This window comes from Ruegeria sp. (assembly GCF_040830605.1).
Lineage (GTDB): Bacteria > Pseudomonadota > Alphaproteobacteria > Rhodobacterales > Rhodobacteraceae > Ruegeria.
Window position 1 is genome coordinate 1 of the sequence record NZ_JBFOMD010000007.1, and the last position, 53,102, is coordinate 53,102.

Sequence of the window (53,102 nt, forward strand, 5' to 3'; positions counted from 1 at the left end):
CATCATGGAAGGCGATCTCGCACACATCGGCGCAGGCCTGGCAGCAATCGGTTCCGGCGCAGCCGCAATCGGGGTGGGCAACGTTGCAGGCAACTTCCTGGCCGGCGCCCTGCGCAACCCTTCGGCGGCTGCTTCGCAGACCGCAACCCTGTTCATCGGTATCGCATTCGCAGAAGCGCTGGGCATCTTTGCATTCCTGGTCTCGCTGCTGCTGATGTTCGCCGTCTAATCTGCGGAACCTGATCCTTACGCGCAGGTGGGCCCAGGCCATAGCGGCCCACCTGTTGTAAAGACAACGTTCCGACGGAGGACATCATGGCGACTGAAACAACCGGAGCAGTAAGTACCTGCGTCGACTCCCATGGCTCAGCCATCGGGATGCCGCAGCTTTGCTTCGACTGGTTCCCGAACCAGATCTTCTGGCTCGTCGTTACACTGGTCGTCGTCTTTCTGGTCCTGTCGCGCGTGGCTCTGCCCCGTATCGCGGCGATCCTGGCCGAACGGACAGGGACCATTACCAACGACCTCGCCGCAGCCGAAGACCTGAAGGCCAAGGCGGTCGAGGCCGAGGAAGCCTATAACAAGGCGCTGGCCGATGCCCGTGCCGAGGCGCAGCGTATCGCGGCCGAGGCCCGTGCGGAAATCCAGGCCGATCTGGATGACGCCATCGCCAAGGCGGACGCGGAAATTGCTGCCAAAGCCGCTGAATCGGAACAGGCGATTGCCGAGATCCGTGCCGGCGCGCTGGACAGCATTCAGGTGGTTGCCAAGGACACGGCCGCCGAACTCGTCACCGCGCTGGGCGGTCAGGCCGATGCCGACGCCGTCGCAGGCGCCGTTGACGCCTGGATGAAAGGATAAGCGACATGCGCAATATTCTCGCCCTTATCCTGACCGCAGGCGCCGCCAGCCCGGCGCTGGCCGCAAGCGGTCCGTTCTTCTCGCTGGGTAACACCGACTTTGTCGTGCTGCTGGGGTTCATCGTATTCATCGCGGTGCTCTTCTACTTCAAGGTGCCGGGTCTGATCGGCGGCGCCCTGGACAAGCGGGCCGAGGGCATCCAGTCCGAACTGGACGAGGCCCGCGCCCTGCGCGAAGAGGCACAGACCCTGCTGGCCTCGTATGAGCGCAAGCAGCGCGAAGTGCAGGAACAGGCCAGCGCCATCGTCGCTGCCGCCAAGGAAGATGCCGGACTGGCCGCCGAGCAGGCCAAGGCGGATCTGGAGACCTCGATCGCCCGCCGTCTGGCTGCGGCCCAGGACCAGATCGCATCGGCCGAGGCTTCGGCGGTGAAAGAGGTGCGCGATCAGGCGATCTCGGTCGCCGTTGCCGCCGCGAACGCGGTTCTGGCCAAGCAGATGACCGCCACCCAGGCCAACCAGCTGATCGACGCGGCCATCGCCGACGTGGACGCCAAGCTGCACTGATCAATCGGAAACGGCCTGCGGGCCGTTTCTTTTTCGGATGCCATCCGGCCCATCCCGATCCCCGGCAGGCAAGACATGCCATCCCAATCTCTCAACATCTTAGGCGTGGTCCGTAACGGCGGCACGGCTTTGGCCGAGTCCCTCGGTTGCATCGAGCGGCTACGCCAAGAGCTTGCCGAGAGCCGCGTGATCATCGCGACAAACGACAACGCCGATGACACGGACCGGATCCTTGGTGATTTCGCGGCCGCGTCCAAGGGCGTTGATGTTCTGACGATGGATGGTTTGTCTGCCACCTGTCCCGACCGGGTGGACCGCATATGCCACGCGCGAAACGAAGTCCTGGGACGTCTATTCGCTACCGGGCCTCTTTACCCAATGACGCTGATCCTGGACCTCGACGGCCCCAACACGGCGTTGAACAGCCAGGCTGTCCTTGGCGCGATGTCGCGCCGGGTTCCGCATTGGGACGCCGTGTTTGGAAACCCGCAGCCGTCCTATTACGACCTGTACGCCCTGCGCTGCGAAGGATGGTGTGACGAAGACGTCTGGCAGCGCATCCATTCGGAAAGCAAGCCGCTCTTCTTCCGGAAACGCTGGCGGCAGAATTTGCTGCAAAGGCTCATCTACGATCGCCAATATCACATCCCGACGGATGCCCCGCTGATACCGGTGAAAAGCGCCTTTGCCGGCCTTGGCCTCTATCGAACAGGGTCTTTGGACGGGTTGAGATATTCCAGCAAGGACGACGACGGCAGTCCCGTCTGTGAACATGTTCTTTTGCACAGGCGGATGCGCGCGCGTGGGGCCAGGCTGTTCATCGATCCGGGATTGACGACGCTCGCCCCCTCTGAGCATCTGGGAGGGGCCAGCGGTGCACCGCTGCCAAAGCATCTTTATGGTGAATCGACGTCGATAGGATAAGAAATGTCCCAGTCCCCGCTGACCGGTCAGGCAGGAAAACTTCTGTTCGAGCACAAGGTCATAGGCCGTCACAACGCCGCGTATTACCTGGATGAAAGCTGCGGCTACATCTGGGTCGACGCGCCGCACTGGCTGGATGAAGCCTATAGCGACGCGATTGCACTGACCGACACCGGAATTCTGGCACGCAATCTGAACAACATCCGTATCGTCTCCATGGCAATGCGTGCCAACGGACTGGCCCAGGCGCGGGGGATCGATCTGGGTGCGGGCTACGGCCTGCTGGTACGCGGCCTGCGGGATGTCGGAATCGACTTCCACTGGTCGGACCCCTTTGCAGACAACCTGCTGGCGCGCGGGTTCGAAGCTGACGAAGGCCCATATGAGGTTGCAGCCGCCTTCGAAGTTCTGGAGCATCTGCCGGATCCGCTGGGGCATCTGAAAACGGCGCGCGCGCAGTTCGGTTATGAGACGCTGTTTTTCTCGGCCACCTGTTTCGACCCCGGCGACATCCCCCGGCCGGACTGGTGGTACTGGGCCTTTGAAACCGGCCAGCACATCAGCTTTTTCTCTGAACAGTGCCTGGACTTCATGGCGCATGAGTTAGGGATGCGCAAAGTGCATCTCAAAGGGGACGTCTACGCCTTTACCACCCTTTCAGATCTGAGCTGGCCCGGCGGATGGACCCGTCGCAGGCTGGAAAGAAAGGCCCGCAAGGTCAGCCTTGCCGAACAGGATTACGCTGCAATGAAACAGCGCGTGATCGCTGCGCAACGCGATACCTGATCGTCAGCCCTGCCCGGTCTCATGCTCCAGCCGCTGCCGGGCGATGGCCTCATTGCGCTCGGCTTTCTGCTGGTCGGCCAGACACTGCTTTACATAGCTCAGATGCGCCTCGACAGCGGCGCGGGCGCCTTCGGGGTTGCGGTCCTGGAGGGCCGTGTTGATCGCACGGTGCTGGTCCAGAATGGCGGTGCGGGTGGTGCGCTGGTGGAACATGATCCGGCGGTTATAGAACACGCCCTGCCGCAGCAGCTCGAACATCGACCGCATCATGTGCAGCATCACCACGTTGTGGCTGGCCTCGATGATCGCCATGTGAAACTGGGCATCCAATTGCGCCTCGTCATCGGCGGCGCGGCGGCTGTGGGCCACCTCCATCTTGTCGTAGATCGCCTGGATCACCTTCAGATCGCTGTCCGACCCCAGCCGCGCGGCGCGCTCGGCGGCCAGCCCCTCCATGTCGCGCCGGAACGACAGGTAATCGAACACCGCCTCGTCATGGGTACCGAACAACCGGATCAGGGCCGGGGAAAAGGCCGACCCCAGCACCTCGGCCACGTAGATGCCGGACCCCGCCTTGGCGGTCAGCAGCCCCTGTTCCTGCAACTCGGCAATCGCGTCCCGCAGCGACGGGCGCGACACGCCCAGTCGATCGGACAATTCCCGCTCGGACGGCAGCCGTTCACCCGGCCGCAGGATACCGCGCAGGATCAGTTCCTCGATCTGGCGGACAACGGCGGTCGAGAGCTTCTCGGATTGGACTTTCTGGAAGGGCATCCTGCGCTCATTCAGATTGGTCAAAACATATGACCACGTAAGCGCGGCAGCCGCAAGCTCTGGGCAGGTGATCACAAGCGCTGTAACATTAGGTCAGTATTGTTGACTTTAATGCGCCCCGCAATAGGCTCCCCCGGTCACAGGCCCGAGGAGGACCCCATGTCGCTGGACCAGATATTCGCCACCCGTGCATCCCGGATGAAGGCCTCCGAGATTCGCGAGTTGCTCAAGCTGCTGGACCAGCCCGGCATCATCTCCTTTGCCGGCGGCATCCCGGACCCGGCGCTGTTCCCGGCGGATGAGTTTGCCGAGGCGTTTGCCGCCGCCCTTGAGCCCTCGCACCAGGCGCAGGCGCTGCAATACTCGGTGAGCGAGGGGTATCTGCCCCTGCGCCAGTGGATCGTGGACCAGATGGCCGGGATCGGGATCGCATGCGGGGTCGAGAACGTCCTGATCACGTCCGGATCCCAGCAGGCGCTGGATTATCTGGGCAAGCTGTTCCTGTCGCCCGGCGACACCGCACTGGTCGGCTGGCCCACTTATCTGGGCGCGCTGGCGGCGTTCAACGCCTATGAGCCGCGCTACGATCAACTCAGCATCAACGGCAACCGCCCGGCGGCGGATTACGCGGACGCTGCGGCGATCAGCGGGCGGGTCAAGTTCGCCTATCTCTCCGCTGATTTCGCCAACCCGACCGGCGAGACGGTGGATCTGCGCGGGCGCGAGGCGCTGCTGGATCTGGCCGAGGAGCTGGATTGCGCGGTGATCGAGGACGCTGCTTATCAGGCCCTGCGCTATGACGGTGAGGCTGTGCCGCCAATCCTGTCGCTCGAAATCGCGCGCAAGGGCTCGATCGAGGCCTGCCGCACGGTTTACTGTGGCAGCTTCTCGAAAACCCTGTCCCCGGGTCTGCGCGTCGGCTGGGTGGTGGCCGCACAACCGGTCATCGCACAGATGGTACTGCTGAAACAGGCCGCCGACCTGCATTCCTCGACGATCAACCAGATGGCAATTGCACGCGTGGCCGAGCGCTGCTTCGACACCCACATCCTCAAACTCCGCGCTGTCTATCAGCGGCGGCGCGATGCCATGCTGGACGCGCTGTCCCGGCACATGCCCGAGGGTGTGCAGTGGACCCGACCCGAGGGTGGCATGTTCGTCTGGCTCACCCTGCCGCCAGGCGTGGATGGCGGCGCCTTGCTGGAGCGCTCGCTGGACACGGTCCGGGTTGCCTTCGTGCCCGGACAGGCCTTCTTTGCCGACGGCTCCGGTGCCAACACACTGCGGCTCAGCTTTTCCTGCACCGACGAGGCGGTGATCGAGGGCGGCATCCGGCGGCTGGGCGAGTTGCTGCGGTCGCAGCAACCGGAAAGGGTCTGTTAACCAATTCCTGTCAGTGCTGGCGCATGTTCCGCTGGTTGCCCCTCTTCCTGCTGGCCGCATGCGCCACGGTAACCCCGCATTTCCGCGGGGTACCCGCAACGCGGGTCAAGGTTGCGGACAGCGTCTTTGACGTCCGCGTGCGCGGCAATCTGGCCGAGGCGATCCGAGTGAACAGGCAATACGCTCCGCGTCTGGGGCCAATCCGCGAGCGGGCCGGGGTCGCCATGGCACAGGTTTCGGGCTGCGAGGTGATCGAGGTTCTGGGCGATGCTGCCGTCACAACTGGCGTTCTGGGCTGCGACCGCGAGGCGGGCGAATGGCTGCTGAAAACCATCATCGCCACCCCCCGCTATGACTGCATCGAAAACTCGGCCTGGGTGAATGCGGGGCCGGGCCCAAACTACGCCGAATTTGAGTGCTACCCTTACTGATCACCCGCGATCCAATAGTAAAAGCGGCAAGATATTGTGGATAACTCGCCCCAATCGGCCATATCCTGCGGGTATCCGTTGACTCCGACCCGTTCCATTGCGCAGACTCCTAGATCACAGGAATCATGGATAATCACCATTGCGCTTTAGCAAGCTCAGACTGACCGGCTTCAAAAGCTTCGTTGACCCGACCGACCTGATTATCGCGGACGGGCTGACCGGTGTTGTGGGCCCGAACGGCTGTGGCAAGTCCAATCTGCTTGAGGCGCTGCGCTGGGTGATGGGCGAAAACCGTCCCAAGGCGATGCGCGGCGGCGGGATGGAGGATGTGATCTTTGCTGGCGCCGCCACCCGGCCCGCCCGCAACTTTGCCGAAGTGGCGCTGACCCTGGACAATTCCGAGCGGCTGGCGCCCTCGGGCTTCAACGAAAGCGACACGCTGGAGATCGTGCGGCGGATCACCCGCGATGTGGGCAGCGCCTACAAGACCAACGGCAAGGATGTCCGCGCGCGCGACATACAGATGCTGTTCGCGGATGCCTCGACCGGGGCGCATTCCCCGGCGCTGGTGCGGCAGGGGCAGATTGCCGAGCTGATCAATGCCAAGCCCAAGGCGCGGCGGCGCATCTTGGAAGAGGCGGCAGGGATCTCGGGCCTCTATCAGCGGCGGCACGAGGCGGAACTGAAACTCAAGGGCACCGAGACCAACCTGACCCGCGTCGATGACGTGCTGGAACAGCTGGGCGCACAACTGGCGCAACTGGCCCGGCAGGCCCGACAGGCGGCGCGCTACCGCGAGATCGGCGAACAGTTGCGCCAGGCCGAGGGCATGCTGCTCTATCGCCGCTGGAAAGAGGCCGACATGGCCCGCCAGCTGGCCGAGGACAAGCTGCGCGAGCGCATCACCGAAGCCTCCCGCGCCGAGGCCGAGGCGCGTCAGGCCGAGGCGCTGCGCATCAAGGCGGACGAGACCCTGCCGCCTCTGCGCGAGGAAGAGGCGATTGCGGCAGCCGTCCTGCAACGCCTGCAGGTGCAGCGCGATGCGCTCGACGATCAGGAGGCGCGCGCGCGCCAGACCATCACCACGCTCACCGCCCGGATCGAACAGCTGGGCCGCGATATCGACCGCGAGACCGGGCTGAACCGGGATGCGGGCGAGACCATCGAGCGGCTGGAATGGGAAGCGCGCGAGCTGGCCAAGGCCGCCGAGGGGCATGACGACCGGCTCGCCGAGGCCGCCGAGATTTCCCATGATGCGGCAGCGGTGTTGCGCGACCGTGAAGAGCACCTGTCGCAGGTGACTGAGGATGTGGCGCGGCTGGTGGCCCGGCACCAGTCGGCGCAGCGGCTGGTCGAAGACAACCGCAAGACGCTGGCCCGGTCCGAGGGCGAAGAGGAAAAGGCCCGCACCGCCGTGGACGAGGCCCGCAGCGCCGTGACCCGTGCGGGCGAGGCATTCGAGACGGCGCAGGAGGCCGAGGAAGAGGCCCGCGAAGCCGCCGAAGCCGCCGAAGAGGCGCTGGCCGCCGCCGACGAACTGCGCAACGACACGCAGGCGCGCGAGGCCGAAGCACGGGCACAACGCTCGGAGGCCGAGGGCGAGCTGGGCGCGCTTCGCGCCGAGACGACCGCGCTGGCCAAGCTGGTCGAGCGCGACACCGCCGAGGGCGGGCAGGTGCTGGATCTGATGCGGGTCGAGCCGGGCTTTGAAAAGGCACTGGGCGCCGCGCTGGCTGATGATTTGCGGGCACCGCTGGTCGAAGGGGATGGCCCTTCGGGCTGGATACAGGTGCCGGGCTATGACGCGGATCAACCCTTGCCCGAGGGCGCCAACCCGCTGGCGCTGCATGTGTCGGGCCCTGATCGTCTGAGCCGCCGGATCGCACAGATCGGTGTGGTCGGGGCGGATGATGGCGCGCGGCTGCAGGCGCAGTTGAAACCGGGGCAGCGGCTGGTCTCGCGCTCGGGCGATCTCTGGCGCTGGGACGGGTTCCGCGCCTGGGCCGAGGACGCGCCGAGCGCCGCCGCGCTGCGGCTGGAACAGCTCAACCGGCTTGAGGCGCTCAAGCAGGAACTGGCGCAGGCCGAAGCACAGGCCGACGGTGCCCGCGCCGCGCATGAGGCGCTGTCGCAGCAGCTTGCCGATGTGACCGAAGCCGACCGCCGCGCCCGCGAGGCGCGCCGCGCCGCCGATCAGCGCGTGGCCGAAACCGCCCGCGCGCTCAGCCGGGCCGAGGCGGATCGCAATCTGGCGCAGGGCAAGCTGGAGACCTTGTCCTTGGCGGTCGAGCGCCACAAGGAGGACGCCATGGCGGCCCGGGTGCAGCTACGCGAGGCAGAGGGCGCACTGGTCGGCCTTGGCGATCTCGACAGCGCCCGCGCGCAGGTCGAGGACATCAAGCAAACCGTCGAGGCGGCGCGGATCACCATGCTGACTCACCGCTCGTCCCATGACGAGCTGCGGCGCGAGGGCGAGGCGCGGACTCGCCGCGCGCAGGAGGTGACCAAGGATCTGAGCGGCTGGCGGCACCGGTTGGAAACCGCAGGCAAGCGGATCTCGGAACTGGCCGAACGCAAGGCATCCTCGCAAGAGGAACTGACCGAGGCGATGGCGGTGCCGGGCGAGATTGCCGAGTCCCGTGAGGAACTGAACGAACAGGTCGAGGCCGCCGAGGCTCGACGCGCCGAGGCCGCCGACCATCTGGCCGAAGCCGAGACCGGGCAGCGCGCGGCTATTCTCGCCGAGCGGGAGGCCGAACGCGTGGCCTCGGAGGCGCGCGAGGCGCGTGCCGCTGCCGAGGCGCGCACCGAAGCGGCTAGGGAAAGCGTTGTGGCCGCCGCCGAACGGATCGCAGAGGACCAGCAGCTTACGCCCAACCAGCTCCTGAACCAGCTCGACGTGGATCCCGACCGGATGCCTGCCGCCGACGCTCTGGAGGCCGAGGTCAACCGGCACAAGCGCCAGCGCGACGCCATGGGAGCGGTTAACCTGCGCGCCGAAGAAGATTCCCGCGAAGTGCAGGAAGAGTTCGATGCGCTGAGCTCGGAAAAGGCCGATCTGGAAGAGGCGGTGAAGGCCCTGCGCAGCGGCATCGCCAGCCTCAACCGCGAAGGGCGCGAGCGGCTGCTGACGGCGTTCGAGCAGGTGAATTCCAACTTCGCCATGCTGTTCAAGCACCTCTTCGGCGGGGGCGAGGCCAATCTGGTCATGGTCGAAAGCGATGATCCGCTGGATGCGGGGCTGGAAATCATGTGCCAGCCGCCTGGCAAGAAGCTCTCGACCCTCAGCCTGCTGTCGGGTGGCGAGCAGACCCTGACCGCAATGGCGCTGATCTTTGCGGTGTTCCTGGCCAATCCGGCGCCGATCTGTGTGCTGGACGAGGTCGACGCGCCGCTCGACGATGCCAACGTGACCCGGTTCTGCGACCTGCTGGACGAGATGTGCCGCCAGACCGATACCCGCTTCCTGATCATCACTCACCACGCGGTGACGATGGCGCGGATGGACCGGCTGTTCGGCGTGACCATGCAGGAACAGGGCGTCAGCCAGTTGGTCTCGGTCGACCTCAAGAAAGCCGAGGCGATGGTGGCCTAAAGCGCAATCCGAAAGGTGGCAGCCGGTTTTCGAATCAAATTGCGGGTACGAAAGATACGGCGGCACCTTCGATGCAGATCTATCTGTCGCCGCTCCATCCTCTCACCGCAACGTGACTGCATGTTTTGCGCGTCTCGGCTAGGCTCGGCCCATGCGACGCTACCTGATCCCCGCCCTGTGCCTTGCAACGCCCCTTGCGGCAGCCGATTGGTCCCTTCGGCAAGACGACGTACCGCTCAGCCGCGCCGAGTTGGAGGCGCTCGAAGGGCGGACCTTGACGTTCTACGATGACGGCCAGTCCAGATACCTGGCCGATGGCGCCTATACCTACACCTACTCGGCCAAGAACGGGGGCGGGACCGCCTTCGGCACCTATCGCATTGCCGAGGATGGTAGCATCTGCACCGAGTTCCAAAACGGGTTCAGCCGCTGCGATCTCTATGTGCATAGCGGTGAGCGGCTGGTCCTGATCAACGAAAAGGGTGAACGTTATCCGGTGCGGCCGGAGTGACGGGAAAAGCCGCTTGCAAGCGGCTTAAGCGGTTTCGAAACCGCTTGAAACAAGGCGTTTCGAAACGCCGTGTCCTTGGTGGAGATCGCAGCGCAATGTCGCAGATCGCGGATTTCCGGATATCTTGCGCCTAGAGACGGTTGAGCAGTTCCGCAGTCGGCCACGCATCCGCAGGCAGACCCAGCCGCACCTGTTCCGCCTGCACGGCGGCGCGGGTTCCGGCGCCGAGGATACCGTCGATCTTGCCGACGTCATGCCCGCGCGCCTGCAGCTTGCTCTGGAGTTGTTTCATCTGTTGTCCCGACAGTCCCTGCGCCGGGCGACCCGCATCATAGACCTGTGCCCCTTCCAGCCGGGTGGCGAAATAGGCGGCGGTCAGCACGTAGACAAAGCTCTGGTTCCATTCGAAATACACATTGAAATTCGGATAGGCGAGGAAAGCCGGGCCCTTATGCCCCTGCGGCAGGATCAGAGAGGCCTGCATCTCGCCCGACGGCAGATCGCCAGCGCGGGGACGCACTCCCATCCCCTGCCATTCCGAGACCGTCAGGCTGCGGGCCGGGCCGGAAAGGGACCAGTCCAGCGCGTCCGGCACCACCACCTCCTGCAGCCAGGGCTGACCTGCCTGCCAGCCCAGCCCGGACAGCATCTTGGCACCGGACATCAAAGCATCGGGGGCCGAGCTTTTCAGCGACACCTTGCCGTCGCCATCTGCGTCCACCCCGTTTTCCAGAATGTCGCGGGGCAGCATCTGCACCATGCCGATCTCGCCCGCCCAGGCGCCGGTCGTGCGCGCGGGGTCGAAACCGCCCTGCTCATACAGTTCCAGCGCGGCAAAAATCTGGGGCCGGAACAGCTCGGGCCTGCGGCAGTCATGGGCCAGTGTCACCAGCGCGTTGCGGGTATTGAAGTCGCCCTGAAACGCGCCGTAGTCGGTCTCAAACGCCCAAAAGGCCAGCAACACACCGCGTGAGATGCCGTATTCCGCGTCGATCCGGTCAAAGACGGCGTCGTATTTCTGCGCCATCGCGCGGCCCCGGTCGATCCGGTTCTGTGAGATCAGGTGGCGGGAAAAATCGATGAACGGTTTCTGGAATACGCCCTGTGCCCGATCCGCCCTGAGCACCTTGGCGTCCTGGCTCACGCCCTTGAAAAAGGCATTCACCGCTGACGTGTCATGGCCCTTGGCAACGGCCTCGGCCTTGAGGCCCTTCACGAAACTCTGAAAGCCGCCGCCGCAGTCTGCAAGGGCAGGCGAGGCGATCAGCAGGGAGGCAGCGATTTGGCAGGCAAGGCGTATCATGGTGAGCAATCCGATCTGGGAAAGGTCAAGGTATCAGTGACAGGGCCAGCCCCGCAATCACCAGCCCGAGCATCAGGGCCCAGACCTGCCAGAGCATGGCGATAGCGCGCTCTATTTCATGCGGGCCAATGTCCTTGCGGGCCGCTCCGTTGACCCAGGCAAGGTGGCGAATCTGGCCGTGATAGCTGCGCGGCCCGGCAAGGGCGACGTTCAGCGCGCGGGCCATGGCGGCCTCGGGCCAGCCGGCATTGGGCGAGATATGACGCCGCGCGTCCTCGACGATGCCGCGCCAGCGAGCGAAGCTGTTGGACAGAACCACGATCATCAGACCGGTCAGCCGCGCGGGGACCAGGTTCAGCAGGTCATCGAGCTTGGCCGCGGCCCAGCCGAACGCGGCATATTTCTCGTTGCGGTAGCCGATCATGCTGTCGGCGGTGTTGACGGTCTTATAGAGCAGCAGGCCGGGCAGACCGCCGATCAGGAACCAGAAGGCCGGGGCGATCACCCCGTCGCTCAGGTTTTCCGAGGCGCTTTCGATGGCCGAGCGTGCAACCTGCGCCTCATCCATCGCGGAGGTATCGCGCGAGACGATGCGCGCGACCATCCGGCGCCCATCGGGCAGCGAAACACGCAGCGCCTCGGCCACGTCGCGCACATGGGTCACCAGTGATTTCTGCGCGAGCAGCACGGCACAACAGAGAATTTCGACCACCTGCCCGAGCCAACCAAGAACAGTGCCAAGAACGATCGCTCCCAGACTCAGCAGCAAGGTTACCCCGACCCCCTTCAGCCGCTTGCTCGTACCCGTGTTTAGCCGCCGGTCCAATGCGCCGATGATATTGCCGATCATCACCGCCGGATGGCGGATGCGAGACCAAAGCCAGTCGGGTTCGCCCAAAACTGCATCGAGTACCATCGCGACGGCGAGCATAAGCGCGGTGCTCACAGGGCGCTCTCCAGCCGGTCCCACCCTTGGGCTGGGGGCAGGCCGAGGCGCAGGAAGTGGTCGGAATAGGGAAAGACCCGGCTCCAGATATGCGCGCGCGCAAGGCGGCTCTGCCACGCGGCGGCATCCTCGACGCGGTAGAGGCGGAACAGGGTCGTACCGCCTGCCAGTTCGGCGCCTTTCGAGGTCAGCAGCCCATCCAGCCGCGCGGCATCGGCGGCCAGCCGGGTACGGGTCTGCTCGGCCCAGCCGTGATCCAGCAGCGCCTGCGTGCCGATCCGCAAAGCGGGGCCCGAGACCGCCCAAGGACCGGTCAGGTCGTTCAGCCGGGCGATGATCTCGGGCCGCGCAATGGCAAAGCCCAGCCGCAGACCGGCGAGGCCCCAGAACTTGCCGAAGCTTTTCAGCACCACCGTTCCGGGCCGCTCGGCCAGACGGATCAGCGAGGCATCGGGTGTCACGTCGCAAAAGCTCTCGTCGATCACTGTCAGCGGGGCCGAGGCATCGGCGACGGTCCAGAGCCGGCCATCGGGATTGTTGGGATGGACCAGAACCCGCGCCTCGGCCGGGCCGGTGCTCTGCACGGTCCAGCCGTGGGCCGAAAACGCGGCGGCGTGTTCGTTGTAGGTCGGGGGCGTGATTTCGACAGTACCCGCCGGGGCCAACGCAGGCAGCCGGGCGATCAGGGCCGAGGCACCGGGTGCGGGCAGGATCGCCGCGCCGTCAGGCACCGACCAGAAGTTGCGGGCGGCGGCCACCAACGCCTCGAACGCGCCGTGATCGGGCAGTTCCGTCCAATCGGATTGTGCCAGATCTCCGATTGGATGGGGGTGCGGGTTTATGCCCGTGGACAGGTCGATCCAGTCCGAACGGGCACCGCCAAACAGGCGCATCGCCCCGTCCAGCCCGCCGCCATGATCACGGCGCGCGCGGGGGTTGATCGAATCCATTTGCATGTCGAGCACATCGGTCATTTGCGGTCATTTGCGGGAAGTTCCCCTTGCTTGTACACCCGCTTCCGGCGAATTTTTGCCGATAGCGTCCGCAAATCCACCTGTTTTCAAGGCGTTTGGGCCGGCGTTAACCGTTTGTTAAGCAAATAGCCGGATCACGAGACCACGGGGGACGGCACCATAAAAACGCTCACAGTGCCGAGGTTGTCGCAAAATGAAGGTTCTGATCGTAGAAAGCAACCCGGAGCTGGGCCGGGTCTGGCAGCGCCATCTGGAACGTCAGGGCGCCGAGGTCACGCTGGTCACTTCGCAGGAAGCGGCCATACTTGCCCTCTATGGCACCGCGTTCGAGATCCTGGTGCTGGACCTGGTTCTGGATCAGGGCAGCGCGCTGGCAGTTGCCGATTTCGCCAGCTACCGCCGTCCCAAGGCGCGGGTGATTTTCGTCACCAACACCACCTTCTTCTCAGACGGTTCGATCTTTGCGCACAGCTCGAACGCCTGCGCCTATGTGCAAAGCGGCACGCCGCCCGAGGATCTGGCGGCGATGGTCGAACACTACGCGGCGGGGCGCTGATCGCGTCCGTGCGGCTCTAGATAATCCAGTTCCGGGTTCACCGGGACGATCCGGTGTGGATTGATGCTATCATGGCTGTAGTGATAGTGGCGCACGATATGGTGCATGTTCACCGTCTGCGCGACGCCCGGCCACTGATACAGCTCGCGGGTAAAGGCCCAAAGGTTCGGATAATCGATCAGCCGCCTGCGGTTGCACTTGAAATGCAGGTGATAGACCGGGTCGAAACGGATCAGGGTGGTAAACAGCCGCCAGTCGGCCTCGGTCACGCGCTCGCCCATCAGATAGCGGTTCTGTGACAACCGCTCTTCCAGCCAGTCCAGCGTTTCGAACAGGGGATGCACGGCGGCGTCGTACGCCTCCTGACTGGTGGCAAAGCCGCATTTGTAGACACCGTTGTTGACGGTGGAATAGATGCGCGCGTTCACTGCTTCGATGGCGTCGCGCATAGGTTCGGGCCAGTAATCGTCGGTATTGCCGGTAATCCCGTCGAAGGCCGCGTTGAACATGCGGATGATTTCCGAGCTTTCGTTCGACACGATGGTTTCGCGCTCGGTGTCCCACAGGATCGGCACGGTCACGCGGCCGGAATAGGTCGGGTCGGCCTTGGTATAGACCTGATGCGCGCGGGTCAGGTCGTACAGCCGGTCGCCGGTGGCGCCATGCTCGTCGGTCTCGAACGTCCAACCCTCGGTCAGCATGTCGGGATGCACCACCGAGACGCCGATATGCTCGGTCAGCCCCTTGAGTTCGCGAAAGATCAGGGTGCGGTGCGCCCAGGGGCAGGCAAGACTGACATAGAGGTGGTAGCGCCCCGAGGCGGCGGCGAATCCGCCCTGCCCCGAGGGGCCGGGCGCGCCGTCCGGCGTGATCCAGTTGCGGAACTGCGCCGCCGAGCGTTTGAACGCGCCGCCGGTGGTTTTGGTGTCATACCAGGTGTCGTGCCATGTGCCGTCTACAAGCAGGCCCATTTCGGGGATCCTCCGCTAACTCGTTGGGTCAGAGAATAGGGCTTGCCCGCCCGTCTGCCCAGCGGTCGGGCCCGCGCAACATGTCTGCGTTTGCGCACAGCACCAGCGGAGGTTTCTCGCCGATCAACACACTGTTCCCACAGTGTTCACAAAAGCTTTGTTGGATTTTTGCATAACCTGCTGCAAACTGTTTGCGTTTTAGGGGGTATGTATTGATGACGACGTTTATTACCGAAGAAATGCGCGAGGAATTGATTGCCGCGCGATTCGCAGCCTTGAAGAAAACCAGCCGCCTTCGCGTGGAAGCGGGCTCCGAATACCACCGCGTTTTGCGGGCGTGGAGCAATGGTTTCGCTGTCGAGGCCGAGACAACGCCGCGTCTGCGCGGGCTGGTCGATCTCTATGACGGGGCCAACCACCTGTGCCAGTGCCTGATCGTCGCCGCCGAAGAGGAAGACGGCGAGATGCGCTATGAATTCAAGCGCAACACCGCCGCCGCCGACAAGGCGCCGCTGGACTACTATCGCGCGCCGGATGCGCCGGTCGCGCTGTTGGGCAAGGACTAGAGCGGGTCGCTTTTGACCAAAATTGTGAACCCGAAGGCATCGGCGAGGCAGCGTTTGCGAAGCACAACGCGTTCGCCGGTGCTGGAGGCTGCGATTTAACGCGACCCGCTTCTAGGGCCGAATTTCGACCGTCGTACCGATGGGGGTCAGGCTCCAGAGGCGGGCGATTTCCGCGTTCGACACCGCGATACAGCCCGCGGTCCAGTCGCCGGGCAGGGTCAGGGCGGTTATGCCGTTGGGCTGGCCGTGGATGAAGATATCCCCACCCGGATCGACGCCCGCTGCCTTGGCGCGGGCGATGTCCTCGGGCTTGGGATAGTCGATGCCCAGTGACAAGTGAAACGCGCTTTGCGGATTGCGGCGGTTGATGGTGAAGACACCCTCGGGCGTCTTGCCGTCACCCTCCCGGGCCTTGTCCCCGTCGGGCGCGAACCCCAGCGCGATATCGGTGTGCATCACCACCGCACCCTCAAGCGTGGCGGTCAGGCGGCGGGCGGATTTCTCGATCAGGATATGGTCGACCCGCTCGGCCGCCGGCGCCATGGGCGGGGCCAGAGGGCGCGGGCCATAGCGCTGCCAACCGACCCAGGCGACCCCCGCCGCCAGGATCAGGACCAGCAGAAAGGCCGCGCGGCGCATGGACCTACTGCAGATCGCCAAAGGCCGATTTCAGCCGCGCGCAGGCCTCTTCCACCCGCGCGCGCTGGGTGCCCAGATTGAACCGCAGGAAATTCTCGCCCCCGGTGCCGAAGGTGGGGCCATGGTTGGCGGCGATCCTGGCGGTCTGCTCGACACGGTTGGTAAACTCTGCACGCTCCATCCCGGTGCCCGAGAAATCGACCCAGGCGAGATAGGTGGATTCCAGCTTCATCGAGCTCAACCCCGGAATATCCGCAATCGCCGCGTCAAAGATCTGCCGGTTGCCGTCCAGATAGGCCACCTGCGCGTCCACCCACTCGGCCCCCTCCGGAGAATAAGCGGCGGCGGTGGCGAATTGCCCGACCGAGTTCGGCGCCAGGCTCAGCGCCAGCATCCGTGCCCGGAACCGTGCCCGCAGATCGGGATCGGGAATGATCACTTGTCCGGTATGCAACCCGGCGATGTTGAAGGTCTTGGAGGGCGCGGTCAGCATCAGCAGCCGGTCGGTGATCTCGGGGACCGCGTTCTGCATCGGGATATGAGTATGCCCGGAGAAAACCAGATCGTGATGGATTTCGTCCGAGAGCAGCAACAGGTCATGCCGTTTGGCGAAATCGGCCACCCCCTGCAACTCGGCCTGCGACCAGACCCGCCCGCCGGGATTATGGGGCGAGCACAGGATGACCATCTTTTCCGACCCGGTCATCTGCGCATCCCACGCGTCGAAATCCAGCTCGTACCGGCCCTCGTTGTTGATCATCTGGCACTCGACCACCTTGCGGCCCGCATTGCGGATCACCTTGGCAAAGGCGTGATAGACCGGCGTGAACAGCACGATCCCGTCGCCCGGCTGAGTGTATGTGTCCAGGCACATGCCCACCCCGTTGACCAGCCCGGTGGTGGTGAAAATCGCGTCGGCCTCGACCTCCCAGTTGTGGCGGGTCTTCATCCACCACTGGATCGCGCCTTTGTAGACCTCGTCGCAGTTCACATAGCCAAACACTCCGTCATCGGCCAGATTTCGGATCTTGTTCAGCACCACGTCCGGCGCCCGGAAATCGGTATCGGCAACCCACATCGCCAGACCGGTATCGGAGGGCACGCCATAAAGGTCCTCCATCCCGTCCCACTTGTTGCAATGGGTGCCGCGGCGGTCGATGAGGTCGTCAAAGCTCATGAGGGTCTCCTGCATTCGTCGCAGCGCAAGCTAACTTGAATCCGGGCAGGCGCAAGGGGGGCGTTGCGGCGGGCCGGGCAATGGCCTAAATCAGCCCCATGAAACGCAATATCCTGATCCACCCCGATCCCCGCCTGAAAAAGGTCTGCGCGCCGGTGACCGACCTCACCGACGAGCTCCGCAAGCTGGCCGATGACATGCTGGAGACGATGTATGACGCGCCGGGCATCGGTCTGGCGGCGCCACAGATCGGGGTGCTGGACCGGCTGATCGTGCTGGACTGCGTGAAAGAGGAAGGCGAGGCGCCGCGCCCGCTGGTGATGTTCAACCCCGAGGTCCTCTCGGCCTCGGACGAGACCAATGTCTACGAAGAGGGCTGCCTGTCGATCCCCGACCAATATGCCGAGGTGACCCGCCCCAAGGTGGTCGAGGTCGCGTGGATGGACCGCGACGGCAACGCACAGCGCGAAACCTTCGATGGGCTCTGGTCCACCTGCGTGCAGCACGAGATCGACCACCTGAACGGCAAGCTGTTCATCGACTACCTCAAGCCGCTCAAGCGCCAGCTGATCACCCGCAAGATGCAGAAGCTCAAGCGCGAGAAGGCCCGTTTGTGAGCGTCCTGCCGATCCTGACATGGCCCGATCCCCGGCTGTCGCAGAAATGCGAGCCCGTGGCGGGCGAGGTGCCGCAGGACCTGATCCAGAACATGTTCGACACCATGTATGCCGCGCAGGGCAGGGGCCTCGCGGCGCCGCAGGTGGGCGTCATGCAGCGGTTCTTTGTTATGGATTGCGGCTGGAAAGAGGGCGAACCCGCGCCGATGGCGATGATCAACCCGGTGATCATGGCCGCCGAACGGGTGCCAACAGTTGCGGAAGAGGGCTGTCTCTCGATCCCCGGCATCACCGTCGCGGTGGAACGCCCCAAGGCGGTCACCGTGCAATGGACCGCGCCCGAGGGCGACATTCACATGGCCGATTTCGACGGCTTCGAGGCGCGCTGCATCCAGCACGAATTCGACCACCTGAACGGGGTGGTGACGCTCGATCACCTCGACGCAGACGCCCGTCGTGCCGCCGAGGCCGAATACATGGAGACCCAGAGATGACCGTGCGCCCCTGCCTGCCCTGGCCGGACAAGCGGCTGAAGACCCGCGCCGAAGAGGTGGATGAGATCACCGACGAAATCCGCGCGATCTGGGACGACATGATCGACACGATGGAGGCGATGCCGGGCGTGGGCCTCGCCGCACCGCAGATCGGCGTGATGCTGAGGCTGGCGGTGGTGGATGGCTCGACCGAGCGGGGTAGGGCCGTGCGCCTGGCCAACCCCGAAATCCTGCACAGCTCGATCGAGCTGCGCGAGCATGACGAGGCCAGCCCGAACCTGCCGGGCGTATCGGCCAAGATCAAACGCCCGCGTGCGGTGACGGTGCGCTTCGTCAACGAACAGGGCATGGTGGACCGGCGCGACTTTGTGGGGATCGAGGCGACCTCCGTTCAGCATCAGATCGACCATCTGAACGGGCGGATGTATTTCGACAACCTCTCGAAAGTGAAGCGCGACATGTTGCTGCGCAAGGCGAAGAAACTGGGGTAGGGCGGGGGGTGACTCCGCCGCACCCGAATGATGGGGTGAAACCCCATCCTACGGAGACGGTGAAACATGCGCGTAATCTTCATGGGAACGCCCGACTTCTCGGTCCCGGTGCTCGATGCGCTGGTCGAGGCCGGGCATGAGATCGCCGCCGTCTACTGCCAGCCGCCGCGCCCGGCGGGGCGGGGCAAGAAAGAACGCCCGACCCCGGTCCATGCGCGGGCCGAGGCGCTTGGGCTTGAGGTGCGCCACCCGGCCTCGCTGAAGTCCGAAGAGGAACAGCAGGCCTTTGCTGAACTCAACGCCGATGTTGCCGTGGTCGTGGCCTATGGTCTGATCCTGCCGCAGGCCATCCTCGACGCACCAGCGCAAGGATGCCTCAACATCCACGCCAGCCTGCTGCCGCGCTGGCGCGGCGCGGCACCGATCCACCGCGCGATCATGGCGGGAGATGCCGAAACCGGCGTTTGCATCATGCAGATGGAGGCGGGGCTCGACACTGGCCCCGTTCTGCTGCGGCAGGCAACGCCGATCCGGGCCGAAGAGACAACCGCGGAACTGCATGATCGCCTGTCGCAGATGGGCGCAGACCTGATCGTTCAGGCGCTGTCCCGCCTGCCCGAGTTGGAGCCTGAACCACAGCCGCAGGAGGGCGTCACCTACGCCGCCAAGATCGACAAGGGTGAGGCGCGGGTGGATTGGACCCGTCCTGCGGTCGAGGTCGACCGGCAGATCCGGGGCTTGTCCCCGTTTCCCGGCGCATGGACCGAGATCAATGGCGAACGGATAAAGCTGCTGGCCTCACGGCTGGCAGAGGGGCAGGGCGCGCCGGGCCAAGTGCTGGATGACGACCTGACCGTGGCCTGTGACGAACGCGCGGTCGAACTCCTCCGCTTGCAACGGGCGGGCAAAGGCGCGCAGGATAGGGACGTGTTTCTGCGCGGTTGGCCCGTGCCGAAGGGCACCCGGCTCTGAAAGGAAGGGTTTCGATGTTCTTGGTTCTGATGGGCACGGTGGTGATCGCGGGGATCGTCGGATACCTCTCCGAGAAAACGGGGTTCACCCATAACGGATACCTGCCGTCGATCATCATCTGCGTGGGCGGGGCCTTCCTGTTCTATTTCGCGCGGATCATGTTCGGGATCGGCTTTGGCTCACCGGGGATGAACGCCATCCTCTCCTCCATCGGCGCGCTGATCATCGTGCCGACCCATTGGAGGAAATGACATGCCCGTCGTCGCCCTTATCATCATCGGTGCCGCCGCCGGGTTTCTGGCCACAAGGCTGATGCGGATCGAGGCCGACATCCCCACCACCATGCTGATCGGCATCGTGGGTGCCCTGATCGGCGGCCTGATCCTGCGGACCCTACTGGCGGTGATGGGGGCGCTTTCGGGCTTCGTCGGCGCGGTTCTGGGCGCGCTGCTGGTGATCTGGCTGTGGCAGACCTACATCCGCAGGCGGTAGCATCACGGTCTGTGGCGCGGCGGGCGGCTCTTGTAAACCGGCAATTGCCAGCCAAACAACAGTGAGCCTGCGCGCAGCACCCAGCAGGCCAGCGCGCCGATCCCCAGTGCGGGCAGCCCCGCCAGACCCAGCCCCGAGGCCAGCACCGCCGCAACCGCACCGACAAAGGCGCAGGAGGCATAAAGCTCGCCCTGTTTCAGTACCAGCGGCACCTCGTTGCAGACCACATCGCGCATCAGCCCGCCCAGGCATCCGGTCGCCATGCCCATCAGCACAACAACCACCGGCGGCTGGTTCAGCGCAAGTGCCGCGCCGCTCCCGGCGGCAACCGAGATCGACAGCGCGAAACTGTCCAGCCACACCAGCCAGCGATAGCGGCTTTCGACCAGATGCGCGGTGAAAAACACCAGCACCGCCGCCGCCACTGCGATCAGGATGTAGGTGGGCTGCCCGACCCAGAACACCGGGTGCCGGTCCAGCAGCAGATCCCGCACCGTGCCGCCGCCCACCGCTGTCAGGCAGGCGATGAAGGCAAATCCCACCAGATCCAGCTGCGCCCGGCTCGCCACCAGCGCCCCGGTCAGCGCAAACACCAGAACCGAGGCATAGTCCAGCAGCGCCAGTGCGCTCACGCCTGCGCCTTTTTCGGCTTGAAGGGTTTCATCCCCGCCCGCGCCAGCTCATCCGCGCGCTCGTTCTCGGGGTGGCCCGCATGGCCCTTGACCCATTCCCAGGTCACGTCATGGCGGCGCTGGGCCTCGTCCAGCCGCTGCCACAGCTCCACATTCTTGACCGGTTTCTTGTTCGAGGTCTTCCAGCCGTTCTTCTTCCAGCCAAAAATCCACCCGGTCACGCCGTTCTTCACGTAGGCGCTGTCGGTGACCACGGTGATCTTCGAGGGCCGCTCCAGCGTCTCCAACGCGTTGATGGCGGCCAGCAGCTCCATCCGGTTGTTGGTGGTCTCGGCCTCACCACCGTTGAGCTCCCGCTGCTTGACCACGGTGTCACCTTCCTTTGCGCGCAGCAGCACCCCCCAGCCGCCGGGGCCGGGATTGCCGGAACAGGCGCCGTCGGTATAGGCAAAAAGCTCAGGCATGGGCGGCCACCGCGATCCAGTCAGAGACGGTGCCGTCAAGGCCCGGCCCGCTGCCGTGGCGCTGGCCGGTGATGCTGAAACCGGCTTCGGTCAGATGGATGCGCAATTCGTCCTCGCTGTAATAGGTGTAGTAGCGGCCCAGCCGGTCGGGGCCCTCGCCGCTGCCAAGCTTCATGCCGATGAAAAAGGCGCCACCCGGTTTCAGCGCCGCGTGCAGCGCCGCCAGATGGCGGGGAAAGTCGGTGCGCGGGGCATGCAGCAGGCTGAAATTGGCCCAGATACCGTCATAGATCTGCTCACCGGCAATGTCGTCGAACACCGCCTGCCGGGCGGTCACGCCGGGGTGGCGATCCGCCAGCGCCACCATCTCGGCCGAGGCGTCCGTGGCCTCAACCACCAGCCCCGCCTGCGCCATCACTGCCGCCGAGGTGCCGGGGCCACAGCCCAGATCCAGCACCCGCCCGCCCGCGGGCACGGCAGCCAGAAAGGCGCTCAGATGCGGGTCGTCGGCATTCTGATCGTCGGTCAGGTTGGCATATTCGGCGGCACGCTCGTCATAGACGCGGATCGTGGTATCGTCGCTCATGCGGGTTCCCGCAACACGCGCGGCACCTTGAATTCCACATTCTCGGTCGCGGTCTCGACCACCTCGACCGTGACGTCGAACCGCTCGCGGAAGGCGTCGATCACCTCGTTCACCAGCACCTCGGGCGCCGAGGCCCCTGCGGTGATGGCAACGCTGCCGATCCCCTCAAGCGCGCGCCAGTCGATATTGTCTGCCCGCTGCACCAGCTGGGCGTATTGGCACCCGGCTTTTGACGCGACCTCGACCAGACGCCGTGAATTCGACGAGTTGGGCGCCCCAACCACCAGCAGCGCGTCGGCATTCGGCGCCACGGTCTTCACCGCCTCCTGCCGGTTGGTGGTGGCGTAGCAGATATCTTCCTTATGCGGGCCGACGATCCGGGGGAACCGGTCCTGCAGCGCGGCCACGATATCCTTGGTGTCATCCACCGACAGCGTGGTCTGGGTGACAAAGGCCAGTTTGTCGGGGTCGCGCACCTCGACCGCACCCACATCCGCAACAGTTTCGACCAACAGCACCTCACCATCCGGCAACTGCCCCATGGTGCCGACGGTCTCAGGGTGCCCCTTGTGGCCGATCATGATCATCTGCAGCCCCGCATCGGCATGGCGCTGCGCCTCGATATGCACTTTCGACACCAACGGGCAGGTGGCATCCACATACACCATCTCGCGGCGCGTGGCCTCGGCGGGCACGGATTTCGGCACCCCATGGGCGGAAAAGATCACCGGGCGGTCGTTGGGGCAATCCTCCAACTCTTCGACAAACACCGCGCCCTTGTCGCGCAGCCCGTCCACGACGAACTTGTTGTGCACGATCTCATGACGCACATAGACCGGCGCGCCCCATTTCTCGAGCGCCATCTCGACGATCTTGATCGCCCGGTCCACGCCCGCGCAGAATCCGCGCGGGGCAGCAAGGTAGAGTGTCAGCGGCGGCTTGGTCATGTCGGCATCTCCTTACCCCGGACAGGTAAGGCTTTCGGGGCGATTGGTCCAGAGAGCGCGGGCCTTGTCACGCAACTGACATGCAGCCCGGTTAAACGGAGGGCGATTTCAGAACGAACCCATAGTTAAAGAAACGCGGTCGGAATCGTCTGATCCCGACCGCGTCCTTACCTTTCGGCGGCCTGCAATCCGGTCCCGATCGTGCCGGTCGGCGTCCCTTACTTTCCGCCAGCGGCGGCCAGGCTCCGGGGCTCGGCCGGGATATCGCGCGGCGGGCGCCCGATCACTTCGCGCAGCTCTTCCAGCTCGATGAAGTTATCGGCCTGACGACGCAGATCGTCAGAAATCATCGGCGGCTGGCTGCGGATGGTCGAAACCACCGACACGCGCACGCCCTGACGCTGGAGGCTTGCCACCAGCGGGCGGAAATCTCCGTCGCCCGAGAACAGGACGATATGATCGACACGCGGCGCCAGTTCCATGGCGTCCACGGTCAGTTCGATGTCCATATTGCCCTTGACCTTCCGACGCCCCATGCTGTCGGTGTATTCCTTCGCGGGCTTGGTCACCATGGTGAAGCCGTTGTAGTGCAGCCAATCCACCAGCGGGCGGATCGGAGAATACTCGTCGTTTTCAAGAAGCGCTGTATAGTAAAACGCCCGAAGCAGTTTTCCGCGGCGCATGAATTCCTGCCGCAACAACTTATAGTCGATGTCAAAGCCAAGAGCCTTTGCAGCGGCATAAAGATTCGAGCCATCGATGAACAGCGCTAGCCGTTCGTCCTTATAAAACATAAAATTTTTCCTTCCGGTATGCCCCCTCCGCCGCGTCTTCCGTGAGTGAGTGATAAAAAATGGGCGGAACGGTGTACCTAATTTAGGAGAATTGTGATCTATCGCAAGTATTGTCTGTGCACAATTTGGTGGGAAAAATGACCGGAAAACCCGCAAAAGTGCTGTTGGCTGCGGGTGCCAACCTGCCTTTTGGCGAAAATTGCCCAAAGCTTACCCTACGGCATGCTGTGTTTGCGCTATCACAGGCAGGCGTAGTGATTCGCGCCGTCAGCCGGTTCTTTTCCACGCCCTGCTTTCCCGCCGGCGCCGGGCCGGATTATGTCAACGCGGCCTTTGAGGTCGAGACCGAGGCCGATCCCGAAACGCTCCTGCAAATGCTGCACCGGATCGAACACACGTTCGGGCGCGCGCGGGCGCAGCGCTGGGGGATGCGGACGCTGGATCTGGATGTGGTCGCCTGGCAAAACCGGGTTCTGCCGGACCGGGCCGAATATGACCGCTGGCAGAGCTTGCCGCCCGAGCAGCAGATCAAGGCGACGCCGGACCGGTTGATCCTGCCGCATCCGCGTCTGCAGGACCGTGCCTTCGTCCTCGTGCCGCTGGCGGATATCGCGCCCGACTGGCGCCATCCGGTGCTCGGGCAGACGGTGCGCGAGATGCTGGCGGCGCTGCCTGACGAGGATGTGAGCGCCGTCACACCGCTCTGAATGCTGCAGTGCAGGCATTTCGCGCTTGTCAAGGCGCGGAATCACGCTTAGATAATCCCCTTCTGGACACGGTTTCATATTGGAGAGCGCCTGATGGCCCGCGTGACGGTAGAAGATTGCGTAGACAAGGTTCCGAACCGGTTTGAGCTGGTGATGCTGGCAGCACACCGCGCGCGCGAGATTTCGGCGGGCGGAGCACTGACCGTGGATCGCGACAACGACAAGAACCCGGTCGTGTCGCTGCGCGAGATCGCCGATGAAACCCAGAGCGCCGACGAACTGCGCGAACGTCTGATCGAGGCCAACCAGACCCAGATCGAGGTCGATGAGCCCGAAGAGGATCAGATGGCCCTGCTGATGGGTGCCGAAACGGACAAGCCTGCTGACGACGACATGTCCGAAGAAAAGCTGCTGCGCGCGCTTATGGAGGCTCAGGGTCAGGGGTAACCCCTGCGCATAAGGATGCGGACCGGATGATTTCAGCAGAAGACCTGATTGCGCTGGTCCGCAACTACAATCCGAAAACCAACACAGACCGCCTCTCCCGGGCCTATGAGTTCGGCGAGCGCATGCATGACGGGCAATTCCGTCATTCGGGTGAGCCCTACTTTACCCATCCCGTCGCCGTCGCCGCCATCCTGACCGAGCAGCGGCTGGACGACGCCACCATCATCACCGCGCTGCTGCATGACACCATCGAGGACACCAAGGCCTCGTACGGACATGTGGCCGATCTGTTCGGAGACGAGGTCGCCAAGCTGGTCGATGGTGTCACCAAGCTGACCAACCTGCAGCTCTCCAGCCGCGAGACCAAGCAGGCTGAAAACTTCCGCAAGCTGTTCATGGCCATGTCCAAGGATTTGCGGGTGATTCTGGTCAAGCTCGCCGACCGCCTGCACAACATGCGCACCATCAAGGCGATGCGCCCGGAAAAGCAGGTGGTCAAGGCGCGGGAGACGATGGATATCTACGCGCCGCTCGCGGGCCGTATGGGTATGCAGTGGATGCGCGAGGAACTCGAGGACCTCGCTTTCCGCGTGCTGAACCCCGAAGGCCGCCAGTCGATCATCCGCCGCTTCATCACCCTGCAGCGCGAAACCGGGGACGTGATCCACCGCATCACCGGCGATATGCGGCATGAGCTGGAAAAAGCGGGCATCGATGCTGAGGTGTTCGGCCGCGCCAAGAAACCCTATTCGATCTGGCGCAAGATGCAGGAAAAGGATCAGGGCTTTTCCCGCCTCTCCGACATCTACGGCTTCCGCATCATCACCGGGTCCGAGGAAGACTGCTACCGCACCCTCGGCGCCATCCACCAGCGCTGGCGCGCGGTGCCGGGCCGGTTCAAGGACTATATCAGCCAGCCGAAATCAAACGGCTACCGCTCGATCCACACCACCGTGTCGGGCCGCGACGGCAAACGGGTCGAGGTGCAGATCCGTACCCGCCAGATGCATGACGTGGCCGAAACCGGCGTGGCGGCGCACTGGTCCTACCGCGACGGCGTGCGCTCGGAAAACCCCTTTGCCGTCGACCCCGCCAAGTGGATCGCCAACCTGACCGAACAGTTCGACAGCGAAGAGGATCACGAGGATTTCCTCGAGGCCGTGAAGCTTGAGATGTATTCGGACCAGGTGTTCTGCTTCACGCCCAAGGGCGACGTGGTGAAACTGCCGCGCGGTGCGACGCCGATCGACTTTGCCTATGCCATCCACACCCGCATCGGCCATGCCTGTGTCGGCGCCAAGGTAGACGGCATCCGGGTGCCGCTCTGGACCCGGCTCAAGAACGGGCAGTCGGTGGATGTCATCACCGCCGACGGCCAGACCCCGCAGGTCACCTGGCTTGAGATCGCGGTCACCGGCAAGGCCCGCACCGCCATCCGCCGCGCCCTCCGCGAGGTGGACCGCGAACGCTTCATCAAGCTGGGCCAGGAACTGGCCCGCGCCGGGTTCGAACATGTCGGCCGCAAGGCCACCGACAAGGCGCTCGATACTGCCGCCAAACACCTGCGCCTCAAGAACCGGGACGAGTTGCTGGCCCGGCTCGGCAGCGCCGAGCTGACCGCGCACGATGTGGTCGAGGCGGTCTATCCCGAACTCACCAAGGACGAGGGCGACGCCATCCCGATGCGCCGCGCGGTGATCGGCCTGGAACCGGGGCAGAAATTCGAGCGCGCACCCTGCTGCCAGCCGCTGCCGGGCGAACGCATCGTCGGCATCACCTATCGCGGCAAGGGCGTGGTGGTGCATTCCATCGACTGCGACCGGCTGAGCGAGTTCGAAGATCAGCTGGAACGCTGGGTGGACCTGCACTGGCACTCGGGCACGCACCCTGCGGTTTACGGGGCCACGCTGGACATGACCATCGGCAACGATGCCGGTGTGCTGGGGCGCATTTGCACATTGATCGGTGAGAAAAAGGCCAATATCTCGAATCTGGAATTCGTGGATCGGAAACCGGACTTTTACCGACTTTTGATCAATGTCGAGTTGCGCGATATCGAGCAATTGCATTCGCTCATGCTTATGTTGGAGGCGGAAAGCGACGTAGCCGCCGTCGAACGGCACAGGGAAAAGGCCCGGGCAAGCGCCGCGGCAAGCTGAAGGCCGGAAGGCAGGGAAAGGACGATCAGGAGTGGTTTTCAAGCGCCGAGACCGACGCTCGCCTGTCCAGATCGTCTGGGATTTCATCTATCCGCGTGGAGGCTGGACGCGGGCCTTTCACTACGTCAAGCACCGGGTGCGCCGCCTGCCGGATTCGCCGGAACGCATCGCGCGTGGAATCGGCGTCGGCGTGTTTGCCTCGTTCACCCCGTTCTACGGGATGCATTTCGTGGTCGCCGCGGTTCTGGCTCGGCTCTTCAACGGCAATTTGCTGTCCGCGCTCAGCGGCACGTTTTTCGGCAACCCGCTCACCTATGTGCCAATCGGCGTGGTCTGCCTGCAAACCGGGCATTTCCTGCTGGGAACCGAGTTTGACGAGGATGACACGCAGGGCCTGATGGGCAAGTTCGGCGATGCGCTGGGCGACCTCAAGGACAATTTCATCGCCCTCTTCACCGCGCGCGATGCAGACTGGCATGGGCTGGGCGTCTTTTACGACGACGTGTTCTTTCCTTATCTGGTAGGCGGCATCATCCCGGGGATCGTCGCGGGCGTGGTGTGCTGCTACCTCAGCCTGCCGGTGACCCGCACCTATCAGCAGCGCCGCCGCGCCAAGATCAAGGCCAAGTTCGAAGAAATCAAACGCCTGGCCGAGGCCAAGGCTGCCGTTTCCGAAACAAAACCTCTAGGCTCGCCGCAAAGACTGGAAAAGGATTCGAGCGATGTTTGATACCCATCTGCGATTGGGCGTGAATATCGACCACGTGGCGACCGTGCGGAATGCCCGGGGCGGGGCCTATCCGGACCCGCTGCGCGCCGCCAGGATCGCCGAAGAGGCAGGCGCCGATGGGATCACCGCGCATCTGCGCGAAGACCGCCGCCACATCTCGGACGCCGATATCGACGGGTTGATGGAGGTGTTGTCCGTACCGTTGAATTTCGAGATGGCGGCGACGGATGAGATGCAGAAAATCGCCCTGCGCCACAAGCCGCACGCGGTCTGCATCGTGCCGGAAAAGCGCGAGGAACGGACCACCGAAGGCGGGCTGGAAGTCGCGCGTGAGGAAAACCGGCTGGCCCATTTCATCGCCCCTCTGCGCGAGGCCGGATGCCGGGTATCCATCTTCATCGCCGCCGACATGAAACAGATCGAGGCCGCCCACCGCATCGGCGCCGAAGTGATCGAGCTGCATACCGGCGCCTATTGCGACGCACATGCCGAAGGCCACATCGAAGAGCGCGACCGCGAGCTTGAGGCCTTGCGCGAGATGTCGACATTTGCCCATTCGCTGGGGCTCGAGGTGCACGCAGGCCACGGCCTGACCTATGACACCGTACAGCCGGTCGCGGCCTTCACCGAGGTGCGCGAGCTGAACATCGGCCACTTCCTGATCGGCGAGGCGATCTTTCGCGGCCTGACACCGGCAATTGCCGAGATGCGCCGGCTGATGGACGCGGTGCGGGCGTAGGTCAAGGTATCAACAATCCAGACAATCGGAGTTCATGCCGTGGGTTCCAGCATACTCAGATTTTCCTTCGTGTTCATCGCCACCAGCGTTGCGATTCCGATTGTGATCCTTGCGGTCCAGCTTCTGCTGGGGATCAACCTGTCCAGCTCGGCCGTCGGGTTTATCCCCTTCATGACCGCCGCGATGACCGAGGGGCAGAGATACGTCAAGGAGTTCGGCGATCTGCCCAGCAAGCGGGAAATGTGGTTGGCCGCCGTGTTGATGGGTTGGGTCGGGATGACCTTGTCTTTCATCATGGGGGGAGTGCTTCTGGCCATGTCGCCGGAGCTTTTCACCGAGATGATGCAGCTTCCGATTGCGTTCTGGTTGTTCGGGTTTGTCATCGTTCTGATCGTCGCGATACTGATGTGTCGCGGGGCAGTTGGTGTAGGCGCCCGCTCGCAGCTCAAGCAAGCTCGGCGTGGACGAGGGTAGGACAATGATGGACGAGCGTACTGGCACAAGATTGCACTGCGATATCGCGCGCAAGGGAAGGGCCCTAACCGCTATCCGCCCGATTTGCGGGTGTCCGTCATGACCGACCTGCTCATCCCGCTGCCCGTCATTCTGGTGGGCTGGGCGCTGGCCGGAGGCAGCCCGGGCCCCGCGACGCTGGCCATTTCAAGCACTTCCATGGCTCATGGCCGCGGCGCCGGGGTGGCGCTGGCCACTGGCGTGGTCGCCGGATCGGCGGTGTGGGCATCGCAGCCGGGCTGGGGTTTTCCGCGCTCATGATGGCCAATGCCTGGCTGTTCGAACTGGTCCGCTTCGCCGGCGCCGGATACCTGTTCTATCTCGCGACCAAGTCACTCCGCTCGGCCTGGGTCGGCGGCACTGTCACCCCGGCCGCCGCCCCGCGCCGGGCCTTCTTTGCCAAGGGGCTGACCCTGCACCTGACAAACCCCAAGGCCATCCTCGCATGGGGCTCGATCTACGCCATCGCTCTGGTCCCGGCGGCGGGCGCCCTGTCGGTCTGGTCGCTTTTTGCTGCCCTGGCCTCGGTGTCGATAACGGTGTTCATCGGATATGCGCTGCTGTTCTCGGCCCCGCCCATCGCCCGCGCCTATGCCCGCGCAAAACGCTGGTTCGACCTGGCGTTCGGCGTTCTGTTCGGCGCTGCATCCCTCAAACTGCTGACGGCGCGATTGTCGTAGCCGCCGGCCCCGGCCCCTCACTTCACGGTGAAGTGAGAACCTCCGCGTTGCCGCCGCCAGGGACCAGATGCCATCCTCGGCCCTGTTCAACAGCCGGAGGCACCTTCGATGTTTGCACGTATACTTGTTTCCCTTTTTCTCATTGCTGCCGGAACCGCTGCCATCGCTCAGGACGCTCAGCGCGAGCTGATCCCGGTCAAGGGCGACGTCTACCTGTTCCGCAACAACTTCCACCAATCCCTGATCGTGGCCACGCCCGAGGGCACGGTCCGCGTTGACCCGATCAACGCCGAGGCGAGCGCGTGGCTCACCGAAAACCTGGGCCACATCACCGATCAGCCGGTCACTCATCTGATCTATTCGCACAGCCATCTCGACCACGCCTCGGGCGGCAGCGTTCATGACGGCGCGCAGGTCATTGCTCACGAAAACGCGCCCGATGCCATCGACGGGGTGTCCCCGGACGTGCGCGTGGGCGACAGCCACACGCTTGAGCTGGGGGGCAAGACGCTTGAGCTGACCTATCTCGGTCCGGGCCATGGCGTGGATATGCTGGCCGTTGTCGTGCGCCCCGAAAACGTGGGCTTCATCGTCGATGTCGCAGCCCCCAGAAGGATGCCGTTCCGCACCATGCGCGGCGCAAATCTCGACCACTGGATGGAGCAGATCAAGGCCGCCATGGCTCTGGACTTCGAAATCTTTGCCCCCGGTCACGGTCCGATCGGCGTCCATGGCGATCTGGCCGATCATCTGGGGTATTTCGAGGCGCTGCGGGCCGGGGTTCTCGAAGGGCTCAATGCCGGAAAATCGGTTGAGGAGCTTCAGGCGGAACTCACGCTCGATGCTTACAAGGACTGGGGCCAGTACGGTGCCTGGCGGGCACAGAATATCCAGGGCATGGCCAGCTACCTCACCAGCGCGGGGATCGCCAACTGACATAACCCGGCGGCGGGTCTCAGGTTGAAACGGCCCGTCCCACCGGCATCGCCTTGCCATGCCGGGCGGTTTCGCGTTGATTGTGCGCACAGATTCCAATGGGGGCCGCATGATTTTGGGCATTGGCACCGACCTCGCCAATATCGAGCGCATTCAGGGCACGCTCGACCGCTTCGGCGACCGGTTCCGCAACCGCGTCTTCACCGACATCGAACAGCGCAAGGCCGAGCGCCGCGCCGACACGGCGGGCACCTATGCCAAGCGCTGGGCGGCGAAAGAGGCGTGTTCCAAGGCGCTGGGCACCGGGCTGCGCATGGGCATCGCGTGGAAGGATATGGCGGTCTCCAACCTGCGCACCGGCCAGCCCGTCATGCATGTCACCGGCTGGGCCGCCGAGCGTCTGGCCGAGATGACGCCCGAAGGGCATGAGGCGATCATCCACGTCACCCTGACCGACGATCACCCCTGGGCGCAGGCCTTCGTGGTGATCGAGGCGCGGCCGGTTCACGAAGGCGCCGCGTGACCTTGACTCGCCCCCGACCGCCCCGCATGTAGCACGCAACCTGACCCAAACCCGACCGAGGACTGGAGACCTGCATGGCCGAGCAAGCCAAAACCGGAAACGCCGTCTGGGAGACGATCAAGACCGTCTTCTATGCCCTGCTGATCGCGGGCGTTTTCCGCACGCTGTTCTTTCAGCCCTTCTGGATCCCGTCCGGGTCGATGAAACAGACCCTGCTGATCGGGGATTTCCTGTTCGTCAACAAGATGGCCTATGGCTATTCCTACGCCTCCTGCCCCAGCCTGATCATCCCGAGCTTCGGCCTCAATATCGATGCCGAGGATGTCTGCGGCTGGATGAAGGGCGACAACACACGCATTCTGGGCGGCGAGCCCGAACGCGGTGACGTGGTGGTCTTTCGCCACCCGGTGACCGGGCGCGACTACATCAAGCGGCTGATCGGCCTGCCAGGTGACAAGATCCAGGTCAAGGACGGGGTGCTGCAGATCAACGGCCAGGCGGTCGAGTTGCAGGATGACGGCGTCTTTGAAGAGATCGCCGAGCCGCAGGGCCCGCAACGCCTGCGCCCGCGCTGCGAAAATGGGCCGGTCGGCACCGGCGGCACCTGTCAGAAATCGCGCCAGATCGAGACGCTGCCCAACGGCGTCTCGCACGAGATCCTGAATATCGGCAACCAGTCCTCGGATCACACCGGCATCTACGTGGTGCCCGAGGGGCATTATTTCTTCATGGGCGATAACCGCGACAATTCCGCAGACAGCCGTCTGCCGCAGCCTGCGGGCGGGGTCGGGTTCGTGCCTTATGAGAACCTGATCGGCCGCGCCGACCGCATCATGTTCTCCTCCGCGGGCCGGTCGATGTTCTTCTTCTGGACATGGCGCGGCGACCGTTTCTTCAAGGGGGTCGAGTGAAGCTCTCGACCGAGATAAAGGCGTTTCAGCAGCGGATCGGGTACGAGTTCCAACGGCCCGAGCTGCTGATCCGCGCGCTCACCCACGGCTCGGTTTCTTCGGCCACGCGGCCGGATAACCAGCGGCTGGAGTTTCTGGGCGACCGGGTGCTGGGGCTGGTGATGGCCACGGCGCTTCTGGAACATGACAAGAAGGCCACCGAGGGCCAGTTGGCGCCGCGTTTCAACGCGCTGGTGCGCAAGGAAACCTGCGCCGATGTGGCCCGCCATATCGATCTTGGCGCGGTGCTCAAGCTGGGCCGGTCCGAGATGATGTCGGGCGGGCGGCGCAAGCAGGCGCTGCTGGGCGACGCGATGGAGGCGGTGATCGCCGCTGTTTATCGTGATACCGGGTTCGAGGCGGCACGGGACATGATCCTGCGGCTCTGGGGGGACCGTATCCTCAAGGTCGAAACCGACGCCCGAGACCCCAAGACCGCGCTGCAGGAATGGGCGCAGGCGCGCGGGCAGAAGCCGCCGTCCTACGTCGAGGTATCGCGCAGCGGCCCCGATCACGCGCCGGTTTTCACCATCGCTGCGCGGCTGCAGGACGGGGTGGAGGCGCAGGCTACCGCCGGATCCAAGCGGCAGGCCGAACAGGCCGCCGCCAAGGCGCTGCTGTCCCAACTGTCCTGACATTCGAACCGGGCCAAGCCGCTTGAAAGCGGCTTAAGCGGTTTCAAACCGCTTGCAAGGCGTTTGCAAACGCCTTGTTCGCAGTGACCTTGTCAGGTCACGCGAATATAGCCGGTCAGCCCGGTTTTCTGATGCTCGATCACGTGGCAGTGGAAGGCCCAGTCGCCCGGGTTGTCCGCGACCAGCGCGATCTCGGCCACCTCGTCCTTGAGCAACAGCATGGTGTCCGTCATCAGTGGCGGCAGCTTGCGCAGGTTCGACCGGATCGGCACAAAGGCCAGCCCGTGCAGATGGATCGGGTGCAGGTTGGGAGACTCGTTGCGCAGGCGCAGGACATAGCTTTTGCCCCGCTCCAGCGTGGCCAGCGGCCCCACATTCTCCGCCGCATCTCCGGCCCAGGGCGTGCGGTTGATCGACCAGAAACTGTATCCCATAGAGCCGCAGAACCCGTCATTTGGCGGGCCGCCCTCGGGTGTCCAGCCAAAGACGAAATCATGCACTTCGGCATTGGTCAGATCGGGCCGGGCCACCGGATTGGCGGTCAGGGGCTTCACCTCGCGCAGGTCGCGGCCCAGGCTCTGGCCGGTGGCGCGCAGACGGGCCATGACGCGCGATCCGCGGCCCGGAAGCTCGGCCAGCAGCGCGACGCTCTGCCCCTCTGCACCCGGCATCGCCACCGCGAAATCGACGCGCTGGCCAGGGCCTACAAGCAGAGGCTCATCCTTGCCGGGCATCGGCAGCTCGGCCGCGACCGGATGGCCATCCCAGGCGATGATCCGCGCCTCTGCCCCGCCCAGATGCAGCTTGTAGATCCGGGTCGTGTCGCTGTTGACCACACGCAGGCGCACCAGCCCTCCGGCGGCGTGATCATAGCTCGGCGCGTCCAGCCAGTTGGCGGTCAGCACATTGCCGAACGTTCCGCCGCGCGCCGCCCCCCGTGCGGTGAAGGCGGGAAGGAACACGCCCTCCTCATCCAGCCGGAAATCGCGCAGGTTGATCACCTGCTCGCTGTCGAATCCGGGGTCTTCGGCCTCGGCAACCACCATCACCCCGGTCAGACCATGCGCCATCTGCGCCATGGTCATGCAGTGTGGGTGATACCAGTAGGTGCCCGCGTCGGGCGGGGTGAATTCACACTCGAACGTCTCGCCTTCGGCGATGGGCATCTGGGTCAGGTAGGGCACCCCGTCCATGGCGTTGTCGATGCGCATCCCGTGCCAATGCATCGCGGTGTAATCCGGCATTGCGTTACGCACGCTCAGCCGCATCGCCTCGCCCTGACGGCCATACAGAACCGGTGGCGGCGCATCGGGGCTCAGGCTGACCATCCCTTCGGTCGGACGGTCCCGGAAGGTGAAGCTGGCGGGCTGGATGACCAGTTCCTGCGCGGCCCGGGCCCGCGCCTGTGTCAGACCGGCCAGCCCGAGCGCGCCGGCGGACGCTCCGCAACCCAGCAGAAAATCGCGACGTTTCATGATGTGCCTCATGCTGTTGAAAAGGTGGGAGGCCTGGCGGACAAGCTGGGTGCGCCCGGGGCCCGGATGCCATGACCGGGCACCGGGGCGCAACGCGCCGGATCGCCGCAATTGCCCTCTGGTCGGCGCGGGCAAACTCCTGTAGGGGACTGCATCTGCAAACAGGACCTGACAAAAGATGACCACACGCGCCGGATTCATCGCTCTGATCGGAGAGCCCAACGCGGGCAAATCCACCCTGCTGAACCGCATGGTCGGGGCCAAGGTCTCGATCGTGACGCACAAGGTGCAGACCACCCGCGCCCGCATTCGCGGCGTGGCGATGGAAGGCGACGCGCAGCTGGTCTTTGTCGACACACCGGGCCTCTTCAAACCGCGCCGCCGGCTGGACCGCGCCATGGTGGCGGCAGCCTGGGGCGGGGCGGCGGATGCCGACATCGTCGTGCTGATGGTCGAGGCCCATCGCGGCATCACCGAAGGCGTGGAACGCATCCTCGAAGGGCTGAACGAGATCGGGCAGGGCCGCACCGTCGCGCTGGCCATCAACAAGATCGACAAGGTGCAGTCCGAGGCGCTGCTGGGTCTGACCAAGGAACTGAATGATCGCTACGACTTTGCCGAGACCTTCATGATCTCGGCCGAGCGCGGCCACGGTGCCGACGACCTGCGCAAATGGCTCGCGGGCCGGCTTCCCGAGGGTCCGTGGCTCTACCCCGAGGATCAGATCGCCGATCTGCCCATGCGCATGATCGCCGCCGAGATGACCCGCGAAAAGCTGACCCTGCGCCTGCATCAGGAACTGCCCTATCAAATGACCGTCGAAACCGAAAGCTGGCAAGAGCGCAAGGACGGTTCGGCCCGGGTCGATCAAGTGATCTACGTGGTCCGCGACGGGCACAAGGGCATCGTGCTGGGCAAGCGCGGTGAGACCATCAAGGCGGTCAGCCAGGCCGCCCGCGCCGAGCTGGAGGAATTCCTGGACCGCAAGGTGCACCTGTTTTTGCAGGTCAAGGTGCGGCCCAACTGGCTGGAGGAATCCGAGCGCTATTCCGAAATGGGGCTCGACTTCAAAGACGGAAACGCATGACCCGGCTAACCGCCGAATTCTGGGTACAGGCCTACCTGGCCCGGCTGCGGTTTCAGGAAATCCCGGCCTTTGTCGTGGCCCACGGCGACGACACGGCGGGCGCGGTGCTGGTCAAGCTCAACACGCTGGACGGGCAGGCGGTCGCGTTCCAGCGCAGTTTCGACCTGATGAGCGGCGAGCGGAAATGGATCGAACTTTCCAGCGGCCCCGAGACGGACGTGGACGCAGCGATCCAGCGCCAGCGCGGCTTTGATCCGGACCTCTGGGTGATCGAGGTCGAGGATCGGGGCGGACGGCACCTGTTGGGCGAGAGCGGGCTTGAGTAGCTCCACTCTGAAATCTGTTGGTACAGTCCGCGATGGTTCGACATTCGCAATCAGGCTGACACCTGATCAGTCAGGCACGGATCATCAATCTGAAAGGCGGTAATCTTATTGTTCTCGACAACAAAGGTAAGCGAGCTTGTGCAGCCCAGCGCAGTTGAAGCGCTTCCTCTCAGCGTTGTTACGCCGCTTCCCAGGTGAACGTTGTTGATCGACACATCCGTATAAACCTGCAGAGTACCGAATTGTGACTTCATGGTACCCAGCGGATAGGCCTGCTTCATAGCGTCGGACATCATTTCGAACGCTGCGTCATAGTTTTTCTCACCCGCAAGCATCAGGAACTCTTTTGCCAGCGCGCGATCATGCCGGCTGACGAAAAAGATGCTACCGATGAACAGGGCAAACAAGAGCGTAGCCGCTCCGAGAGCTTTGAGTACCCAACCAAAGACTTTCTTTAATCTTTCCATATCTCTATTCGTTCTCTAAGCTCACTTAGTGCAGAATATTTCGCCAGAATTCGCTGTGCAACTCATTCGGGCTTAATTATCCGCTTTTTTGCTCTGAACCACTGAAAGTCATCTCATGGACTGGCGCGATCACGGCATCCTTCTGACCTCTCGCCGCCATGGCGAAACCGCTGCCATCATCGAGGTGTTCACCGAAGAACATGGCCGTCACGCGGGTGTGGTCCGCGGCGGCACCAGCCGCAAGATCGCCCCGATCCTGCAACCGGGCGCGCAGCTCGACGTGATCTGGCGCGCCCGGCTTGAGGAGCATATCGGCACCTTTCAGGTCGAACCCCTGCGCTCCCGCGCGGCGGCGGCGTTTTCCGGGCGGCTGGCACTGGCCGGGCTGAACGCGGTGGTGGCGCTGCTCTCGTTCTGCCTGCCCGAGCGTGAGCCGCATCCCGGTATCTACAAACAGACCGAGCGGCTCATGGACCTGCTCGGGCAGGACGAGATCTGGCCGCTGGCCTATCTCAACTGGGAATTGGCGCTGCTGGAAGAGCTTGGCTTTGGGCTGGACCTGTCCGTCTGCGCGGTGACCGGCGCCACCGAGGGGCTGGTCCATGTCTCACCCAGATCGGGCCGCGCGGTGACCGCTGAGGGGGCAGGTGAGTGGGCCGACCGGATGCTGCCCCTGCCGCCCTGCCTGCGCGGCGAAGGCCCCGCGCCGGATGCCGAGATCGCGCAGGGCTTCGAGACCACCGGTTACTTCCTGGAACACCGTGTGGCACCCGCACTGGGGCACCGGCCTCTGCCCGAGGCGCGGGGGCGGTTCGTGGATCTGTTCACTCGGCGGCTTTGAACACCATCTCGTTGCCCGCTTCGTTGCGCAGCACCAGAATATCGCCCGAAACCTCGGATTGAGTCATGACCATCAGGGCCGCGAAATAGGTGCCCTCGGCCTCAAGCTCGGGGCAGGCGGCGCGGGTGGCGATCAGGTCCTTGACCTCGAACCACGGATAGGGCGCATCCAGCGTCCCGGAATAGCTGTTGCATGGCGCCTTGCCCGCGATCTGGCCGGGTTCGGGGAGGGTCAGGGTCACGTTGGCCCCAAGCGGTCGGCCATCGATCTCCTGCAAGGTCCAGACGCGATCCGCCGCTCCGTAGGCCGCCACGGTCTCGTCGCCGCCACACTGGAACAGCGCCATCAGCGGCAGGATCGGCAACAGGCGCAGCATCACCCCTTGTCGCGCCCGGCGGCCTCGTATGCGGCGAATGCCTCGGCGTAATCGGGATGCCACCGCGACAGGGGCGGGCGGTTCTCGATCACATCCGCCGCGGCCCATGCGGCGCGCAGGCGGTCGCGGGTCTCATCCACATCATTGTCGGGACACAGAATATAGAAATCCCCCTCTGCCATGCGCGCGATGAAATGATCGACGGTTTGCGCGCTGGTCCAGGCCGCCGCGGGCTTTTCCGGCATGAACGCGGCGATCATGCCGGTATAGGTGAACCCGGGCACAAACAGATGCACCGAGATCGGTGCCTCGGCCTCGCGCAACTCATGGGCCAGTTGCTCGCTCAGCACCTTGATGGCCGCCTTGGTCACGTTGTAGCCGGGGTTGCCGGGCGGGGTCGTGATCCCCTGTTTCGATCCGGTGTTGATTACCACCGCAGGACGGTTGGCCGCGATCATGCGCGGCACAAACGCGTGCACACCGCGCAATACGCCCATCAGGTTCACATCCAGCATCTGCTGCCAGTGTTCCATCTGGTCCCAGGCGGTCGTGCGCCGCCCGATCCCGGCATTGTTCATCAAAACCGCCACCGGTCCCATGGCAAAGGCGCGATCCGCCAGCGCGGCGATATCGGCATCGCTGGTGACGTCGGTCGGAACGCCGATGACCTGTGCCCCGTCGGAGGCAAGGGTGCCGATCTCGGCCACGGCCTCATCCAGCGGCTCTCCCGGCAGGTCTGCCAGAATCACGCTCAAACCAGCCTCGGCGAACCGCTGCGCCGCAACCCGTCCGACACCGCTGGCCGCTCCGGTGACCACCGCAACGCCGCCTTCCTTGATCGCCTGTTCATACATGGCCGAGCCTTTCCTAAATGCACCTGTTCCGGTCGAATGAGTTCTCGGTGAGCTTATCCGGATTTGCCCGGAGTGTTGAGCCCTTCGGGTCCGAACACGCGAGAGTCCACATGACGGGCACGGCGCTTATGAATTGCATGTCGAACTGAACCCCGGCGCGAGAAGTCCCTCATCCGGAATTCAACATCGCGATCCGCATGATGCGGCGGGTTTCGTCAGCGAGCTCTGGGCGTCACCCGTTGGCAACCGCCCAAACAGGCGTCTGCACTTTTCGTACAATTTGGACAAACCACCGTCAGAACCTTGTACAAATCGTAACAACAGAAAAAGACCCGGCACATGGCCGGGTCAGTTGGGGAATGAGTCCCGAGGAAAAAATCTCTCTCAGCCGAGCAGCCGCCGGGCTATGACCTGCGCCTGAATCTCCGCTGCACCTTCAAAGATGTTGAGGATGCGGGCATCGCACAGAACGCGGGAGATCTTGTATTCCAGCGCAAAGCCGTTGCCGCCATGAATCTGCAACCCGTTATCCGCCGCCGCCCAGGCGACGCGGGCACCCAGCAGCTTGGCCATCCCGGCCTCAAGATCGCAGCGCTGGCCGTGATCCTTTTCCCAGGCCGAGAAATAGGTCAGCTGCCGCGCGATCATGATCTCGACCGCCATCATCGCCAGCTTGCCCGACACGCGCGGGAAGTTGATCAGCGCCTTGCCGAACTGCTTGCGGTCCTGGGCGTATTGCATGGCGATGTCCAGCGCGCATTGCGCCACCCCGATGGCGCGGGCGGCGGTCTGAATGCGGGCGGACTCGAAGGTTTCCATCAGCTGCTTGAAGCCTTTGCCCTCTTCGCAGCCCAGCAGGTTCTCGCCCTTGACGTGAAAGCCGTCAAAGCCCAGTTCGTATTCCTTCATGCCGCGATAGCCCAGCACCTCGATCTCGCCGCCGGTCATGCCGGGGGTGGGGAAGGGGTTCTCGTCGGTTCCGGGCGTCTTTTCGGCAAGGAACATGGACAGGCCCCGGTGATCTGTGGTGTCCGGATTGGTCCGCGCCAGCAGGGTCATCACATGGGTGCGTGCGGCATGTGTGATCCAGGTCTTGTTGCCGGTGATCTTGTAGTCGCCGTTCTCATCCTTCATCGCGCGGGTGCGTAGCGAGCCCAGGTCCGAGCCGGTGTTGGGCTCGGTAAACACGGCGGTGGGCAGAATCTCGGCACTGGCGATCTTGGGCAGCCAGTTGGCTTTCTGCTCATCGGTGCCACCCGCGATGATCAGCTCGGCGGCAATCTCGGACCGGGTTCCCAGGGAGCCCACACCGATATAGCCGCGCGACAGCTCTTCGGACACCACGCACATCGACGCCTTGGACAGACCGAAACCACCGAATTCCTCGGGGATGGTCAGGCCGAATACGCCCATTTCGGCCAACTCTTCGATGATCTCGATCGGGATCAACTCGTCGTTCAGATGCCAGTCATGGGCGTTGGGCTCGACCTTTTCGACCGCATAGCGACGGAACTGGTCACGGATCATCTCCAGCTCTTCGTCCAGACCCGACGCGCCGAACATGGTGGCACCGGCCTGTACCTCCATCAGCTCGACCAGACGGGTGCGGGCGGCCTGCGTGTTGCCGCCCTGGGTCAGCGTCATGATGGCGGGTTCCATCAGCACGCGCATGTCGTCCTGAGACAGACCCAGGTCCTGCAGGCGCACGACCTCGCCCTGGTTCATCTGGATGCCGCCATAAATCTGCCAGAGGTATTCGCCGAACGCGATCTGCAGCAGCAACTGCTCCATCTCGCCGAACTTGCCCTCCGCATTCAGCGCCTCGGCCCAGCGTTGCATCTGTTGCAGCGACTGATGATAGGTGGCCAGCCAGGACAGGCCATGGGCGGCGGTCTGGTTCGCCTCGATCAGCGCGCCCGAGATCCGGCCATCGGCGCTGACCGTCGCGCGCACCGCCTCGCGGGCGCGTTCGAATACCGTTTCGACCGGGGCAAGCGCCGCGCCGGTCAGGCTCAGGAGATCGGGCAAAATCACAGGCTTGGTCATCGTTGTCAGGTCCTGTCCGTCATGGGCCATGAATCACGTCCTCTCGTAGGTCGCTTGGTCATATCATTTTGCACGTGCAGCGCAACATAAATACGCAGAAACCTTGTAATAGGTTCTAAAATTACGTGACGAATTTTGCAGTGCAGCACCGAATTCCGGTGTTAAGAAGGGGCATGACCCTGTTTTCGCTTCTTTCTCCTATCGAGCTGGTACTGGCTTTCGCGATTGCAGTGCTGGCGGGACTGGTCAAGGGGATGGTGGGGTTTGCCATGCCGACGATCTTCATCTCGGGCCTCAGCACGGTGCTGCCACCGGACCTTGCGCTGGCCGGGCTTATCCTCCCCACGCTGATCACAAACGGCATTCAGGCCCTGCGGCAGGGCACAGCCGCCGCGATGGCGTCGATCCGGCGGTTTCGGGTGTTCTTGCTGGTGGGCTTCGTCTGCCTGCTGATCGGCGCGCAGCTTGTGGCGCGGGTTGAGGTCTCGACGTTTCTGTTTCTGATCGGTGCGCCAATGGCGGTCTTCGCCGTCATCCAGCTATTGGGCATCCGGCTGCCGCTGAGCGGAGGATCGTTGCGTGTCGAGGCCGGGGCCGGGGCGCTCGCCGGATTTGTGGGCGGCATGTCGGGCGTCTGGGGGCCGCCGACGGTGGCGTATCTGACCGCGCTCGAAACGCCAAAGCAGGACCAGATCCGCATTCAGGGTGTGGTCTACGGCCTGGGTGCGGTGGCGCTGGTTGCGGCGCATCTCAGTTCGGGCGTGCTGCGCGCCGAAACGGTCCCGTTTTCAGTGCTGCTGATTGGCCCGGCGCTGTTGGGCATGTGGGTCGGGTTGAAACTGCAGGATCGGATCGACCAGTCCACGTTCCGCAAGGTGACGCTGATCGTGCTGTTGGTCGCCGCCCTGAACCTGTTGCGGCGCAGCCTGTTGGGCTAGCGGTTCACTCCCGCGCCCGGGCCATTCGGAACGCAAACAGCAGCCCCAGCATCAGGAAGAACAGGCCGAATATGTCTCCGATCAGATAGGCGACATATTCCTCGATGGTGCTGCCAAAGGCGATATTGGTCAGGCCGGACATCAGGACCGAGATGACCACACCGGCGATCATGACGCAGCTCCAGCACGGCGTGCGGTCGGGATCAGGAAACAGGTTCCAGCCCAGCAGCTTGAAGGCGTAGAACACCGCGGGCGCGGTGGAGACGGCAAAGAAGATGGCGGTCAGCCGGCTGGTCAGGAACACGTCCCACCCGCCCACATAGGCAAACACGATGAACACCCCCGGCAGCAGGGCAAACACCGCGCGCCAGCCCAACAGCCACGCGGTCAGAACCCGCACCCCGTGGGGCAGGAAAAGCAGGCTCGCCCGGCTGGGATACTCAGGAAAAAAAACGTTCTGAAGCGGCATCAGCACTTCGAACGTGAACAGGAAAGCGGCGATATACGCGAGGGAGGCGAGACAGGTCTCGGAAATCCAGGCGGGCAACGGCTTACCCGTCGCGGCGCCCGAAGCGCCTAGCTTTGCGGATCATGAACGATGTACCGCCCTCTGTTCGCTGTCTCGCTCTGCGACAGATACCCCTTGTTCACCAGCGACTTGAGCGCGCGGAAAAATGTCGGGCGCGAGACGCTTTGCAACAGGGTATGCTCGATCAGACCAAAGGTCCGTACCTCGACCCCGGCTGCGGATATCTCACCGGCCGCGTAGTAAATATCGCGCTCAACCGGAGACAGGTCTTCCAGGCCCAGCGTGCGCTCCATGCTCTGCATCAGCCTGCGTAATTCCGCGAGTTTCGAGATTTCAGTCATTCCGTTACCAGTCTTTATCGAGAGCTTGGGCGCCATACCAGTGAGACCATAAAGCCGCAGGTTCGCGAGAATACTCGGAAGTATTCTGTCTCATGTTGACACATCTCTCTGATTTCATACAGTGGATTCCTTAATTAGGCTGCATCAATTGCGTGAGTGAGTGAGTAAGCATTCCGCAGCCCAAAAGCCCTTTCAGCATAAGCCCGGCGTTTCGGCGCCGGGCATTTTGTGTTTTATGTAAGCGCGGACACTATTGGGTGCTTTTCTTTCAGGCAACGGTTTTTTGACCGGCTCTTACGTCAACTTAACGCGAAAACTCCGTTACCGGCCGTAAGGAAACCCCCCCGGCAGGACCGAGGGGTTATCTGAACTCCTTAAGACGGGGTCAGCCGATTGCGACGGCTTTGACGTCCTCGTCGATGAACGGCAGGTACTGTTCGAAATTGTCGGCAAACATCTGCACCAGCTTGGCCGCCTGCCTGTCGAACGCTTCCTGATCGTCCCAGGTCCGGCGCGGGTCCAGCAGCACTTCGGCCACACCGGGGACCGAGACCGGCACGTCGAACCCGAAATTGGCGTCCTTGCGGAACTCGGCCTCGGCCAGCGACCCGTCCAGCGCGGCGGTCAACAGGGCGCGGGTGGCGCGGATCGGCATCCGCGAGCCCACGCCATAGGCGCCGCCGGTCCAGCCGGTGTTGACCAGCCAACAGGTCGCACCGTGCTGGGCGATTTTTTCGCGCAGCAGATTGCCGTATTCCTCGGGGCGACGCGGCATGAACGGCGCGCCGAAACAGGTCGAGAAGGTGGGCTGCGGCTCGGTGATGCCGCGCTCGGTGCCCGCCACTTTCGAGGTGAAGCCGGACAGGAAGTGATACATCGCCTGCGCCGGGGTCAGCCGCGCGATCGGAGGCAGTACGCCGAACGCGTCGCAGGTCAGCATGATGATGTTTTTGGGATGCCCGCCCAGCGCCGATTTCGACGCGTTCGAGATGTATTCCAGCGGATAGGCACAGCGCATGTTCGCGGTCAGCGAGTCGTCGTTGAAATCCAGTTCCTTGGTGTCCACATCGAACACCATGTTCTCGATCACGGTGCCGAACTTCGACGTTGTGGCATAGATCTCGGGCTCGGCCTCCTGGCTGAGATTGATGGTCTTGGCATAGCAGCCGCCTTCGAAGTTGAAGGTGCCACGATCCGACCAGCCATGTTCGTCATCCCCGATCAGCGTGCGCTCGGGATCGGCGGACAGCGTGGTCTTGCCGGTGCCCGACAGGCCAAAGAACACAGCGGTGTCGACCGGGTTGCCGGTGGCGTGGTTAGCCGAGCAGTGCATCGGCATGACGCCTCGTTCCGGCAGCATATAGTTGAGCAGCGTGAACACCGACTTCTTGTTCTCGCCCGCATATTCGGTGCCGCCGATCAGGATCAGCTTTTTGTCAAAGTTCAGCGCGATGACCGTCTCGGACCGGCAATCATGCTTCTTGGGATCCGCACGGAAACTGGGGCTGTTGATGACGGTGAAATCCGCCACGAACTCGTCCAGGTCCTCGCGGTCGGGACGGCGCAGCAGGTGGCGGATGAACAGGTTGTGCCAGGCAAACTCGGTCACCATCCGCACATTGATCGAATAGGTCGGATCGGCGCCGCCCACCAGATCCTGCACAAAGAAATCGCGGCCCTTCATGTGCTCGAGCATGTCGGCGTGAAGCGCATCGAACCCCTTGGGGCTCATCGCGGCGTTGGCATCCCACCAGATTGAATCCTTCACACTGTCGGTCTTGACGATGTGCTTGTCCTTTGGCGACCGGCCAGTGAATTTTCCTGTGGCAACCAGAAACGCGCCGCCATTGCCCAGCGTGCCTTCGCCCCGCTTGAGCGCCTCTTCGATCAGCGCCGGTTCCATGAAGTTGTAATAGACATTTCCCAGACCCTCGATGCCCTGATCTTCGAGGCGGAATTGCGGGTTAACCCGTCCAGATGTCATGCGTATTCTCTCCTATGGCGGCGCCGGCCGTTAAAGGTCCGTTGGCGCTCTTGGGGCAGTTGTCCGGCTGCTAGCGGGCCGGTGAGCGTGGTCTTATCATGGTCGTTCGGGGCATGAACAGGACGGTTTGGCGCAGTTAGCGCAACCAAGCTCAGGTTTAGCGCAACCATGAAATTCGTGGTTATTCCAAGGGCATGGATTCAATTCACGGTAGGCTTCTTCTGTTGCAATCAGCGCAGCAGTTGTGGGGCGAATCGCAGATATGGATTGATTCGCAACGCTAAAAAGGCGATGAATGAAGAAAAATAAGCATTAACGTAGTAATGAGCAGCAATAGGGGCATTGCGGATGTCAAGAATTGCATTGGTGGACGATGATCGAAACATCCTGACGTCGGTTTCGATGACGCTCGAGGCCGAGGGGTTCGAGGTCGAGACCTACAATGATGGTCAGGCCGCGCTGGACGCTTTCAACAAGAAATTACCGGACATGGCGGTTCTGGACATCAAGATGCCCAGGATGGACGGCATGGATCTGTTGCAGCGCCTGCGGCAGAAAACCCAGATGCCGGTGATCTTCCTGACGTCGAAGGATGACGAGATCGACGAGGTTCTGGGCCTGCGCATGGGCGCCGACGACTATGTGAAAAAGCCGTTTTCCCAGCGCCTTCTGGTCGAACGCATCCGCGCGCTTCTGCGCCGGCAAGAGGCCGGGACGGAAGATGCCGCAAACAATGGCGGCGGCGAGACAAAGGTCATGGAGCGCGGCCATCTTCGCATGGACCCGCTGCGGCACGCCGTCAGCTGGAAAGGCGTGGACGTTTCGCTGACGGTGACCGAATTCCTGCTTCTTCAGGCGCTTGCCCAGCGGCCCGGTTTCGTCAAGAGCCGCGACCAGTTGATGGATGTCGCCTATGATGATCAGGTCTATGTAGACGATCGCACCATCGACAGCCATATCAAGCGCCTGCGCAAGAAGATGCGCACTGCGGATTCGGATTTCTCGGCCATCGAGACGCTGTATGGCATAGGTTACAGGTATAACGAGGAATAACCGCCCCCTATAGGGCGGAGGTTAAAAAGGGGGTCTGGTGCGCGATACCGGATCAGTGAACAACCCGCGCGACGGGGATGTCGTTCTTGGTGATGACTGGGTCATTCCCGAGGATGTGATGTCCTCCGAGCTGCAGGTGAAGCGTGCGCGGCGCAATCTGTTTGCCCTGCGCGGGTCACCGCTGGCGCGAAAGATCATCACCTTCAACCTGATCGCGCTGATTATTCTGGTCGCGGGCATCCTCTATCTCGACGACTCCCGCAAAGGCGAAGTGCTGCAAAGGGCCAGCGCCCTGGTCAGCGAAACCGAGCTTGTCAGCAACGTGTTCGAGGCTCAGATCAGGGGCACGGATCCGGTCGATCTGGCCGCCAGTGTCGATCTGGATATCGAGGCCACGCTGGCCGGACTGAGCCTCAGGGACGGGGTTGAGGTCTTTGTGTTCAACCAGTCAGGTGCGCTGGCCGGATGGGCACGCGGCAGCAGCCAGGTCCCGGAAATCTCTTCGTTCCGCCGCCCGGATGTTGGCAGAACGCTTATCAGCGACGGGCTGAACGCGGTCTGGACCGGGGTGTCTTCGGTGTTCAGCGGCTCGGCGCTCCGGCTGTCGCCAGCGCTTGCGGATCAGGTGGGCGCCTTGGTTCCGGCGGCGATAGAGCGCGGCGCTCAGGTGCAAGTGCTCAACGATGCAGTGGGCGATACGGTCATCGTGGCCGCCACACCCGTGCTGCAGGGCGACATCCCGATTGGCGTGGTCGCCATGGCCGGTCCGGCAGGCGAAATCGAAGCGCTGGCCCGGCAGGAACAGGAACGCATTCTGCAGATGTTCATCGTCGCCCTGCTGGTGTCAGTGGGGCTGAGCCTTGTGTTGGCCTCGACAATCGCGAACCCGCTGGCCGATCTGGCCGCAGCGGCGGAGCTTGGCAATGACCGCAAGACCCAGCAGATCAACCCGGGCCGCATTCGCATCCCCGACCTGACGGCGCGTCCGGACGAAATCGGCCGCCTGAGCCGGGCGCTGCGTGGCATGGTCTCGGCGCTTTACAACCGGATTGATGGGAACGAACAGTTCGCGGCTGACGTGGCGCACGAGATCAAGAACCCGCTGGCCAGTCTGCAATCGGCGGTCGGCACTCTGCGCGTGGTCAAGCGCGACGACCAGCGCGACAAGCTGCTGAACGTGATCGAGCACGACGTGCGCCGCCTCGACCGGCTGGTCAGCGACATCTCGAACGCCTCGCGGCTGGATGCCGAACTGGTGAAAGAGGACGAACAAGCCTTCGACCTGCTGGAAATGCTCGGCAACCTGGGTCAGTTCCTGGGCGAGGATGCGCGGTCCAAGGGGATCGACTACATCACCGACATGCCCTCGGGGCCCATCGTTATCACCGGGCTGGAGGCGCGGCTGGCGCAGGTGTTCGTCAACCTGATCACGAATGCCACGTCGTTCTGCGAGGAAGGCGATGCGATCCGCGTTTGGGTGCGGCAGCGGGCAAACCGCGTGTTGGTGGTGGTCGAAGACACCGGCCCCGGCATCCCGGACGAGGCGCTGGCCAAGATTTTCAAGCGCTTTTATTCTCAGCGCCCGGCCGAGCATTTCGGGAACAACTCGGGCCTCGGGCTGGCCATCTCGAAACAAATCGTCGAAGCGCATGGCGGCGTGATCTGGGCCGAGAACATCCGCCCGACCGAGGCCGACATCACCTCGGACCCGCTGGGCGCGCGCTTCGTCGTGGGCCTGCCGGTCTGAACAGTGGGCCCGCGCGCCCTGTCCTCAGCAATCGATTGCGATACGGCGATAGTGCACGCAAGCTGCGTGTCTGTCGCGGGCAAGGGCCTGTTGATCGCCGGTGCCTCGGGAACCGGGAAATCCGCTCTGGCGCTGGTGATGATGGGCTATGGTGCCGATCTGGTCGCTGATGATCGGGTCGAGCTGAGTACGGATGGCGCGCAGGTCATGGCCCGCGCACCCGAGGCGATAACGGGTCTGATCGAGGCGCGCGGCGTGGGCCTGTTGCGCGCCACCGCAGTTGGTCCGGTGCCGCTGGCCTATGTGGTCGATCTGGACAGAACCGAAGATGCCCGTTTGCCCGAGTGGCACAAAACCCGCGTCCTGAGGCAATCTGTTCCCTTGCTTCGTGCCGTTCAGGGCCCACATTTTGCGGCGTCTCTGGTTCAACTTCTCAAGGCAGGGCGCGTCAGCCCCGAATGGCCCACCGCATGAGCACGCAACGACGCATCGTATTGGTCACCGGTCCCTCGGGCGCCGGACGTTCGACCGCGATCCACGTCCTCGAAGATCTGGGGTTCGAGGCCATCGACAACCTGCCCATGGGTTTGCTCAGCCCCCTGCTCGACGCACCCGACGCGCAACGGCCAATGGCCTTGGGCATTGACGCGCGCAACCGGGATTTTTCCACCAACGGTTTTCTGGAACTGGTGGCACATCTCAGCCGGATCGAGCATCTGGATCTGACCACGCTCTATCTCGATTGCAGCGAAGAGGTGCTGCTGCGCCGGTTCTCGGAAACCCGGCGGCGGCACCCAATGGCGCAAGGCGCCAGCCCGCAGGCGGGGATCAGGCAGGAAAAGGAGTTGCTGCAGCCGATTCGCGAGGTGGCCGATACCCTGATCGACACCACCGCGCTGAACGTGCACCAGCTGCGCGAAGAGGTCGAACGCTGGTTTGCGCCCGAAGAGGGGCGGCATCTGGCGGTATCCATCGAGTCCTTTTCCTACAAGCGCGGCCTGCCGCGCGGGCTGGACATGGTGTTCGACTGCCGGTTTCTGGCCAACCCTTATTGGAAGCCTGAGCTGCGCAAGGCAGACGGGCGCAACCGCGACGTGGCCGAATATGTTCACGCTGACCCGAACTATTTGCCCTTCTTTGACCGCGTGGTGAACCTGCTGCGGATGCTGCTTCCCGCCTACCGGGCCGAAGGCAAGGCGCATCTTTCGGTGGCCTTTGGGTGTACCGGCGGGCAACACCGGTCGGTGGCGCTGGCCGAGGCGGTCGCAAAGGCCCTTGCAGAGGAAGGGCAGCGGGTGTCAATTAGGCACCGCGAAGTGGAACGTCGCTCAGCTGATACGAGGCCGGATTGATCGGGATAGTGATCGTAGCGCATGGCGGGCTGGCCCAGGAATACCTGGCCGCGATGCAGCATGTTGTTGGCCAGCAGCCCGGACTGGCGGCCGTCGCCATCGAGGCGGACCATGACCGCGATGCCAAACAGCAGGAAATCTGCGCCGCCGCCGATGAGGTCGATAACGGCGACGGTGTTGTGGTTGTTACCGATCTGTTCGGAGGAAGCCCTTCGAACCTGAGTTTGCGGGCCTGCGCGCCGCCCGACCGTCGGATTCTCTACGGCGCGAATCTGCCGATGCTGATCAAGCTGGCCAAGAGCCGACATCTTCCGGTTGCAGAGGCTGTACGCTATGCCATGGAGGCGGGCAGGAAGTACATTAACGCACAGAATGTGACGCTTGAATGACACCGAACAGATTGAAAATGGTCAACCGAAGCCTGAAAATCATCAACGAAAAGGGCTTGCATGCCCGCGCCTCGGCCAAGCTCGTTGAAGTGGTCGAAGGGTTTGACGCAACGGCAGAGGTCTCGAAGGACGGGCTTTCGGCGTCGGGTGACAGCATTATGGGCCTTTTGATGTTGGCAGCGTCGCGCGGAACCACTATTGACGTCGAGACGTCCGGCCCGGATGCTGAGGCGTTGGCGGAAGCGTTGGAGACTCTGGTGAACGACAAGTTCGGCGAAGGATTCTGAGCGCACTGCCACTGTGACGCGAAGAACGGGAAGACCAAGTTTGGCGGAAACCGCTCACGATAACAAGGCTGGCCCGGTGGTCGGTGACACCGCCCCTCAGGGCGAGATTTACGACCGCCGCACGCTGACCTACGCGAATTCCTTCGATGACCGCTGGACGGCGACCGCGATCCGCACCATCGAATGGCTGACCGGCAAGCTGACCATCCTGCGCATGGTCAACCGCTTTGAAAAGCAGAATGAGCTGTATCGCGGCCAGAAGTTCTGGGGCGGCGCGCTCAAGATCATGGGCATCGACCTGCTGACCCCGGCCGAACAGATTGCGCGCATTCCCAAAGAGGGCCCGGTCGTGGTGGTTGCCAACCACCCGCACGGCATGGTCGATGGCATGATCCTTGCCGAACTGATCGGGCGCACCCGTCAGGATTACCGCATCCTCACACGTTCGGTTCTGACCGGCCTGGACGAGGCCGCCACGTCATTCATGATCCCGGTGCCCTTTCCGCATGATCCCGATGCCCAGCGCAAGATGGTCGACATGCGCGCCAAGGCCATGGCGCATCTGAAAGAGGGCGGCGTGGTGGCGCTGTTCCCTTCGGGTGTGGTGATGTCATCCGACAGCTGGTGGGGTCCGCCCATCGAGCGGGAATGGAACGTGTTCACGGCCCAGATGATCCGCCGCTCGCGGGCGCAGGTGGTGCCAATCTATTTCCCAGGCCGGAACTCGCGCGCCTATCAGATCGCCAATCAGCTCTCACCGATCCTGCGGCAGGGGTTGCTGCTGCACGAGATCGTGCGGTCGTGCAAAAAGCCGCAGGCGCCCGTTATTGGCGATCCTGTGTCGGAGCAGGACATGGAGATGCTGGAACGCGATCCGCGCGGCTTTATGGCCTGGCTGCGCGAGCACACGCTGTCGCTGCGGAGCTGACGGGGCTGTTCCCAAATTGAGCGCCTTCGGCGCGCTCGTTTCCTGATTTGGCGCCTTTGGTTGTCGTCGGACGTCAGGGAAGAGGCCCGCATGTTGCAGGCCCGGGGATTTGCGTATTTTCAGCAAGAAGAAGCGATCAGCGCGTGGGCACCGGGACCTCGCCGCGATAGTCGTAGAAGCCGCGCTCGGTCTTGCGGCCCAGCCAGCCGGCCTCGACATATTTTGTCAGCAGCGGGCAGGGGCGGTACTTGGTGTCCGCCAGCCCGTCATGCAGTACGTTCATGATCGCCAGACAGGTATCCAGTCCGATAAAATCGGCCAGTTCCAGTGGCCCCATCGGGTGGTTGGCGCCCAGCTTCATCGACTGGTCGATGGACTGGACGCTGCCGACACCCTCGTAAAGCGTATAGACCGCCTCGTTGATCATCGGCATCAGGATGCGGTTGACAATGAAGGCCGGGAAATCCTCGGCGCTGGCGGCGGTCTTGCCCAGCTTGTCGACGACCGTCTTGCAAGCGTTGTATGTGTCCTCGTCGGTGGCGATGCCGCGGATCAGTTCGACCAGTTGCATCACCGGCACCGGGTTCATGAAGTGAAACCCCATGAACCGCTCGGGCCGGTCGGTGCGGCTGGCCAGGCGGGTGATCGAGATCGACGAAGTGTTCGAGGTCAGAATCGTGTGCGGCAGCAGGTGCGGTTGAAGGTCTTCGAAGATCGCCTGCTTGATCGCCTCGCGCTCGGTCGCGGCCTCGATCACCAGATCGGTCTGGCCCAGTTCCGGCAGGTTCAGGGTTGTTGTGATGCGCCCCAGCGCGGTCTGCATCTGCGCGTCCGTGATCTTGCCGCGTGAGGCCTGACGGGCCATGTTGGCCTCGATCATCCCGATGGCCTGATCCAGGGCTTCCTGGCTGACATCGGTCAGCAGCACGTCATAATCCGCGAGCGCCATCACATGAGCGATCCCGTTGCCCATCTGGCCTGCGCCGATCACTCCGACCTTTTGTATGTCCATTGCTTTGATGCCTTTTCTCGCGGGTTGCCGGGACATTACCGGCAGGTCGGGGGCGGCGGCAAGGGGCGGGGTCGGGTCGGATTTGCTTCAAATGCGCGCATTAGCGGAATCACAAGCTTTGCGGCGTCAACATGTCGGCGAAAGGGTGAGTGACATGAGTTATTGCAAGCCGGGCACGGATGGGCCTGAGGAGTCGGGTTGTCGTTACGGGGCGTCGAAACTGCTGTTTCGGGGGCCTAGGCGGGCGCTTGATGCGCCTTATGTGGCCTGTATCGGCGGGACGGACACCTTTGGCCGGTTCGTGGAGAGCCCGTTTCCGGCGGTGTTGGAGGACCGGTTGGGGATGACCTGCGTCAATCTCGGCAGCGTCAGTTGCGGGTTGGAGGCGATGGCGCAGGATCCCGAACTGATGCACATGGCACAGGGGGCCGAGCGGTGCGTGATCCAGTTGACCGGGGCGCAGAACCTCTCGAACAGGCTCTACCGGGTGCATCCCCGTCGCAATGACCGGTTTCTGGAGCCGTCCGACTTGCTGGTCCGGCTCTACCCCGAGGTCGACTTTACCGAGTTCCACTTCACCCGGCACTTGTTGGCTCACCTGCTGGCCCTGTCGGATGAGCGCTTCACTGAGGTGTGTGTGGAACTGCGCCGGGCCTGGGTCGATCGGATGCGGCACCTGCTGGTCGGGCTGAAACACCCCGCCGTGCTGCTCTGGCTGCAATACGAAGGACCGCTGGCCGAAGAGCAGGGCGGCGATCTGGGGGCCGAGCCCTTTCTGGTTGACGCCGGGATGGTGGCCGCGTTGCAGGATCTGTGTGCCGTCGCGATCGAGATACCGGTGCGGGCGTCCGGCGATTCAGATGAGTTGGGTGACATGCTGTTCGGCACGATGCAGCAGCCTGCGGCGGAACACATGATCGGACCGGTGACGCATCACGCGATTGCCGAACGGATCTGCAAAACGCTGCTGGATCTGGATTAAGAAAGGCCCGCCGTTTTGGCGGGCCTGGGGAAGTCTGCATAGGCCGGGCTTCAGCCCGGCTTGGCATTACAGTTTCTCGGTCAGTTCCGGCACCGCCTGGAACAGATCCGCGACCAGTCCGAAATCGGCAACCTGGAAGATCGGTGCCTCTTCGTCCTTGTTGATCGCGACGATCACCTTGGAGTCCTTCATACCTGCCAGGTGCTGGATCGCGCCCGAAATGCCGACGGCGACATACAGATCGGGGGCAACGACTTTACCGGTCTGACCCACCTGCCAGTCATTCGGAGCATAGCCCGAATCCACGGCGGCACGCGAGGCGCCAACGGCGGCACCCAGCTTGTCGGCCAGACCTTCGATCAGCTTGAAATCCTCTTCCGAGCCGACGCCACGGCCGCCCGACACTACTGCACCAGCCGAGGTCAGCTCGGGGCGGTCACTCTCGGCCACCTTGTCCTCGACCCATTCCGACAGGCCCGGATTGTTGCCGACCGAGATGGTCTCGACCGGGGCCGAGCCGCCTTCGCCTGCAGCGTCAAAGCTGGCGGTGCGGATGGTGACGACTTTCTTGGCGTCGTTCGATTTCACGGTCTGGATCGCGTTGCCCGCATAGATCGGACGCTCGAAGGTCGAGCCATCGACCACGCCCGATGCATCCGAGATCACCATCACGTCCAGCAGGGCCGCAACGCGCGGCATCACGTTCTTGGCGTCGGTGGTGGCGGGAGCCACGATGTGCTCATAGCCATCGGCCAGACCCACGATCAGGGCTGCAGTCGATTCGGCCAGACGGTGACCCAGCGAGGCATCCTCGGCGACCAGAACCTTGGACACGCCGTCGATCTTGGCAGCGGCCTCACCGGCAGCAGCAGCCGAACCGCCTGCGGCCAGAACGGTGATGTCGCCCAGCGACTTGACCGCCGAGACGGCCTTGGCGGTGGCGTCCAGCGACAGCTCGCCATTGTTGACTTCACCAAGCAGAAGTACAGCCATTACACAGCCCCCGCTTCTTTGAGTTTCTCGACCAGCTCGTCGACCGAGCCCACGATGATACCCGCGGCACGTGCCGGCGGCTCTTCGGTCTTGACGACTTCCAGACGCGGGGTGACGTCGACGCCGTAATCGGCGGCGGTTTTTTCATCCAGCGGCTTTTTCTTGGCCTTCATGATGTTGGGCAGCGAGGCATAGCGCGGCTCGTTCAGGCGCAGGTCGACGGTCACGATGGTCGGCATCTTGACGGAGATGGTCTGCAGGCCGCCATCCACCTCGCGGGTGATCTTGGCGCTGTCGCCTTCAATGTCCAGTTCGGACGCGAAAGTACCCTGGCTCCAGCCCAGCAGCGCCGACAACATCTGGCCGGTGGCGTTCATGTCGTTGTCGATCGCCTGCTTGCCGGCCAGAACGATGCCGGGCTGCTCTTCCTCGACCACCTTGGCCAGAATCTTGGCAACCGCCAGCGGCTCGATGTCCTGATGCACGTCATCGGCGGCAACAACCAGAATGGCGCGGTCGGCGCCCATGGCCAGCGCGGTGCGCAGGGTTTCCTGGCTCTGCTTCACGCCGATCGAAACGGCCACGACCTCATCGGCCTTGCCTGCTTCTTTCAGGCGGATCGCC

At 63.6% G+C, this 53,102-nt stretch carries 64 protein-coding genes (1 of these 64 running past the window's edge); 41 read left to right on the forward strand and 23 right to left on the reverse strand.

The genetic code is table 11. From position 1 onward, the window contains the following. Positions 1-4 precede the first annotated feature (4 nt). From AB3N21_RS10990 to AB3N21_RS11010, 5 genes are all read left to right on the forward strand, one after another. Positions 5-229 carry a F0F1 ATP synthase subunit C gene (locus tag AB3N21_RS10990; protein ID WP_005981269.1) on the forward strand — a complete coding sequence of 75 codons (225 nt, stop codon included), beginning with the start codon at positions 5-7 and terminating at the stop codon, positions 227-229. An 86-nt stretch (positions 230-315) separates the two neighbouring features. After that, on the forward strand, positions 316-861 hold the full coding sequence (locus AB3N21_RS10995) for a F0F1 ATP synthase subunit B' (protein ID WP_367935278.1): 546 nt from the start codon (positions 316-318) through the stop codon (positions 859-861). Positions 862-866: 5 nt separating this feature from the next. After that, positions 867-1,427: a F0F1 ATP synthase subunit B gene (locus tag AB3N21_RS11000; RefSeq protein ID WP_367935279.1), complete on the forward strand. Its 561-nt coding sequence runs from the start codon at positions 867-869 to the stop codon at positions 1,425-1,427. 75 nt (positions 1,428-1,502) lie between these two features. Beyond that, positions 1,503-2,351, forward strand: coding sequence for a hypothetical protein (locus AB3N21_RS11005; RefSeq protein ID WP_367935280.1), 849 nt, complete (start codon positions 1,503-1,505; stop codon positions 2,349-2,351). Between the two features lie 3 nt (positions 2,352-2,354). Then, positions 2,355-3,137: a class I SAM-dependent methyltransferase gene (locus tag AB3N21_RS11010; RefSeq protein WP_367935281.1), complete on the forward strand. Its 783-nt coding sequence runs from the start codon at positions 2,355-2,357 to the stop codon at positions 3,135-3,137. A gap of 3 nt (positions 3,138-3,140) precedes the next feature. Here AB3N21_RS11010 and AB3N21_RS11015 read toward each other — a convergent pair whose 3' ends face one another. Beyond that, on the reverse strand, positions 3,141-3,911 hold the full coding sequence (locus AB3N21_RS11015; RefSeq protein ID WP_367935282.1) for a FadR/GntR family transcriptional regulator: 771 nt from the start codon (positions 3,909-3,911) through the stop codon (positions 3,141-3,143). Positions 3,912-4,070: 159 nt separating this feature from the next. Here AB3N21_RS11015 and AB3N21_RS11020 point away from each other — a divergent pair, with 159 nt between their 5' ends. The 4 genes from AB3N21_RS11020 (at position 4,071) to AB3N21_RS11035 (ending at position 9,831) form a co-directional block, all read left to right on the forward strand. Further along, complete coding sequence (locus AB3N21_RS11020; RefSeq protein ID WP_367935283.1) at positions 4,071-5,294, forward strand: PLP-dependent aminotransferase family protein; 1,224 nt, start codon at positions 4,071-4,073, stop codon at positions 5,292-5,294. Between the two features lie 23 nt (positions 5,295-5,317). Beyond that, positions 5,318-5,725: a hypothetical protein gene (locus AB3N21_RS11025; protein WP_367935284.1), complete on the forward strand. Its 408-nt coding sequence runs from the start codon at positions 5,318-5,320 to the stop codon at positions 5,723-5,725. Positions 5,726-5,864: 139 nt separating this feature from the next. Next, positions 5,865-9,320: a chromosome segregation SMC family protein gene (locus tag AB3N21_RS11030; protein ID WP_367935285.1), complete on the forward strand. Its 3,456-nt coding sequence runs from the start codon at positions 5,865-5,867 to the stop codon at positions 9,318-9,320. A 151-nt stretch (positions 9,321-9,471) separates the two neighbouring features. Further along, positions 9,472-9,831 (forward strand): hypothetical protein, encoded by a 360-nt coding sequence (locus AB3N21_RS11035; RefSeq protein WP_367935286.1) that lies wholly within the window; start codon positions 9,472-9,474, stop codon positions 9,829-9,831. Between the two features lie 130 nt (positions 9,832-9,961). Here the strand turns inward: AB3N21_RS11035 and AB3N21_RS11040 are convergent, their stop codons facing one another. Genes AB3N21_RS11040 through AB3N21_RS11050 form a run of 3 tightly spaced genes read right to left on the reverse strand, consistent with a single transcriptional unit; the run spans position 9,962 to position 13,054 of the window. Continuing rightward, on the reverse strand, positions 9,962-11,134 hold the full coding sequence (locus AB3N21_RS11040) for a lytic murein transglycosylase (protein WP_367935287.1): 1,173 nt from the start codon (positions 11,132-11,134) through the stop codon (positions 9,962-9,964). A gap of 25 nt (positions 11,135-11,159) precedes the next feature. Further along, on the reverse strand, positions 11,160-12,080 hold the full coding sequence (gene cbiB, locus AB3N21_RS11045) for an adenosylcobinamide-phosphate synthase CbiB (RefSeq protein WP_367935288.1): 921 nt from the start codon (positions 12,078-12,080) through the stop codon (positions 11,160-11,162). Beyond that, the gene (locus AB3N21_RS11050; RefSeq protein WP_367935289.1) at positions 12,077-13,054 is read right to left on the reverse strand and encodes a threonine-phosphate decarboxylase; all 978 of its coding nucleotides are present in this window, start codon (positions 13,052-13,054) and stop codon (positions 12,077-12,079) included. Before AB3N21_RS11050 ends, cbiB begins: the two co-directional genes overlap by 4 nt. Before the next feature lie 193 nt (positions 13,055-13,247). Between AB3N21_RS11050 and AB3N21_RS11055 the strand changes: the two genes are divergently transcribed. After that, the gene (locus tag AB3N21_RS11055) at positions 13,248-13,610 is read left to right on the forward strand and encodes a response regulator transcription factor (RefSeq protein WP_367935290.1); all 363 of its coding nucleotides are present in this window, start codon (positions 13,248-13,250) and stop codon (positions 13,608-13,610) included. Here AB3N21_RS11055 and AB3N21_RS11060 read toward each other — a convergent pair. Further along, on the reverse strand, positions 13,592-14,581 hold the full coding sequence (locus AB3N21_RS11060) for a glutathione S-transferase family protein (RefSeq protein ID WP_367935291.1): 990 nt from the start codon (positions 14,579-14,581) through the stop codon (positions 13,592-13,594). The two genes, AB3N21_RS11055 and AB3N21_RS11060, sit on opposite strands and share 19 nt — an antisense overlap. Positions 14,582-14,796: 215 nt before the next feature. Here AB3N21_RS11060 and AB3N21_RS11065 point away from each other — a divergent pair, with 215 nt between their 5' ends. Further along, positions 14,797-15,147 carry a hypothetical protein gene (locus AB3N21_RS11065; protein ID WP_171177979.1) on the forward strand — a complete coding sequence of 117 codons (351 nt, stop codon included), beginning with the start codon at positions 14,797-14,799 and terminating at the stop codon, positions 15,145-15,147. Between the two features lie 111 nt (positions 15,148-15,258). Here the strand turns inward: AB3N21_RS11065 and AB3N21_RS11070 are convergent, their stop codons facing one another. Both AB3N21_RS11070 and AB3N21_RS11075 read right to left on the reverse strand, forming a co-directional pair. Next, positions 15,259-15,786, reverse strand: a complete 528-nt coding sequence (locus AB3N21_RS11070) for a murein L,D-transpeptidase family protein (protein WP_367935292.1) — start codon at positions 15,784-15,786, stop codon at positions 15,259-15,261. A gap of 4 nt (positions 15,787-15,790) precedes the next feature. Then, a complete protein-coding gene (locus AB3N21_RS11075) occupies positions 15,791-16,963 on the reverse strand; it encodes a MalY/PatB family protein (RefSeq protein ID WP_367935293.1) in 1,173 nt (390 codons plus the stop codon). Positions 16,964-17,061: 98 nt separating this feature from the next. Here AB3N21_RS11075 and def (AB3N21_RS11080) point away from each other — a divergent pair, with 98 nt between their 5' ends. From def (AB3N21_RS11080) to AB3N21_RS11105, 6 genes are all read left to right on the forward strand, one after another. Next, positions 17,062-17,580: a peptide deformylase gene (def, locus tag AB3N21_RS11080; RefSeq protein ID WP_367935294.1), complete on the forward strand. Its 519-nt coding sequence runs from the start codon at positions 17,062-17,064 to the stop codon at positions 17,578-17,580. After that, positions 17,577-18,074: a peptide deformylase gene (def, locus tag AB3N21_RS11085; RefSeq protein WP_367935295.1), complete on the forward strand. Its 498-nt coding sequence runs from the start codon at positions 17,577-17,579 to the stop codon at positions 18,072-18,074. The genes def (AB3N21_RS11080) and def (AB3N21_RS11085) overlap by 4 nt, the downstream gene beginning before the upstream one ends. Further along, entirely contained in the window at positions 18,071-18,565 is a 495-nt protein-coding gene (gene def / locus AB3N21_RS11090; RefSeq protein ID WP_367935296.1) for a peptide deformylase, read from the forward strand. Before def (AB3N21_RS11085) ends, def (AB3N21_RS11090) begins: the two co-directional genes overlap by 4 nt. Positions 18,566-18,631: 66 nt before the next feature. Then, complete coding sequence (fmt, locus tag AB3N21_RS11095) at positions 18,632-19,537, forward strand: methionyl-tRNA formyltransferase (RefSeq protein WP_367935297.1); 906 nt, start codon at positions 18,632-18,634, stop codon at positions 19,535-19,537. Between the two features lie 14 nt (positions 19,538-19,551). Then, positions 19,552-19,788 carry a hypothetical protein gene (locus tag AB3N21_RS11100; RefSeq protein WP_367935298.1) on the forward strand — a complete coding sequence of 79 codons (237 nt, stop codon included), beginning with the start codon at positions 19,552-19,554 and terminating at the stop codon, positions 19,786-19,788. Position 19,789: 1 nt separating this feature from the next. Continuing rightward, positions 19,790-20,029 (forward strand): GlsB/YeaQ/YmgE family stress response membrane protein, encoded by a 240-nt coding sequence (locus tag AB3N21_RS11105; protein WP_171177965.1) that lies wholly within the window; start codon positions 19,790-19,792, stop codon positions 20,027-20,029. A gap of 2 nt (positions 20,030-20,031) precedes the next feature. On the opposite strand, the gene AB3N21_RS11110 is transcribed toward AB3N21_RS11105, so the two are convergent. The 5 genes from AB3N21_RS11110 to AB3N21_RS11130 all read right to left on the reverse strand — a co-directional run bounded on the left by AB3N21_RS11110 (position 20,032) and on the right by AB3N21_RS11130 (position 23,452). Next, complete coding sequence (locus AB3N21_RS11110; protein ID WP_171177963.1) at positions 20,032-20,661, reverse strand: trimeric intracellular cation channel family protein; 630 nt, start codon at positions 20,659-20,661, stop codon at positions 20,032-20,034. Then, complete coding sequence (rnhA, locus tag AB3N21_RS11115) at positions 20,658-21,125, reverse strand: ribonuclease HI (protein WP_367935299.1); 468 nt, start codon at positions 21,123-21,125, stop codon at positions 20,658-20,660. Before rnhA ends, AB3N21_RS11110 begins: the two co-directional genes overlap by 4 nt. Next, positions 21,118-21,711: a trans-aconitate 2-methyltransferase gene (locus AB3N21_RS11120; RefSeq protein ID WP_367935300.1), complete on the reverse strand. Its 594-nt coding sequence runs from the start codon at positions 21,709-21,711 to the stop codon at positions 21,118-21,120. Before AB3N21_RS11120 ends, rnhA begins: the two co-directional genes overlap by 8 nt. Next, the gene (gene ispH / locus AB3N21_RS11125; RefSeq protein ID WP_367935301.1) at positions 21,708-22,658 is read right to left on the reverse strand and encodes a 4-hydroxy-3-methylbut-2-enyl diphosphate reductase; all 951 of its coding nucleotides are present in this window, start codon (positions 22,656-22,658) and stop codon (positions 21,708-21,710) included. Before ispH ends, AB3N21_RS11120 begins: the two co-directional genes overlap by 4 nt. Before the next feature lie 218 nt (positions 22,659-22,876). Continuing rightward, a complete protein-coding gene (locus tag AB3N21_RS11130) occupies positions 22,877-23,452 on the reverse strand; it encodes an NYN domain-containing protein (RefSeq protein ID WP_171177957.1) in 576 nt (191 codons plus the stop codon). Between the two features lie 137 nt (positions 23,453-23,589). Between AB3N21_RS11130 and folK the strand changes: the two genes are divergently transcribed. The 12 genes from folK (at position 23,590) to rnc (ending at position 32,471) form a co-directional block, all read left to right on the forward strand. Next, positions 23,590-24,159, forward strand: coding sequence for a 2-amino-4-hydroxy-6-hydroxymethyldihydropteridine diphosphokinase (folK, locus tag AB3N21_RS11135; protein WP_367935302.1), 570 nt, complete (start codon positions 23,590-23,592; stop codon positions 24,157-24,159). 93 nt (positions 24,160-24,252) lie between these two features. After that, entirely contained in the window at positions 24,253-24,606 is a 354-nt protein-coding gene (gene rpoZ / locus AB3N21_RS11140) for a DNA-directed RNA polymerase subunit omega (protein ID WP_171177955.1), read from the forward strand. A gap of 26 nt (positions 24,607-24,632) precedes the next feature. Beyond that, entirely contained in the window at positions 24,633-26,765 is a 2,133-nt protein-coding gene (locus tag AB3N21_RS11145) for a bifunctional (p)ppGpp synthetase/guanosine-3',5'-bis(diphosphate) 3'-pyrophosphohydrolase (RefSeq protein ID WP_171177954.1), read from the forward strand. Positions 26,766-26,796: 31 nt separating this feature from the next. After that, entirely contained in the window at positions 26,797-27,495 is a 699-nt protein-coding gene (locus AB3N21_RS11150; protein ID WP_171177953.1) for a DUF2062 domain-containing protein, read from the forward strand. Beyond that, positions 27,488-28,234 carry a pyridoxine 5'-phosphate synthase gene (locus AB3N21_RS11155; protein ID WP_367935303.1) on the forward strand — a complete coding sequence of 249 codons (747 nt, stop codon included), beginning with the start codon at positions 27,488-27,490 and terminating at the stop codon, positions 28,232-28,234. The genes AB3N21_RS11150 and AB3N21_RS11155 overlap by 8 nt, the downstream gene beginning before the upstream one ends. Before the next feature lie 39 nt (positions 28,235-28,273). Then, positions 28,274-28,708: an ABZJ_00895 family protein gene (locus AB3N21_RS11160; protein WP_367935304.1), complete on the forward strand. Its 435-nt coding sequence runs from the start codon at positions 28,274-28,276 to the stop codon at positions 28,706-28,708. 90 nt (positions 28,709-28,798) lie between these two features. Next, positions 28,799-29,008, forward strand: a complete 210-nt coding sequence (locus AB3N21_RS11165) for a hypothetical protein (protein ID WP_367935305.1) — start codon at positions 28,799-28,801, stop codon at positions 29,006-29,008. Next, complete coding sequence (locus AB3N21_RS11170) at positions 28,969-29,427, forward strand: LysE family transporter (RefSeq protein ID WP_367935306.1); 459 nt, start codon at positions 28,969-28,971, stop codon at positions 29,425-29,427. Before AB3N21_RS11165 ends, AB3N21_RS11170 begins: the two co-directional genes overlap by 40 nt. A 108-nt stretch (positions 29,428-29,535) precedes the next feature. Further along, positions 29,536-30,363 carry a hypothetical protein gene (locus tag AB3N21_RS11175; protein WP_367935307.1) on the forward strand — a complete coding sequence of 276 codons (828 nt, stop codon included), beginning with the start codon at positions 29,536-29,538 and terminating at the stop codon, positions 30,361-30,363. A gap of 109 nt (positions 30,364-30,472) precedes the next feature. Further along, positions 30,473-30,886, forward strand: coding sequence for a holo-ACP synthase (gene acpS / locus AB3N21_RS11180; RefSeq protein ID WP_367935308.1), 414 nt, complete (start codon positions 30,473-30,475; stop codon positions 30,884-30,886). A gap of 74 nt (positions 30,887-30,960) precedes the next feature. Then, on the forward strand, positions 30,961-31,797 hold the full coding sequence (lepB, locus tag AB3N21_RS11185; RefSeq protein WP_367935309.1) for a signal peptidase I: 837 nt from the start codon (positions 30,961-30,963) through the stop codon (positions 31,795-31,797). Further along, the gene (rnc, locus tag AB3N21_RS11190) at positions 31,794-32,471 is read left to right on the forward strand and encodes a ribonuclease III (protein WP_367935310.1); all 678 of its coding nucleotides are present in this window, start codon (positions 31,794-31,796) and stop codon (positions 32,469-32,471) included. The genes lepB and rnc overlap by 4 nt, the downstream gene beginning before the upstream one ends. A gap of 92 nt (positions 32,472-32,563) precedes the next feature. On the opposite strand, the gene AB3N21_RS11195 is transcribed toward rnc, so the two are convergent. Continuing rightward, positions 32,564-33,946 (reverse strand): multicopper oxidase family protein, encoded by a 1,383-nt coding sequence (locus tag AB3N21_RS11195; protein ID WP_367935311.1) that lies wholly within the window; start codon positions 33,944-33,946, stop codon positions 32,564-32,566. Between the two features lie 178 nt (positions 33,947-34,124). On the opposite strand from AB3N21_RS11195, the gene era reads away from it, so the two are divergent. Both era and AB3N21_RS11205 read left to right on the forward strand, forming a co-directional pair. Beyond that, the gene (gene era / locus AB3N21_RS11200) at positions 34,125-35,033 is read left to right on the forward strand and encodes a GTPase Era (RefSeq protein ID WP_367935312.1); all 909 of its coding nucleotides are present in this window, start codon (positions 34,125-34,127) and stop codon (positions 35,031-35,033) included. Next, positions 35,030-35,359, forward strand: coding sequence for a DUF1491 family protein (locus AB3N21_RS11205; protein WP_367935313.1), 330 nt, complete (start codon positions 35,030-35,032; stop codon positions 35,357-35,359). Before era ends, AB3N21_RS11205 begins: the two co-directional genes overlap by 4 nt. Positions 35,360-35,409: 50 nt before the next feature. On the opposite strand, the gene AB3N21_RS11210 is transcribed toward AB3N21_RS11205, so the two are convergent. Continuing rightward, positions 35,410-35,826, reverse strand: a complete 417-nt coding sequence (locus AB3N21_RS11210; protein ID WP_367935314.1) for a hypothetical protein — start codon at positions 35,824-35,826, stop codon at positions 35,410-35,412. Between the two features lie 115 nt (positions 35,827-35,941). Between AB3N21_RS11210 and recO the strand changes: the two genes are divergently transcribed. Further along, the gene (gene recO / locus AB3N21_RS11215) at positions 35,942-36,667 is read left to right on the forward strand and encodes a DNA repair protein RecO (RefSeq protein ID WP_367935315.1); all 726 of its coding nucleotides are present in this window, start codon (positions 35,942-35,944) and stop codon (positions 36,665-36,667) included. Here recO and AB3N21_RS11220 read toward each other — a convergent pair. The 3 genes from AB3N21_RS11220 to AB3N21_RS11230 all read right to left on the reverse strand — a co-directional run bounded on the left by AB3N21_RS11220 (position 36,651) and on the right by AB3N21_RS11230 (position 39,973). Beyond that, positions 36,651-37,043: an META domain-containing protein gene (locus tag AB3N21_RS11220; protein WP_367935316.1), complete on the reverse strand. Its 393-nt coding sequence runs from the start codon at positions 37,041-37,043 to the stop codon at positions 36,651-36,653. The two genes, recO and AB3N21_RS11220, sit on opposite strands and share 17 nt — an antisense overlap. Then, complete coding sequence (locus tag AB3N21_RS11225; RefSeq protein ID WP_367935317.1) at positions 37,043-37,897, reverse strand: SDR family NAD(P)-dependent oxidoreductase; 855 nt, start codon at positions 37,895-37,897, stop codon at positions 37,043-37,045. The genes AB3N21_RS11220 and AB3N21_RS11225 overlap by 1 nt, the downstream gene beginning before the upstream one ends. Positions 37,898-38,281: 384 nt before the next feature. Then, positions 38,282-39,973: an acyl-CoA dehydrogenase family protein gene (locus tag AB3N21_RS11230; protein WP_367935318.1), complete on the reverse strand. Its 1,692-nt coding sequence runs from the start codon at positions 39,971-39,973 to the stop codon at positions 38,282-38,284. Between the two features lie 143 nt (positions 39,974-40,116). On the opposite strand from AB3N21_RS11230, the gene AB3N21_RS11235 reads away from it, so the two are divergent. Then, complete coding sequence (locus AB3N21_RS11235; protein WP_367935319.1) at positions 40,117-40,881, forward strand: sulfite exporter TauE/SafE family protein; 765 nt, start codon at positions 40,117-40,119, stop codon at positions 40,879-40,881. A 4-nt stretch (positions 40,882-40,885) separates the two neighbouring features. Here AB3N21_RS11235 and AB3N21_RS11240 read toward each other — a convergent pair whose 3' ends face one another. The 3 genes from AB3N21_RS11240 to AB3N21_RS11250 form a co-directional block, all read right to left on the reverse strand. Further along, entirely contained in the window at positions 40,886-41,428 is a 543-nt protein-coding gene (locus AB3N21_RS11240; RefSeq protein ID WP_171177925.1) for a hypothetical protein, read from the reverse strand. 29 nt (positions 41,429-41,457) lie between these two features. Further along, positions 41,458-41,751, reverse strand: a complete 294-nt coding sequence (locus AB3N21_RS11245; RefSeq protein WP_171177922.1) for a hypothetical protein — start codon at positions 41,749-41,751, stop codon at positions 41,458-41,460. A 385-nt stretch (positions 41,752-42,136) separates the two neighbouring features. Beyond that, positions 42,137-43,735 (reverse strand): phosphoenolpyruvate carboxykinase, encoded by a 1,599-nt coding sequence (locus AB3N21_RS11250; protein WP_367935320.1) that lies wholly within the window; start codon positions 43,733-43,735, stop codon positions 42,137-42,139. Between the two features lie 348 nt (positions 43,736-44,083). On the opposite strand from AB3N21_RS11250, the gene AB3N21_RS11255 reads away from it, so the two are divergent. The 7 genes from AB3N21_RS11255 to AB3N21_RS11285 all read left to right on the forward strand — a co-directional run bounded on the left by AB3N21_RS11255 (position 44,084) and on the right by AB3N21_RS11285 (position 49,491). Next, complete coding sequence (locus AB3N21_RS11255) at positions 44,084-44,788, forward strand: response regulator transcription factor (protein WP_171177920.1); 705 nt, start codon at positions 44,084-44,086, stop codon at positions 44,786-44,788. A gap of 37 nt (positions 44,789-44,825) precedes the next feature. Then, positions 44,826-46,535 (forward strand): sensor histidine kinase, encoded by a 1,710-nt coding sequence (locus AB3N21_RS11260; RefSeq protein WP_171177919.1) that lies wholly within the window; start codon positions 44,826-44,828, stop codon positions 46,533-46,535. Positions 46,536-46,601: 66 nt separating this feature from the next. Next, a complete protein-coding gene (locus AB3N21_RS11265; protein WP_367935321.1) occupies positions 46,602-47,009 on the forward strand; it encodes an HPr kinase/phosphorylase in 408 nt (135 codons plus the stop codon). Continuing rightward, a complete protein-coding gene (gene rapZ / locus AB3N21_RS11270; RefSeq protein WP_367935322.1) occupies positions 47,006-47,887 on the forward strand; it encodes an RNase adapter RapZ in 882 nt (293 codons plus the stop codon). The genes AB3N21_RS11265 and rapZ overlap by 4 nt, the downstream gene beginning before the upstream one ends. Beyond that, positions 47,884-48,276, forward strand: coding sequence for a PTS sugar transporter subunit IIA (locus AB3N21_RS11275; RefSeq protein WP_171177917.1), 393 nt, complete (start codon positions 47,884-47,886; stop codon positions 48,274-48,276). The genes rapZ and AB3N21_RS11275 overlap by 4 nt, the downstream gene beginning before the upstream one ends. 17 nt (positions 48,277-48,293) lie before the next feature. Then, positions 48,294-48,563: an HPr family phosphocarrier protein gene (locus AB3N21_RS11280; protein ID WP_171178198.1), complete on the forward strand. Its 270-nt coding sequence runs from the start codon at positions 48,294-48,296 to the stop codon at positions 48,561-48,563. A 40-nt stretch (positions 48,564-48,603) separates the two neighbouring features. Then, positions 48,604-49,491, forward strand: a complete 888-nt coding sequence (locus AB3N21_RS11285; protein WP_367935323.1) for a lysophospholipid acyltransferase family protein — start codon at positions 48,604-48,606, stop codon at positions 49,489-49,491. 136 nt (positions 49,492-49,627) lie between these two features. Here the strand turns inward: AB3N21_RS11285 and AB3N21_RS11290 are convergent, their stop codons facing one another. Beyond that, a complete protein-coding gene (locus AB3N21_RS11290) occupies positions 49,628-50,503 on the reverse strand; it encodes a 3-hydroxybutyryl-CoA dehydrogenase (RefSeq protein WP_367935324.1) in 876 nt (291 codons plus the stop codon). A gap of 154 nt (positions 50,504-50,657) precedes the next feature. Between AB3N21_RS11290 and AB3N21_RS11295 the strand changes: the two genes are divergently transcribed. Further along, entirely contained in the window at positions 50,658-51,485 is an 828-nt protein-coding gene (locus AB3N21_RS11295) for a DUF6473 family protein (RefSeq protein ID WP_367935325.1), read from the forward strand. Between the two features lie 66 nt (positions 51,486-51,551). On the opposite strand, the gene AB3N21_RS11300 is transcribed toward AB3N21_RS11295, so the two are convergent. Both AB3N21_RS11300 and AB3N21_RS11305 read right to left on the reverse strand, forming a co-directional pair. After that, positions 51,552-52,478, reverse strand: a complete 927-nt coding sequence (locus AB3N21_RS11300) for an electron transfer flavoprotein subunit alpha/FixB family protein (protein ID WP_367935326.1) — start codon at positions 52,476-52,478, stop codon at positions 51,552-51,554. Beyond that, positions 52,478-53,102 carry the 3' portion of an electron transfer flavoprotein subunit beta/FixA family protein gene (locus AB3N21_RS11305; RefSeq protein WP_171177911.1) on the reverse strand. 134 nt of this gene lie beyond the right edge of the window, so the window shows 625 of its 759 coding nt (coding positions 135-759); its start codon lies beyond the right edge, outside the window — the gene reads right to left on this strand; its stop codon occupies positions 52,478-52,480. Before AB3N21_RS11305 ends, AB3N21_RS11300 begins: the two co-directional genes overlap by 1 nt.

What these genes read in the sequence shown, in the direction of transcription:
- AB3N21_RS10990 (WP_005981269.1), top strand. Translation starts at nt 5, where the DNA reads ATGGAAGGCGATCTCGCACACATCGGCGCAGGCCTGGCAGCAATCGGT.
- AB3N21_RS10995 (WP_367935278.1), top strand. Translation starts at nt 316, where the DNA reads ATGGCGACTGAAACAACCGGAGCAGTAAGTACCTGCGTCGACTCCCAT.
- AB3N21_RS11000 (WP_367935279.1), top strand. Translation starts at nt 867, where the DNA reads ATGCGCAATATTCTCGCCCTTATCCTGACCGCAGGCGCCGCCAGCCCG.
- AB3N21_RS11005 (WP_367935280.1), top strand. Translation starts at nt 1,503, where the DNA reads ATGCCATCCCAATCTCTCAACATCTTAGGCGTGGTCCGTAACGGCGGC.
- AB3N21_RS11010 (WP_367935281.1), top strand. Translation starts at nt 2,355, where the DNA reads ATGTCCCAGTCCCCGCTGACCGGTCAGGCAGGAAAACTTCTGTTCGAG.
- AB3N21_RS11015 (WP_367935282.1), bottom strand. Translation starts at nt 3,911, where the DNA reads ATGCCCTTCCAGAAAGTCCAATCCGAGAAGCTCTCGACCGCCGTTGTC.
- AB3N21_RS11020 (WP_367935283.1), top strand. Translation starts at nt 4,071, where the DNA reads ATGTCGCTGGACCAGATATTCGCCACCCGTGCATCCCGGATGAAGGCC.
- AB3N21_RS11025 (WP_367935284.1), top strand. Translation starts at nt 5,318, where the DNA reads ATGTTCCGCTGGTTGCCCCTCTTCCTGCTGGCCGCATGCGCCACGGTA.
- AB3N21_RS11035 (WP_367935286.1), top strand. Translation starts at nt 9,472, where the DNA reads ATGCGACGCTACCTGATCCCCGCCCTGTGCCTTGCAACGCCCCTTGCG.
- AB3N21_RS11040 (WP_367935287.1), bottom strand. Translation starts at nt 11,134, where the DNA reads ATGATACGCCTTGCCTGCCAAATCGCTGCCTCCCTGCTGATCGCCTCG.
- AB3N21_RS11050 (WP_367935289.1), bottom strand. Translation starts at nt 13,054, where the DNA reads ATGACCGATGTGCTCGACATGCAAATGGATTCGATCAACCCCCGCGCG.
- AB3N21_RS11055 (WP_367935290.1), top strand. Translation starts at nt 13,248, where the DNA reads ATGAAGGTTCTGATCGTAGAAAGCAACCCGGAGCTGGGCCGGGTCTGG.
- AB3N21_RS11060 (WP_367935291.1), bottom strand. Translation starts at nt 14,581, where the DNA reads ATGGGCCTGCTTGTAGACGGCACATGGCACGACACCTGGTATGACACC.
- AB3N21_RS11065 (WP_171177979.1), top strand. Translation starts at nt 14,797, where the DNA reads ATGACGACGTTTATTACCGAAGAAATGCGCGAGGAATTGATTGCCGCG.
- AB3N21_RS11070 (WP_367935292.1), bottom strand. Translation starts at nt 15,786, where the DNA reads ATGCGCCGCGCGGCCTTTCTGCTGGTCCTGATCCTGGCGGCGGGGGTC.
- AB3N21_RS11075 (WP_367935293.1), bottom strand. Translation starts at nt 16,963, where the DNA reads ATGAGCTTTGACGACCTCATCGACCGCCGCGGCACCCATTGCAACAAG.
- def (WP_367935294.1), top strand. Translation starts at nt 17,062, where the DNA reads ATGAAACGCAATATCCTGATCCACCCCGATCCCCGCCTGAAAAAGGTC.
- def (WP_367935296.1), top strand. Translation starts at nt 18,071, where the DNA reads ATGACCGTGCGCCCCTGCCTGCCCTGGCCGGACAAGCGGCTGAAGACC.
- fmt (WP_367935297.1), top strand. Translation starts at nt 18,632, where the DNA reads ATGCGCGTAATCTTCATGGGAACGCCCGACTTCTCGGTCCCGGTGCTC.
- AB3N21_RS11100 (WP_367935298.1), top strand. Translation starts at nt 19,552, where the DNA reads ATGTTCTTGGTTCTGATGGGCACGGTGGTGATCGCGGGGATCGTCGGA.
- AB3N21_RS11105 (WP_171177965.1), top strand. Translation starts at nt 19,790, where the DNA reads ATGCCCGTCGTCGCCCTTATCATCATCGGTGCCGCCGCCGGGTTTCTG.
- rnhA (WP_367935299.1), bottom strand. Translation starts at nt 21,125, where the DNA reads ATGCCTGAGCTTTTTGCCTATACCGACGGCGCCTGTTCCGGCAATCCC.
- AB3N21_RS11120 (WP_367935300.1), bottom strand. Translation starts at nt 21,711, where the DNA reads ATGAGCGACGATACCACGATCCGCGTCTATGACGAGCGTGCCGCCGAA.
- ispH (WP_367935301.1), bottom strand. Translation starts at nt 22,658, where the DNA reads ATGACCAAGCCGCCGCTGACACTCTACCTTGCTGCCCCGCGCGGATTC.
- AB3N21_RS11130 (WP_171177957.1), bottom strand. Translation starts at nt 23,452, where the DNA reads ATGTTTTATAAGGACGAACGGCTAGCGCTGTTCATCGATGGCTCGAAT.
- folK (WP_367935302.1), top strand. Translation starts at nt 23,590, where the DNA reads ATGACCGGAAAACCCGCAAAAGTGCTGTTGGCTGCGGGTGCCAACCTG.
- rpoZ (WP_171177955.1), top strand. Translation starts at nt 24,253, where the DNA reads ATGGCCCGCGTGACGGTAGAAGATTGCGTAGACAAGGTTCCGAACCGG.
- AB3N21_RS11145 (WP_171177954.1), top strand. Translation starts at nt 24,633, where the DNA reads ATGATTTCAGCAGAAGACCTGATTGCGCTGGTCCGCAACTACAATCCG.
- AB3N21_RS11155 (WP_367935303.1), top strand. Translation starts at nt 27,488, where the DNA reads ATGTTTGATACCCATCTGCGATTGGGCGTGAATATCGACCACGTGGCG.
- AB3N21_RS11175 (WP_367935307.1), top strand. Translation starts at nt 29,536, where the DNA reads ATGTTTGCACGTATACTTGTTTCCCTTTTTCTCATTGCTGCCGGAACC.
- acpS (WP_367935308.1), top strand. Translation starts at nt 30,473, where the DNA reads ATGATTTTGGGCATTGGCACCGACCTCGCCAATATCGAGCGCATTCAG.
- lepB (WP_367935309.1), top strand. Translation starts at nt 30,961, where the DNA reads ATGGCCGAGCAAGCCAAAACCGGAAACGCCGTCTGGGAGACGATCAAG.
- AB3N21_RS11195 (WP_367935311.1), bottom strand. Translation starts at nt 33,946, where the DNA reads ATGAAACGTCGCGATTTTCTGCTGGGTTGCGGAGCGTCCGCCGGCGCG.
- era (WP_367935312.1), top strand. Translation starts at nt 34,125, where the DNA reads ATGACCACACGCGCCGGATTCATCGCTCTGATCGGAGAGCCCAACGCG.
- AB3N21_RS11205 (WP_367935313.1), top strand. Translation starts at nt 35,030, where the DNA reads ATGACCCGGCTAACCGCCGAATTCTGGGTACAGGCCTACCTGGCCCGG.
- AB3N21_RS11210 (WP_367935314.1), bottom strand. Translation starts at nt 35,826, where the DNA reads ATGGAAAGATTAAAGAAAGTCTTTGGTTGGGTACTCAAAGCTCTCGGA.
- recO (WP_367935315.1), top strand. Translation starts at nt 35,942, where the DNA reads ATGGACTGGCGCGATCACGGCATCCTTCTGACCTCTCGCCGCCATGGC.
- AB3N21_RS11220 (WP_367935316.1), bottom strand. Translation starts at nt 37,043, where the DNA reads ATGCTGCGCCTGTTGCCGATCCTGCCGCTGATGGCGCTGTTCCAGTGT.
- AB3N21_RS11225 (WP_367935317.1), bottom strand. Translation starts at nt 37,897, where the DNA reads ATGTATGAACAGGCGATCAAGGAAGGCGGCGTTGCGGTGGTCACCGGA.
- AB3N21_RS11230 (WP_367935318.1), bottom strand. Translation starts at nt 39,973, where the DNA reads ATGGCCCATGACGGACAGGACCTGACAACGATGACCAAGCCTGTGATT.
- AB3N21_RS11235 (WP_367935319.1), top strand. Translation starts at nt 40,117, where the DNA reads ATGACCCTGTTTTCGCTTCTTTCTCCTATCGAGCTGGTACTGGCTTTC.
- AB3N21_RS11245 (WP_171177922.1), bottom strand. Translation starts at nt 41,751, where the DNA reads ATGACTGAAATCTCGAAACTCGCGGAATTACGCAGGCTGATGCAGAGC.
- AB3N21_RS11250 (WP_367935320.1), bottom strand. Translation starts at nt 43,735, where the DNA reads ATGACATCTGGACGGGTTAACCCGCAATTCCGCCTCGAAGATCAGGGC.
- AB3N21_RS11255 (WP_171177920.1), top strand. Translation starts at nt 44,084, where the DNA reads ATGTCAAGAATTGCATTGGTGGACGATGATCGAAACATCCTGACGTCG.
- rapZ (WP_367935322.1), top strand. Translation starts at nt 47,006, where the DNA reads ATGAGCACGCAACGACGCATCGTATTGGTCACCGGTCCCTCGGGCGCC.
- AB3N21_RS11280 (WP_171178198.1), top strand. Translation starts at nt 48,294, where the DNA reads ATGGTCAACCGAAGCCTGAAAATCATCAACGAAAAGGGCTTGCATGCC.
- AB3N21_RS11290 (WP_367935324.1), bottom strand. Translation starts at nt 50,503, where the DNA reads ATGGACATACAAAAGGTCGGAGTGATCGGCGCAGGCCAGATGGGCAAC.
- AB3N21_RS11295 (WP_367935325.1), top strand. Translation starts at nt 50,658, where the DNA reads ATGAGTTATTGCAAGCCGGGCACGGATGGGCCTGAGGAGTCGGGTTGT.
- AB3N21_RS11300 (WP_367935326.1), bottom strand. Translation starts at nt 52,478, where the DNA reads ATGGCTGTACTTCTGCTTGGTGAAGTCAACAATGGCGAGCTGTCGCTG.